The 55,516-nt window shown below is 64.3% G+C and carries 60 protein-coding genes, 4 tRNA genes and 1 pseudogene (2 of these 65 running past the window's edge); 9 read left to right on the forward strand and 56 right to left on the reverse strand.

The window, feature by feature from the left end:
• Positions 1–2,174, forward strand: the 3' portion of a protein-coding gene (locus CAL26_RS26360) for a penicillin-binding protein 1A (protein ID WP_094849569.1). 262 nt of this gene lie to the left of the window's left edge; the window shows 2,174 of its 2,436 coding nt (coding positions 263–2,436); its start codon lies off the left edge, out of view; the stop codon is at positions 2,172–2,174.
• An 11-nt stretch (positions 2,175–2,185) separates the two neighbouring features.
• On the opposite strand, the gene cyaY is transcribed toward CAL26_RS26360, so the two are convergent.
• Positions 2,186–2,515, reverse strand: a complete 330-nt coding sequence (gene cyaY, locus CAL26_RS26365; RefSeq protein ID WP_094849570.1) for an iron donor protein CyaY — start codon at positions 2,513–2,515, stop codon at positions 2,186–2,188.
• A gap of 31 nt (positions 2,516–2,546) precedes the next feature.
• On the opposite strand from cyaY, the gene lptM reads away from it, so the two are divergent.
• Entirely contained in the window at positions 2,547–2,774 is a 228-nt protein-coding gene (lptM, locus tag CAL26_RS28770) for an LPS translocon maturation chaperone LptM (protein WP_143277505.1), read from the forward strand.
• Complete coding sequence (gene lysA, locus CAL26_RS26370) at positions 2,771–4,063, forward strand: diaminopimelate decarboxylase (protein WP_094849571.1); 1,293 nt, start codon at positions 2,771–2,773, stop codon at positions 4,061–4,063. The genes lptM and lysA overlap by 4 nt, the downstream gene beginning before the upstream one ends.
• A 79-nt stretch (positions 4,064–4,142) precedes the next feature.
• Here lysA and ccsB read toward each other — a convergent pair whose 3' ends face one another.
• The 3 genes from ccsB to CAL26_RS26385 all read right to left on the reverse strand — a co-directional run bounded on the left by ccsB (position 4,143) and on the right by CAL26_RS26385 (position 8,454).
• A complete protein-coding gene (gene ccsB, locus CAL26_RS26375; RefSeq protein ID WP_094849572.1) occupies positions 4,143–5,483 on the reverse strand; it encodes a c-type cytochrome biogenesis protein CcsB in 1,341 nt (446 codons plus the stop codon).
• Positions 5,484–5,493: 10 nt separating this feature from the next.
• Positions 5,494–7,497, reverse strand: coding sequence for a cytochrome c biogenesis protein ResB (locus tag CAL26_RS26380; RefSeq protein WP_094850102.1), 2,004 nt, complete (start codon positions 7,495–7,497; stop codon positions 5,494–5,496).
• A gap of 255 nt (positions 7,498–7,752) precedes the next feature.
• The gene (locus CAL26_RS26385; protein WP_179283489.1) at positions 7,753–8,454 is read right to left on the reverse strand and encodes a c-type cytochrome; all 702 of its coding nucleotides are present in this window, start codon (positions 8,452–8,454) and stop codon (positions 7,753–7,755) included.
• 212 nt (positions 8,455–8,666) lie between these two features.
• On the opposite strand from CAL26_RS26385, the gene yihA reads away from it, so the two are divergent.
• Positions 8,667–9,290: a ribosome biogenesis GTP-binding protein YihA/YsxC gene (yihA, locus tag CAL26_RS26390; protein WP_094849573.1), complete on the forward strand. Its 624-nt coding sequence runs from the start codon at positions 8,667–8,669 to the stop codon at positions 9,288–9,290.
• Positions 9,287–10,300 carry a porphobilinogen synthase gene (gene hemB / locus CAL26_RS26395; RefSeq protein ID WP_094849574.1) on the forward strand — a complete coding sequence of 338 codons (1,014 nt, stop codon included), beginning with the start codon at positions 9,287–9,289 and terminating at the stop codon, positions 10,298–10,300. The genes yihA and hemB overlap by 4 nt, the downstream gene beginning before the upstream one ends.
• Before the next feature lie 55 nt (positions 10,301–10,355).
• Here the strand turns inward: hemB and dsbD are convergent, their stop codons facing one another.
• From dsbD to CAL26_RS26505, 21 genes are all read right to left on the reverse strand, one after another.
• Positions 10,356–12,584, reverse strand: a complete 2,229-nt coding sequence (gene dsbD / locus CAL26_RS26405; RefSeq protein ID WP_179283490.1) for a protein-disulfide reductase DsbD — start codon at positions 12,582–12,584, stop codon at positions 10,356–10,358.
• A gap of 11 nt (positions 12,585–12,595) precedes the next feature.
• A complete protein-coding gene (cutA, locus tag CAL26_RS26410; protein ID WP_094849575.1) occupies positions 12,596–12,943 on the reverse strand; it encodes a divalent-cation tolerance protein CutA in 348 nt (115 codons plus the stop codon).
• Between the two features lie 72 nt (positions 12,944–13,015).
• The gene (gene rplQ, locus CAL26_RS26415) at positions 13,016–13,408 is read right to left on the reverse strand and encodes a 50S ribosomal protein L17 (RefSeq protein ID WP_086067510.1); all 393 of its coding nucleotides are present in this window, start codon (positions 13,406–13,408) and stop codon (positions 13,016–13,018) included.
• Between the two features lie 341 nt (positions 13,409–13,749).
• Entirely contained in the window at positions 13,750–14,736 is a 987-nt protein-coding gene (locus tag CAL26_RS26420; RefSeq protein WP_086067511.1) for a DNA-directed RNA polymerase subunit alpha, read from the reverse strand.
• A 153-nt stretch (positions 14,737–14,889) separates the two neighbouring features.
• Positions 14,890–15,513 (reverse strand): 30S ribosomal protein S4, encoded by a 624-nt coding sequence (rpsD, locus tag CAL26_RS26425; RefSeq protein WP_094849576.1) that lies wholly within the window; start codon positions 15,511–15,513, stop codon positions 14,890–14,892.
• A gap of 11 nt (positions 15,514–15,524) precedes the next feature.
• Positions 15,525–15,926 (reverse strand): 30S ribosomal protein S11, encoded by a 402-nt coding sequence (gene rpsK, locus CAL26_RS26430; protein WP_086067513.1) that lies wholly within the window; start codon positions 15,924–15,926, stop codon positions 15,525–15,527.
• Positions 15,927–15,941: 15 nt separating this feature from the next.
• Positions 15,942–16,307, reverse strand: a complete 366-nt coding sequence (gene rpsM, locus CAL26_RS26435; RefSeq protein ID WP_066357338.1) for a 30S ribosomal protein S13 — start codon at positions 16,305–16,307, stop codon at positions 15,942–15,944.
• Positions 16,308–16,346: 39 nt separating this feature from the next.
• On the reverse strand, positions 16,347–16,460 hold the full coding sequence (gene rpmJ, locus CAL26_RS26440) for a 50S ribosomal protein L36 (protein WP_066357345.1): 114 nt from the start codon (positions 16,458–16,460) through the stop codon (positions 16,347–16,349).
• A gap of 34 nt (positions 16,461–16,494) precedes the next feature.
• On the reverse strand, positions 16,495–16,713 hold the full coding sequence (infA, locus tag CAL26_RS26445; protein ID WP_086067514.1) for a translation initiation factor IF-1: 219 nt from the start codon (positions 16,711–16,713) through the stop codon (positions 16,495–16,497).
• An 8-nt stretch (positions 16,714–16,721) separates the two neighbouring features.
• On the reverse strand, positions 16,722–18,053 hold the full coding sequence (gene secY, locus CAL26_RS26450) for a preprotein translocase subunit SecY (protein ID WP_086067515.1): 1,332 nt from the start codon (positions 18,051–18,053) through the stop codon (positions 16,722–16,724).
• Positions 18,054–18,063: 10 nt separating this feature from the next.
• A complete protein-coding gene (gene rplO, locus CAL26_RS26455) occupies positions 18,064–18,504 on the reverse strand; it encodes a 50S ribosomal protein L15 (protein ID WP_094849577.1) in 441 nt (146 codons plus the stop codon).
• Between the two features lie 9 nt (positions 18,505–18,513).
• A complete protein-coding gene (gene rpmD, locus CAL26_RS26460) occupies positions 18,514–18,699 on the reverse strand; it encodes a 50S ribosomal protein L30 (protein ID WP_066357352.1) in 186 nt (61 codons plus the stop codon).
• A gap of 3 nt (positions 18,700–18,702) precedes the next feature.
• Positions 18,703–19,224, reverse strand: a complete 522-nt coding sequence (gene rpsE, locus CAL26_RS26465) for a 30S ribosomal protein S5 (protein WP_094844399.1) — start codon at positions 19,222–19,224, stop codon at positions 18,703–18,705.
• A gap of 15 nt (positions 19,225–19,239) precedes the next feature.
• The gene (gene rplR, locus CAL26_RS26470) at positions 19,240–19,605 is read right to left on the reverse strand and encodes a 50S ribosomal protein L18 (protein WP_086067517.1); all 366 of its coding nucleotides are present in this window, start codon (positions 19,603–19,605) and stop codon (positions 19,240–19,242) included.
• A 21-nt stretch (positions 19,606–19,626) separates the two neighbouring features.
• Entirely contained in the window at positions 19,627–20,160 is a 534-nt protein-coding gene (rplF, locus tag CAL26_RS26475; protein WP_086067518.1) for a 50S ribosomal protein L6, read from the reverse strand.
• A 10-nt stretch (positions 20,161–20,170) separates the two neighbouring features.
• Entirely contained in the window at positions 20,171–20,566 is a 396-nt protein-coding gene (gene rpsH, locus CAL26_RS26480; RefSeq protein ID WP_086067519.1) for a 30S ribosomal protein S8, read from the reverse strand.
• A 10-nt stretch (positions 20,567–20,576) separates the two neighbouring features.
• The gene (gene rpsN / locus CAL26_RS26485; protein ID WP_086067520.1) at positions 20,577–20,882 is read right to left on the reverse strand and encodes a 30S ribosomal protein S14; all 306 of its coding nucleotides are present in this window, start codon (positions 20,880–20,882) and stop codon (positions 20,577–20,579) included.
• 11 nt (positions 20,883–20,893) lie between these two features.
• Positions 20,894–21,433 carry a 50S ribosomal protein L5 gene (rplE, locus tag CAL26_RS26490; protein WP_086067521.1) on the reverse strand — a complete coding sequence of 180 codons (540 nt, stop codon included), beginning with the start codon at positions 21,431–21,433 and terminating at the stop codon, positions 20,894–20,896.
• A 12-nt stretch (positions 21,434–21,445) separates the two neighbouring features.
• Positions 21,446–21,766: a 50S ribosomal protein L24 gene (gene rplX, locus CAL26_RS26495; RefSeq protein ID WP_094849578.1), complete on the reverse strand. Its 321-nt coding sequence runs from the start codon at positions 21,764–21,766 to the stop codon at positions 21,446–21,448.
• Positions 21,767–21,776: 10 nt separating this feature from the next.
• Positions 21,777–22,154 (reverse strand): 50S ribosomal protein L14, encoded by a 378-nt coding sequence (rplN, locus tag CAL26_RS26500; RefSeq protein ID WP_066357374.1) that lies wholly within the window; start codon positions 22,152–22,154, stop codon positions 21,777–21,779.
• 407 nt (positions 22,155–22,561) lie between these two features.
• Entirely contained in the window at positions 22,562–23,311 is a 750-nt protein-coding gene (locus CAL26_RS26505) for an aspartyl/asparaginyl beta-hydroxylase domain-containing protein (protein ID WP_094849579.1), read from the reverse strand.
• 148 nt (positions 23,312–23,459) lie between these two features.
• On the opposite strand from CAL26_RS26505, the gene CAL26_RS26510 reads away from it, so the two are divergent.
• Positions 23,460–24,887, forward strand: a complete 1,428-nt coding sequence (locus tag CAL26_RS26510; RefSeq protein WP_094849580.1) for an NAD-dependent succinate-semialdehyde dehydrogenase — start codon at positions 23,460–23,462, stop codon at positions 24,885–24,887.
• Positions 24,888–24,974: 87 nt separating this feature from the next.
• Here the strand turns inward: CAL26_RS26510 and rpsQ are convergent, their stop codons facing one another.
• From rpsQ to CAL26_RS26590, 16 genes and pseudogenes are all read right to left on the reverse strand, one after another.
• Positions 24,975–25,256 (reverse strand): 30S ribosomal protein S17, encoded by a 282-nt coding sequence (gene rpsQ / locus CAL26_RS26515; protein ID WP_066357377.1) that lies wholly within the window; start codon positions 25,254–25,256, stop codon positions 24,975–24,977.
• Between the two features lie 2 nt (positions 25,257–25,258).
• Positions 25,259–25,450, reverse strand: coding sequence for a 50S ribosomal protein L29 (gene rpmC, locus CAL26_RS26520; protein ID WP_086067528.1), 192 nt, complete (start codon positions 25,448–25,450; stop codon positions 25,259–25,261).
• A 10-nt stretch (positions 25,451–25,460) separates the two neighbouring features.
• The gene (rplP, locus tag CAL26_RS26525) at positions 25,461–25,877 is read right to left on the reverse strand and encodes a 50S ribosomal protein L16 (RefSeq protein ID WP_066357379.1); all 417 of its coding nucleotides are present in this window, start codon (positions 25,875–25,877) and stop codon (positions 25,461–25,463) included.
• Positions 25,846–26,674, reverse strand: a pseudogene (gene rpsC / locus CAL26_RS26530) (30S ribosomal protein S3). The gene rplP and the pseudogene rpsC overlap by 32 nt, the downstream one beginning before the upstream one ends.
• 9 nt (positions 26,675–26,683) lie before the next feature.
• Complete coding sequence (gene rplV, locus CAL26_RS26535) at positions 26,684–27,013, reverse strand: 50S ribosomal protein L22 (protein ID WP_086067529.1); 330 nt, start codon at positions 27,011–27,013, stop codon at positions 26,684–26,686.
• Positions 27,014–27,016: 3 nt separating this feature from the next.
• Entirely contained in the window at positions 27,017–27,292 is a 276-nt protein-coding gene (rpsS, locus tag CAL26_RS26540) for a 30S ribosomal protein S19 (protein WP_086067530.1), read from the reverse strand.
• A gap of 12 nt (positions 27,293–27,304) precedes the next feature.
• A complete protein-coding gene (rplB, locus tag CAL26_RS26545) occupies positions 27,305–28,132 on the reverse strand; it encodes a 50S ribosomal protein L2 (protein WP_094849581.1) in 828 nt (275 codons plus the stop codon).
• Positions 28,133–28,429, reverse strand: coding sequence for a 50S ribosomal protein L23 (gene rplW, locus CAL26_RS26550; protein ID WP_066641800.1), 297 nt, complete (start codon positions 28,427–28,429; stop codon positions 28,133–28,135).
• Positions 28,426–29,043 carry a 50S ribosomal protein L4 gene (gene rplD / locus CAL26_RS26555; protein ID WP_094849582.1) on the reverse strand — a complete coding sequence of 206 codons (618 nt, stop codon included), beginning with the start codon at positions 29,041–29,043 and terminating at the stop codon, positions 28,426–28,428. Before rplD ends, rplW begins: the two co-directional genes overlap by 4 nt.
• Before the next feature lie 5 nt (positions 29,044–29,048).
• The gene (rplC, locus tag CAL26_RS26560; RefSeq protein ID WP_179283491.1) at positions 29,049–29,738 is read right to left on the reverse strand and encodes a 50S ribosomal protein L3; all 690 of its coding nucleotides are present in this window, start codon (positions 29,736–29,738) and stop codon (positions 29,049–29,051) included.
• Positions 29,739–30,040: 302 nt separating this feature from the next.
• Positions 30,041–30,352 carry a 30S ribosomal protein S10 gene (gene rpsJ / locus CAL26_RS26565; RefSeq protein WP_066357409.1) on the reverse strand — a complete coding sequence of 104 codons (312 nt, stop codon included), beginning with the start codon at positions 30,350–30,352 and terminating at the stop codon, positions 30,041–30,043.
• 62 nt (positions 30,353–30,414) lie between these two features.
• A complete protein-coding gene (tuf, locus tag CAL26_RS26570) occupies positions 30,415–31,605 on the reverse strand; it encodes an elongation factor Tu (protein WP_094849583.1) in 1,191 nt (396 codons plus the stop codon).
• Positions 31,606–31,683: 78 nt separating this feature from the next.
• On the reverse strand, positions 31,684–33,789 hold the full coding sequence (gene fusA, locus CAL26_RS26575; protein ID WP_094849584.1) for an elongation factor G: 2,106 nt from the start codon (positions 33,787–33,789) through the stop codon (positions 31,684–31,686).
• Between the two features lie 18 nt (positions 33,790–33,807).
• Positions 33,808–34,278: a 30S ribosomal protein S7 gene (rpsG, locus tag CAL26_RS26580; RefSeq protein WP_094849585.1), complete on the reverse strand. Its 471-nt coding sequence runs from the start codon at positions 34,276–34,278 to the stop codon at positions 33,808–33,810.
• A 187-nt stretch (positions 34,279–34,465) separates the two neighbouring features.
• Positions 34,466–34,843, reverse strand: coding sequence for a 30S ribosomal protein S12 (gene rpsL / locus CAL26_RS26585; RefSeq protein WP_066641807.1), 378 nt, complete (start codon positions 34,841–34,843; stop codon positions 34,466–34,468).
• A gap of 328 nt (positions 34,844–35,171) precedes the next feature.
• Complete coding sequence (locus CAL26_RS26590; protein ID WP_094849586.1) at positions 35,172–36,509, reverse strand: hypothetical protein; 1,338 nt, start codon at positions 36,507–36,509, stop codon at positions 35,172–35,174.
• Positions 36,510–36,980: 471 nt separating this feature from the next.
• Between CAL26_RS26590 and CAL26_RS26595 the strand changes: the two genes are divergently transcribed.
• The 3 genes from CAL26_RS26595 (at position 36,981) to CAL26_RS26605 (ending at position 39,818) form a co-directional block, all read left to right on the forward strand.
• Positions 36,981–37,379 carry a TssQ family T6SS-associated lipoprotein gene (locus CAL26_RS26595; protein ID WP_094849587.1) on the forward strand — a complete coding sequence of 133 codons (399 nt, stop codon included), beginning with the start codon at positions 36,981–36,983 and terminating at the stop codon, positions 37,377–37,379.
• Between the two features lie 18 nt (positions 37,380–37,397).
• On the forward strand, positions 37,398–37,859 hold the full coding sequence (locus tag CAL26_RS26600) for an MEKHLA domain-containing protein (protein ID WP_094849588.1): 462 nt from the start codon (positions 37,398–37,400) through the stop codon (positions 37,857–37,859).
• A gap of 222 nt (positions 37,860–38,081) precedes the next feature.
• Entirely contained in the window at positions 38,082–39,818 is a 1,737-nt protein-coding gene (locus tag CAL26_RS26605) for a hypothetical protein (protein WP_143277507.1), read from the forward strand.
• Between the two features lie 85 nt (positions 39,819–39,903).
• Here CAL26_RS26605 and rpoC read toward each other — a convergent pair whose 3' ends face one another.
• From rpoC to CAL26_RS26680, 15 genes are all read right to left on the reverse strand, one after another.
• Positions 39,904–44,151: a DNA-directed RNA polymerase subunit beta' gene (gene rpoC / locus CAL26_RS26610; protein ID WP_094849590.1), complete on the reverse strand. Its 4,248-nt coding sequence runs from the start codon at positions 44,149–44,151 to the stop codon at positions 39,904–39,906.
• On the reverse strand, positions 44,151–48,263 hold the full coding sequence (gene rpoB, locus CAL26_RS26615) for a DNA-directed RNA polymerase subunit beta (RefSeq protein WP_094849591.1): 4,113 nt from the start codon (positions 48,261–48,263) through the stop codon (positions 44,151–44,153). Before rpoB ends, rpoC begins: the two co-directional genes overlap by 1 nt.
• 170 nt (positions 48,264–48,433) lie before the next feature.
• The gene (rplL, locus tag CAL26_RS26620) at positions 48,434–48,817 is read right to left on the reverse strand and encodes a 50S ribosomal protein L7/L12 (protein WP_094849592.1); all 384 of its coding nucleotides are present in this window, start codon (positions 48,815–48,817) and stop codon (positions 48,434–48,436) included.
• 77 nt (positions 48,818–48,894) lie between these two features.
• Positions 48,895–49,419, reverse strand: coding sequence for a 50S ribosomal protein L10 (gene rplJ, locus CAL26_RS26625; RefSeq protein WP_086067551.1), 525 nt, complete (start codon positions 49,417–49,419; stop codon positions 48,895–48,897).
• Between the two features lie 313 nt (positions 49,420–49,732).
• On the reverse strand, positions 49,733–50,437 hold the full coding sequence (rplA, locus tag CAL26_RS26630; RefSeq protein ID WP_094849593.1) for a 50S ribosomal protein L1: 705 nt from the start codon (positions 50,435–50,437) through the stop codon (positions 49,733–49,735).
• A 2-nt stretch (positions 50,438–50,439) separates the two neighbouring features.
• Entirely contained in the window at positions 50,440–50,871 is a 432-nt protein-coding gene (rplK, locus tag CAL26_RS26635; RefSeq protein ID WP_066641826.1) for a 50S ribosomal protein L11, read from the reverse strand.
• A 76-nt stretch (positions 50,872–50,947) separates the two neighbouring features.
• A complete protein-coding gene (gene nusG, locus CAL26_RS26640; protein WP_086059100.1) occupies positions 50,948–51,481 on the reverse strand; it encodes a transcription termination/antitermination protein NusG in 534 nt (177 codons plus the stop codon).
• Positions 51,482–51,491: 10 nt separating this feature from the next.
• Positions 51,492–51,872, reverse strand: a complete 381-nt coding sequence (secE, locus tag CAL26_RS26645; RefSeq protein ID WP_094850105.1) for a preprotein translocase subunit SecE — start codon at positions 51,870–51,872, stop codon at positions 51,492–51,494.
• 72 nt (positions 51,873–51,944) lie between these two features.
• Positions 51,945–52,020 (reverse strand) — tRNA-Trp (locus CAL26_RS26650).
• A gap of 248 nt (positions 52,021–52,268) precedes the next feature.
• Positions 52,269–53,459, reverse strand: coding sequence for an elongation factor Tu (tuf, locus tag CAL26_RS26655; protein WP_094849583.1), 1,191 nt, complete (start codon positions 53,457–53,459; stop codon positions 52,269–52,271).
• 51 nt (positions 53,460–53,510) lie between these two features.
• Positions 53,511–53,585, reverse strand: a tRNA-Thr gene (locus CAL26_RS26660).
• A gap of 61 nt (positions 53,586–53,646) precedes the next feature.
• Positions 53,647–53,720, reverse strand: a tRNA-Gly gene (locus CAL26_RS26665).
• Between the two features lie 299 nt (positions 53,721–54,019).
• Positions 54,020–54,106: transfer RNA gene (locus CAL26_RS26670), tRNA-Tyr, on the reverse strand.
• 98 nt (positions 54,107–54,204) lie between these two features.
• A complete protein-coding gene (locus CAL26_RS26675) occupies positions 54,205–55,395 on the reverse strand; it encodes an iron-containing alcohol dehydrogenase (RefSeq protein WP_094849594.1) in 1,191 nt (396 codons plus the stop codon).
• Between the two features lie 57 nt (positions 55,396–55,452).
• Positions 55,453–55,516 carry the 3' end of an aldehyde dehydrogenase family protein gene (locus CAL26_RS26680; protein ID WP_094849595.1) on the reverse strand. 1,325 nt of this gene lie beyond the right edge of the window, so the window shows 64 of its 1,389 coding nt (coding positions 1,326–1,389); the start codon falls outside the window, past its right edge; its stop codon occupies positions 55,453–55,455.

Below are 55,516 nucleotides of genomic sequence, written 5' to 3' on the forward strand. Positions count from 1 at the left end.
ACGTATTGCGCTTCAACGAAATCCCCGACGTCATGAAGTCGGCGGTGCTCGCCGCCGAGGACGACCGCTTCTACCAGCACGGCGGCATCGACTGGACCGGCGTGGTCCGCGCCGGGCTGACCAACCTGGTCAACATGTCGAAGTCCCAGGGCGCCAGCACCATCACCATGCAGGTGGCCCGCAACTTCTACCTGTCGTCGGAAAAGACCTATACCCGCAAGTTCTACGAACTGCTGCTGACGTTCAAGATCGAGGCCAGCCTCAGCAAGGACCAGATCCTCGAGCTGTACATGAACCAGATCTATCTGGGGCATCGCGCCTACGGGTTCGCCGCCGCTTCGCGCACGTATTTCGGCAAGCCGCTGTCGCAGATCACGCCGGCCGAAGCCGCGATGCTGGCGGGCATCCCCAAGGCGCCGTCGCGCTTCAATCCGATCTCGAACCTGCCGCGCGCCGAACTGCGCCAGCATTACGTGCTGGGCCGCATGCGCAGCCTGGGCTACCTGACCGATCCCGAATACAAGGAATCGATGGCCCAGCCCATCGTCATCAAGTCGGCCGAAGGCACGCCGGCGGGTGGCTACTCCATCCACGGCGAGTACGTGGCCGAACTGGCGCGCCAGCTTTTGTTCGGCGTCTACCAGGACAACGTGTATTCGCGCGGCATCAACATCTACACCACCGTCCAGTCAAAGGACCAGGAAGCGGCCTACCGCGCGGTGCGTGACGGCGTGCTGGACTACACCCGCCGCGCGCCTTATCCGGGCCCGGAAGCCCAGCTCGACCTGCCCGCCGGCGTGGAAAAAGACCCGCAAGCCCTGGACGACGTGCTCGACGGCGTGCTGGACAAGTATTCGGACAGCGACGACCTGCTGGTCGCGCTGGTGCTGTCGGCCAGCCCCACGGAAATCAAGGTGGCGCGCAGCTCGCGCGAGATCATCACCATCAACGACAAGAAAGTCCTGGCGGTCGTCGCCCGCGCGCTGAACCCCAAGGCCAAGGACGACCAGCGCCTGCGCCGCGGCTCCGTGGTCTACATCCACAAGATCGGCCCGGACGATTGGGAAGTCCTGAACATGCCGTCAGTGCAGGCCGCCTTCGTTTCGCTGTCGCCGCAGGACGGCGGTATCCGCTCCATGGTCGGCGGCTTCGATTTCTACCGGGGCAATTTCAACCGCGTGACGCAGGCATGGCGCCAGCCGGGCTCCAACATCAAGCCGTTCATCTATTCCGCGGCCCTGGAACGCGGCCTGACGCCGGCCACCCAGATTTCCGACCAACCCTTTGCGATGAGCGCCGCCCAGACCGGTTCCAAGGCCTGGACGCCGAAAAATTACGGCAACGAGTACGAACCCATGCTGACCATGCGGCAGGGCCTGTACAAGTCCAAGAACATGGTGTCCATCCGCATCCTGCAGGCCATCGGCCCGCAGTACGGGCAGGATTACCTGACGCGCTTCGGCTTCGACAAGTCGCGCCAGCCCGCGGTGCTGCCCCTGGCGCTGGGCGCCGGCTCCGTCACCCCGCTGCAGCTGGCCGGCGCGTACTCGGTGTTCGCCAACGGCGGCTATCGCATCACGCCCTATCTGATCGACCGCGTCACCGACGGCAGCGGCAAGGTCATCATGCAATCCAAGCCGCTGGTCGCGGGCGATTCCGCCGCGCGCGCCATCGATCCCCGCACCGCCTTCGTCATGGACGACATGCTGCGCGGCGTGGCGACCTACGGCACCGCCGCCCGTGCCCGGGTGGTCCTGAAGCGCAACGACATCGCCGGCAAGACGGGCACGACCAACGAATCCGTGGACGCCTGGTTCTCCGGCTATACCCCCAGCCTGGAAGCCACCGCCTGGCTGGGCTACGACCAGCCCAAGTCGCTGGGTTCGCGCGAAACCGGCGGCGGCGCCGCGCTGCCGATCTGGCTGAGTTATATGCAGGAAATGCTGAAAGGCGTGCCGGAACAGAAACAGCGCCCGCGGCCGGATGGCCTGCTGGTGGAAAACGGCGAGTTCTATTTCTCCGAATTCCCGCCGGGACAGGCGGTGGCCCGCCTGGGCCTGCCAGCGCCGGGCTCGGACAGCCTGGGCGACCTGTTGAACACGCTGCGCTCGGCCAACGCCGACAACCGGCCCTCCGGGACCAGTTTCGGCGAAGGCTCCCTGCCGGTGCAGTAGGTGCGGTAGCCCTACACCTGGACGGTGATCGGCGCCCCTGCCGCTTCTGAACAGATCTGCGACAGGGCGTCATGCAGCGGCGGCCCGCCGCGCGTATCCAGCCAGTGCTGGCCGTCGTAGCGGTAATGGAAGCCCCCGCTACGGGCCGCCACCCACAGTTCCTGCATGGCGGCCTGGCTGTTGACGACCACGTGCGTGTCGTCCTCGAAAACCAGGGTCAATACATTGCCGCTGCGGTTGGCCTCGACGTCGACGTCCAGCGAAGCCGCCCAGTCATCGGCCTGGCTTTCGATACGGTCGAGCACCTGCTCCGCCAACGCAAGAAATTCGGTTTCGTTCATAATCCAGTCTGCAAGAATTACGGAGTTCCCAGTGTCCCACCCGGCATACCGCCGTACCGCTCTGCGCATTGTAGCCACGCTGGGCGTAGCCGCATCGCTGGCGGCCTGCGGCTATAAGGGCCCGCTCATGCTGCCGTCTCAGGCCCCCGCGCTGAAGCCGCCCCCCAAGGTTATCGCACCCCTGGACTTCAGCGCCGCTTCCGGCGTCCGCCTGGGCACCGCGCTTCCCGATTTCCCGCCGTCCGCCACCCAACGATGAACGCTTCCATTTCCGCGCCGGCGCAGCCGGCCGGCTACCCGCATTTCCACTATCGCGACGGCGCCCTGTACGCAGAAGACGTGCCGCTGCAGTTGCTGGCCGACCGCCTCGGCACGCCGCTCTACGTCTATTCGCGCGCCGCGCTGCGGGCCGCCTGGGAATCCTTCCGCGTCGCCATCGGCGACCGCGACGTCCTGGTGTGCTACGGCATGAAGGCGAATTCCAACCTGGCGGTACTGAAGGAATTCGCCCGCCTGGGCGCCGGCTTCGACATCGTGTCCGGCGGCGAACTGCAGCGGGTCCTGGCCGTCGGCGCCGATCCGGCCAAAATCGTGTTCTCCGGCGTGGGCAAGCAGGCCTGGGAGATGCGCAAGGCGCTGGAAGCCGACGTCAAGTGCTTCAACGTGGAATCGGAAGCCGAACTCCACCTGCTGTCGGATGTGGCGACGTCCATGGGCCGGACCGCCCGTGTGTCCCTGCGCGTGAATCCGGACGTGGACGCCGGCACCCATCCGTATATCTCGACCGGCCTGAAGGAAAACAAATTCGGCATCGCCATCGCGGATGCCCCGCGGGTGTACCAGGCGGCCGTGTCCCTGCCTGGACTGGTGGTGACGGGCGTGGACTGCCATATCGGTTCGCAGATCACCGACGTCGCGCCCTATCTGGACGCGCTGGACAAGCTGCTCGACCTGATCGACGGCCTGGCGGCGGCCGGCATCCGCATCGAGCACCTGGACCTGGGCGGCGGCCTGGGCATCCGCTACACGGATGAAACCCCGCTGCGGCCGGCGGCGCTGCTGGACCGGGTCTACGCGCGCCTGGACGCACGCGGCCTGGGCCATCTGAAACTGGTCATGGAGCCGGGCCGCTCCCTGGTCGGCAACGCGGGCGTGCTGCTGACCACCGTGCAGTTCCTCAAGCACGCCGAAGCGCGCAACTTCGCCATCGTCGACGCGGCCATGAACGACCTGATCCGGCCCACGCTGTACGACGCCTGGCATGGCGTGCTGCCGGTCCAGCCGCGTGGCGGGGCCACGCAGGAATACGACGTGGTGGGGCCCGTGTGCGAAAGCGGCGACTGGCTGGCCAAGCAACGCGCGCTGGCGGTGGAACGGGGCGACGTCCTGGCCATCGAATCCGCCGGCGCCTACGGCATGGTCATGGCGGGCAACTACAACACCCGCCCGCGCCCCGCCGAAGTCATGGTCGACGGCGCGCAATTCCACGTGATCCGCCAACGCGAAACGGTGGAAGACCTGATGCGCGGCGAAACCACCCTGCCATAAGAAGAAACCGCGCGCCGGACTCGATGTCCGGACGCGCGGTGGCGAACCTTTCCGTCCTGGCGGGAAGCCCCCGCCAGACCTACAGCTGACCGTAGGAATGCAGGCCGGACAGGAACATGTTCACGCCCAGGAAGGCGAAGCCGGTGATCAGCAAGCCCACCAGCGCCCAATACGCCGCCATCGCGCCGCGCAGGCCCTTGATCAGCCGCATGTGCAGCCAGGCGGCATAGTTCAGCCAGACGATCAGGGCCCAGGTTTCCTTGGGGTCCCACTGCCAGTAAGCGCCCCAGGCATCCGCGGCCCACAGCGCGCCCAGGATGGTCGCCACCGTGAAGAACGCGAACCCGACGGTGATCGCGCGATACATGATGTCGTCCAGCACCGCCAGCGGCGGCAAGGCCGCGGCCACCCGGCGGCGACCCACCAGGATGGCCCCCACGATGACGGCGCCCAGGCCGAAATACGTCATCCACGCCGCCGACAGCCCCTTGGTGCGGAACACCATGGGCTCCACGCACAGCAGCACGCCCAGCACGAACAGGGGCGCCAGCTTGCGCCATGACGTGGTCTCGCCGTTTTCCTTCACCAGGTAGGCGAAGCCGACCATGGCCGACAGCGAGAACGTGCCGTAGCCGATGAAATTGGCCGGCACGTGCAGCTTCATCCACCAGCTTTTCAATGCCGGCACCAGCGGCTGGATCTGCGCGGCGTCGCGCGTGAAGGCGTACCACAGCAGGAACATCACCGCCGACGAGATCACCAGCAGCACGAAGCCGCCCAGCGCCCGCGTGGCGTACCGTCGTTCGTAGTACAGGTAGAACAACGCCGTGATCAGCGAGAACAGCACGAAGACTTCGTACAGGTTGCTGACCGGAATATGGCCCAGGTCCGGGCCCATCAGATGGCTCTCGCGCCAGCGCACCAGCATGCCCGTGACCCCGGCGAACACGGCGCCCCAGGTCAGCGCCGTACCCAGCCAGGCCGCCGTGGGACTGAACAATCCGAGCCAGTAGGACACCGTCGCCAGCACGAACAGGGCCGACATCCACAGGATGGCCGACTGCGACGACAGCAGGTACTTGAGGAAGAACACCTCTTCGGCGCGCGCCAGGTCATGGCCGTACAGCATGACCGCCAGCCCGCTGGCCAGCGCCACCGCGACCATCAACCGGCGCAGCGGACGCCACAGCCAGCCCAGCCACGTCAGCACCAGCACGGCGCCGCTCAGGATGACCTTCTCGTAATAGTCCATGGACCCGGCAAAGCGGGTCAGCGCATAGCCGGCGCCGGTGGCCAGCAGCAGGAAGAACACGGCGTCGGTCCAGTCGGGACGGCCGCGCCGCAGGCGCGCGTCACCGCTTTCGGCGATGCCTTCCTGCCAGAGATTGTCGTGCGAGGGGGAAACTGCGGTTTCGGACATGACTAGCACCTCACTGCTTCAGGCGCAGCAGCGCCTCTTTGAGCCGCTCGAACTCTCGGTGAAAGTCGAGTGTACGCCGCTGCGATGTCATGGCGGCGTGCACGGCGCTGCCGCGGCCGTCCGGCCCGGGCGTCACCCAGATCCAGACGCGGCGGTCGCGGATATAGAACATGCTGAAGACACCCAGTATCAGCAGCAGGCAGCCGACGTACACGGCCTGCTTGCCCGGCGTGCGGCTGACCTGGAACACGCTGGCCTGCACCTGCTTGAAGTCCGCCAGGGTGAAGAACACCGGCGCCGGATACATCGCCAGGTCGGACAGCGCCGCCACGGCCACCCGCGACCAGACCGCGGCGCGTTCGCCGGCTTCGCCTTCGGTCGGCAGCGGCGGCAGGCCGGCGCGCTCGCGCTCCATGACGCGCAGTTCGGCCACGCTCGCGCCGATCAGGCGCACGACGATGTCGGCGGCGCGTTCCAGCTCGGATGCCGGGGCATTGCTTTGCAGGAAGTTCGCCACGGCCTGCAGGCCGCCGTCGGAAAACGTGTGCAGCGCCCGTTCCGCCGCCGTCTCCAGGGGCTGGCGGTCGCTGCCCGGCGGGGCATTCTTTTCGGCGAAGCGGCGCGCGGCCTCCGCGCGCGCTTGCGGGTCGGCCAGCAAGGCGCGCAGGCGCATGAATTCGGCGACCGAATTGTCGTCGTCCGCCGGCAGGCGCAGGTAGCGATAGTTCTCGTTGGCGTTGTTGCGCACGCCCGCCAGGAAGACCGGGAAACCGTCCAGCTGCACGGGCAGCATGTAGTTGCGGAATTCGTGCGACTGGCCGCTGGCGTCGACCAGGCGGTATTCGACCGCCGGCCCGACGTTGCGCAGGTTCGCGTTGGCCTTGCCGGCGGCGCTGCCCGCCACCGATGCGACGTTCTGCGCGAAGTCGCGCGCCGGCTTGGGCGTGCCGCCGGACAGGTCTTCCACATTGATGGGACGCAGCGCGGTGACGTCCACCTTCAGGTCGCGCGCCTCGGCCGGCGCGTCCTTGCCGGTCTCGGCACTCTTGCCCACCGTGCCCGAAACATCGAAGGTGGCGGCGTCGCTGCCCCGCAGCGGATAGCCATGCAGCTTCACCGTGCTGCCGCCGTCGTCGAAGCTGGACTGGTACACCGTCACGCCCTTGAAGCGCAGCGGTTCGTTGACCTCGATGGTCTTGTCGAAGGTCTTGCCGGTATCGGGATCGCGCACCTCGACTTCGCTGGCGAAGCGGCTGGGCATGCCGGTCGAGTAGTAGTCGACGATGAACTTCTTCAGCGTCAAGGTGAACGGGATGGGCTGCACCAGCGCGCCGTCGCCCACCATGACGACGGCATTGTTGGCGCGTCCGCCTTCCGGCACCATCATGCTGGAGCGGAAGCTGGGATTGTTCATGGACAGCCGGCCGCTGGGCGGCACATCGCTGATCAGCATGTTTTCGACGATGGGCTTCTTGCCGCCCAGCCAGACCTGCGCGCGCACCGCCAGCTCGCTGTCCAGCAGGCCGCCCACGCAGATCACGATCAGCGCCGTGTGCGCGAAGATATAACCCAGGCGGTTGGCGCTGCCTTTCTTGCCGGCGAGCAGCACGCCGTCGCCATCCTGGCGCTCCTTCACGGCGTAGCCCAGCGACTTCATCAGCTGGCGCGTACGGCCCAGCGTATCGGCCGCCGCGGCGCCGCTGTCGAATTCCACCCGCTGCGGAAACGCGCGCAGGCTGGACAGGCGTATGTATTCGCGGAACGACACCGCGTCGCGCAGCATCTTGGGCGCGTTGCGCGTCAGGCAGATCCCGGTGGACACCACCAGGAAAGTCATGATCAGCAGGAACCACCAGCTGTTATAGACGTGCCAGAGCGAAAACTTGTCGAACACCGCGTACCAGAACGGCCCGAACTGATCGATGTAGGCGGAAGACGCCTGGTTCTGCACCAGCACCGTGCCGACGATGCTGGCGACGCAGATGAACATCAGCAGGCTGACCGCGAAACGCATGGAGCCCATGAGCTCCACGAAGTCCGCGGGCAGGTTGCGCAGGGTCGGGCGGGGGGAAGGCGGATTCTGATGCATCGGAAAAAGGGGCCCCTGAGGCAGCCGGGCGACGATCCGCCAGGACGTGGGACCAGTCAGCCTGGCCGGCGGGCCCGGGCAACGGGCGCAACGGCGAGGCCCGGGGCAAGGACATGGCGCGGACGTAGCACTACGGACAATACAGCCTCCGCGCTGACGCGCCGATGACAGCCGGCGCCGTCAGCGCAGGCCGGCCGCGTAGTCGGAGACCGCCTTGATGTCGTCGGCCGTCAGGCGGCTGGCGATTTCGTGCATGGGCTCGCTGTTGTTGCGGCTGCCGTCCTGGAAGAGTTTCAGCTGTTCCTCGATATAGGAGGGAAACTGCCCCGACAGGCGCGGATACTGCGCCGGAATGCCGGCGGCATTGGCGGAGTGGCAGGCCGCGCAGGCGGGAACGTTGCGATCGGGCAGCCCGCCGCGCCAGATGGTCTGGCCGCGCTCGATCAGCGATTTCTGGCCGGCGGTGGCGGGTTCCTTCAATTGCTGCTGCGACAGGTACAGCGCAATGTTCTGCATGTCCTGCGGCGTCAGCGACTGCACGATGGCGGTCATCGGCGTCGGATTGCCGCCCGCGCCGTTGCGCACCGGCGCCTTGGCGCCCTGCTTCAGCTGGAAATCGCCCAACTGCTTGGCCAGGTATTCGTGCGACTGGGCCGCCAGATTGGGATTGGTGGGGATGGTGCTGTTGCCGGCGGCGCCGTGACAGCTGGCACAGGCGATGATGCCGCGGGCCTGGTCGCCGTTGGTGTAGAGCTGTTCGCCCTTGGCCGCATCCGGCTTGGCGGCGGGGGCCGCAGCTTCGGCCGCGAAAACAGGAGAAATGGCGGCCGAACCCAAAACCAATCCGCCCACAACCAACATCCGGGACAGCACACGCTTCATGAAAACCTCGACGTTCGCAGCATCGACTCACGGCGCTGATACGCGCCGATTATGATTTGCCTATGTTTTCCATTCGCCTGCCCAGACCTGCCGGTATACCCCGAGTTCTGTGATGCGACGCGGCGTGCTACACCGGTAGCGGACTGACGCCCACCCTTGCAAACGCCGGATTATACAATAGGGCTCGTACCCCTCTCCGCACCCCCGTCCCCGTGTCCCTTCTGCATCGCGCCTCGTTCTTCACCTCGGCAGCCCGCCTCGACCAGCTGCCCGCCCCCGGCGCGCCCGAAGTCTGCTTCGTCGGCCGCTCCAACGCCGGCAAGTCCACGGCCATCAACGTGCTGACCAACCAGCGCCGCCTGGCCTTCTCCAGCAAGACGCCGGGCCGCACGCGCCTGATCAATATGTTCGGCCTGCCCGATCCCTACGACCCGGACCACCCGATGGGTTTCCTGGTCGACCTGCCGGGCTATGGCTATGCCGCCATCAGCCAGAGCGAACGGGATAAATGGGCGGAGCTGCTGGGCGGCTACCTGGCCACGCGCGCGTCGCTGGTCGGCGTCGTGCTGCTGATCGACATCCGGCGCGGCGTGACCGACCTGGACCGCCGGCTGGCCGATTTCATCGCGCCGACCGGCCGCCCGGTGCTGGCCCTGCTCACCAAGGCCGACAAGCTGCCTTACGGCCAGCGCATGCGCACGGTCTTCACGGTGCGCAAGGATCTGGCGGACATCGGCGCCCTGCATACCGTGCCGTTTTCCGCGCCCGACCGCATCGGCCTGGAAGAAGCGGGCGAGCACATCGAAAACTGGATTTCTCCCAAGGTAGCACCATGAACCACCACATCGTATCGGCGGGCTTCCCCGCGTCCCGCCCCCGCCGCCTGCGCCGCGACGATTTCACCCGCCGCCTGGTGCGCGAAAACGTCCTCACCCCGAACGACCTGATCTATCCCGTCTTCGTCACGGAAGGCCGGGGCCTGCGCCAGGACGTGCCGTCGATGCCGGGTGTGGTGCGCCATTCGCTCGATACCCTGCTGCCGGTGGCCGAGACCTGCATGGAACTGGGCATTCCGGTCATGGCGCTGTTTCCCGTCATCGACAGCGCGCTGAAGACGCCGGACGGCATCGAGGCGGCCAATCCCGATGGCCTGGTGCCGCGCGTGGTCGGCGAGATCAAGAAGCGCTTTCCCGAGCTGGGCGTGCTGACGGACGTCGCGCTGGACCCGTACACCAGCCACGGCCAGGACGGCCTGATCGACGAATCCGGCTACGTGCTGAACGAGCCCACCGTGGAAATCCTGGTCAAGCAGGCGCTGGTGCAGTCGCAGGCCGGCGTCGACATCGTCGCGCCCAGCGACATGATGGATGGCCGCATCGGCGCCATCCGCCAGGCCCTGGAAGACGCCCAGCACATCCATACCCGCATCATGGCGTATTCGGCCAAGTACGCCAGCGCGTTCTACGGCCCGTTCCGCGACGCGGTCGGTTCGGCCGCGAACCTCGGCAAGTCCAACAAGGCCGTCTACCAGATGGACCCGGGCAACCTCGACGAGGCCCTGCGCGAAGTCGCGGCCGACCTGGCCGAAGGCGCCGACATGGTGATGGTCAAGCCCGGCATGCCCTATCTGGACGTCGTGCGGCGGGTCAAGGACGCCTTCCGCGTGCCGACCTTCGCCTATCAGGTCAGCGGCGAATACGCCATGCTCAAGGCCGCCGCGGCGAACGGCTGGCTGGACCACGACAAGGTCATGATGGAAGCGCTGCTGTCGTTCAAGCGGGCCGGCGCCGATGGCATCCTGACCTACTTCGCCATCGACGCGGCACGGCTGATGAAGGGGCGCTGAGCGCCGCGGCGCAACGGGACGCGGATCACCGCACCACAGATCACCGCACCACGGGTCAACGCGCCGCAACGCGGTCCAGCGACTCCGTGAACCTGGCGGCGTCCTGGAAGCCGATCACGCGGATATCGGCCAGCTCGCGGCCGCCGGCATCGAAGAACATGATGCCCGGCGGGCCGAACAGCTTGAAGCGCTTCAGCAAGGCGCGATCGTCGGCATTGTTGGCCGTCACGTCCGCGCGCAACAGCAGCATGCCGCCCATGCGCGTGGCCACCGCCGGGTCGCTGAAAGTGAACTGTTCCATTTCACGGCAGGACACGCACCAGTCCGCGTAGAAATCCAGCATCACGGGCCGTCCGGCGCCCGCAACCGCGGCGTCGAGCTCGGCCAGCGACCGGACGGGGACGAAATGCAGGCTCTCGCCCGCCAGGGCGCCTGGCCGCGCGCCGGCCGCACCGCCCTGGCCGGCAGCCGCCGCGGCGCCCGGCGGCCCAGCCAACGTGCTACCCGACGCGCCACCCGGCGTGCCACCCAGGCTTCCGCCCAACGTACCACCTGCCGCCAACCTTGGCCCCGCGACAGGACCGCCCGCCGCCAGGTGCGCCAGCGGGTGCAATACGTCGCGTCCGCCGCTGGCGGCGCCCACCAGCATCACGACCGCCAGCAGCGCCAGCATCAGGCCGGCGCCCTTCGCGAACATGCGTCCCGTCCCGCCCGCGGCCGGCAGCGGCTCGAAAGCGCGCAGCATGACGGCGCCGATCAGGCCCAACAACGCCCAGCCGACCATCTGCAGCCACACCGGCAGCAGCGGGATCAACATCCACCACGCGGTACCCAGCAGCAGCATGCCGAAGAAACGCTTGACGCCCTCCATCCACGCGCCGGCCCTGGGCAGCAGGCTGCCCGCCGAACCGCCGACCACCAGCAAGGGCACGCCCATGCCCCAGGCCATGGCGAACAAGGCCGCCGCGCCCAGGCCAACGTCGCCGGTCTGCGAGATATAAAGCAGCGCGCCCGCCAGGGGCGCCGCCACGCAGGGCCCGACGATCAAGGCCGATACCGCGCCCATCACGAACGCGCCGGTGCCGCGGCCGCCCGGCACGCGGGACAACAGATTGTTCAATCCGGTCTGCATGCCGCCGGGCACCTGCAGGGTGAACACGTCGAACATCGCCAGGGCCAGCAGCGCCAGCAGCGCCGCGAACAGGCCCAGTATCCAGGGCGTCTGCAGCCAGGCCGCCAGCCCGATGCCGCTCAGGCCGGCCGCGACGCCCAGCGCCGTATAGACCAGGGACATGCCCAGCACGTAGGCGGCCGCCAGGGCCAGCCCGCGGCCCCGGCCCGGCCTGTGCTGCCCGCCGGCGCCCACGACCACGGATGACAGGATGGGGATCATGGGCAGCACGCAGGGCGTCAACGAAAGCAGCACGCCCAGCAGGAAGAAAACGCCCGCGGTCTTCAGCAGGCCCAGGCCGGCGATCGCGCCCGCAAGGCCGACATCGTCGCTGCGCGTCAGCGCCGTCAGCCCGCCGCCCGGTTGCGCACTGCCCGGTTGCGCACCGCCCGGTTGGGCACCGCCCGGTTGGGCACCGCCCGTTTGTGCGCTGCCGGGTTGTGCGGCTTCCGGTTGTGCGATCCCGGCGGTGCTTCCATCCTGGCCCGCCGATACGGCGCCCGCCAGGGCGCCGCCCAGCGACGGCGCCGCCGAAAACCCCGCGCCCGCCGCGATGGCGCCCGGCTCCGCGGTCCCGGTCGCCGTGATCCGATAACCGCCCTGTACCGGCTGCAGCGACACGGTATGCACCATCGGCGGGTAGCAGACGCCCTTGTCGGCGCAGCCCTGCCCCGTCACGTTCAAGGTGAACGCCCCGCCCCCGGGCCGCAGCGGCACCCGTATCGACAAGGGCTGGTGATAGACCTCCATATTCTTGTCGAAGGTCGGGTCGTATTTCACTTCGCCGGCGGGAAACACCGGGTCGCCCAGGGTCGCGGCACCAACGGGCGCGACGTCGAACGCGAAGCGCTCGCGGTACATGTAGTAGCCCTTGGCCACCTTGTAGTCGATGCGCAGCGTGTCCGGGCCGTCCATGGCGGCGGCGAACGGGAACGCCTGTTCCGGCGCCAGGAAATCATCGGCGGCGAGCGCCACCGGCATGGCCAGCGCCAGCCAGGCGACAAACAGGACCGCCAGCGCCAATACCGCGCGCAGCACCCGAAGACCCGATGGATCGGGTGCGCCGGGGGCCGTCAGCGGCGCTGCGGCGAATTCAGCCTGCGATATCGGCATGTCGTATCCACTCAACCGGCCGCGGCGCCATCACGCGGCGCGGTCTGCTCGCGCACCCAGTCGCGATACGGCACGGCACTGGCCGCGACGGGGATGGCGACGATTTCCGGAACCTCGTAGGGGTGCATGCGGGCGATGGCCTGCATCAGCGCATCGAGCCGTCCTGCGGTGGTCTTGAACGTCATGGGCACCTCCTCCGCGCCTTCCACTACGCCTTGCCATGTGTAGATGGACAGCATGGGCGCGCCCAGGTTCACGCAGGCGGCCAGGCCGTCCTCCACCACCACATGGGCGATCCGCTTGGCCAGCAGGAGGTCGGGCGCGTTGCTGATCACCAGCATCAGGTCTTGGTCGTTCATTGTCGCCTCCATCCTCAAAAAACAAAAAGCGAGCCCAGGGGCTCGCTTTTCGCCGATGAAATACCGCTGGTGTTACTCAGCGCTGCCTTCTTCGGTTTCCGCGACTTCCGGACGGTCGACCAGCTCCATGAAAGCCATGGGAGCATTGTCGCCCTGGCGGAAGCCCATCTTCAGCACGCGGGTATAGCCGCCGTTGCGGGACGCGTAGCGCGGACCGATTTCGGCGAACAGCTTGACCACGGCGTCGCGATCGCGCAGGCGGGCGAATGCCAGCCGCTTGTTCGCCAACGTGGGCTCCTTGCCCAGGGTGATCAGGGGTTCGATGACCCGGCGCAGTTCTTTCGCCTTGGGCAGCGTGGTCTTGATCGCTTCGTGGGTGATCAACGAAACGGCCATGTTGCGGAACATGGCAAGACGGTGACTGCTGGTGCGGTTGAGCTTGCGCAAACCATTACCGTGACGCATGACAACTTCCTTTTGAATCTAATGGCAGCCTCGCGGCCGCCGGGTTATCCGGATCTTCTATCGGCATGCAACCATGCCGCGGTCCGGTAGTAAAAAGATCAAACACTAAATACAGGTGCCTCCCGACCCGGAACGCCGCGGATCCGGCTTTGCCGGTCCGCCAGCGTTGCCCCCTTGAGGGGGAAGCGCACAGCGCTTCGGGGGTGGGCCTTCCCTCCGGTCCGCCAGCGTTGCCCCCTGGAGGGGGAAGCGCGTCAGCGCTTCGGGGGTGGGCCTTCCCTCCGGTCCGCCAGCGTTGCCCCCTTGAGGGGGAAGCGCACAGCGCTTCGGGGGTGGGCCTACTACGGCCGTTCCAGGCCGAGGGGCGGCCAGTTTTCCAGCTTCATGCCCAGCGTCAGGCCGCGTGCGGCCAGCACTTCCTTGATTTCGTTCAGGGACTTGCGGCCCAGGTTCGGCGTCTTCAGCAGCTCGTTTTCCGTGCGCTGGATCAGGTCGCCGATGTAGTAGATGTTTTCGGCCTTCAGGCAGTTCGCCGAACGCACCGTCAGCTCCAGGTCGTCGACCGGGCGCAGCAGCACCGGGTCGATCTGCGGCGTGCCGCGGACCGGCGCTTCGTACGAGTCGCCCGCGCCTTCCAGCGCCGCGAACACCGAGATCTGGTCCATCAGGATACGAGCCGCCTGGCGCACCGCTTCCTCGGGCGAAATCACGCCGTTGGTTTCGATATCCAGCACCAGCTTGTCCAGGTCGGTACGCTGTTCGACACGCGCGCTTTCCACGGCATAGCTGACGCGGCGCACGGGGCTGAACGAGGCGTCCAGGACGATCCGGCCGATGGTGTGCGTACGGTCTTCCGACAGCGCGCGCACGTTGCCCGGCACATAGCCGCGCCCCTTCTCGACCTTGACCTGCATTTCGATCTTGCCGGCTTCGGTCAGGTGGCACAGCACGTGGTTCGGGTTGACGATCTCGACGTCGTGCGGCAGTTCGATGTCGCTGGCCAGCACCGGGCCTTCGCCCTGCTTGCGCAGCACCAGAGTGACTTCGTCGCGATTGTGCAGCTTGAAGACCACGCCCTTCAGGTTCAGCAGGATGTCCACGACATCTTCGCGCACGCCCGCGATGGTCGAGTACTCGTGCACGACGCCGGTCATCTGGACTTCCGTCGGCGCATAGCCCGTCATCGACGACAGCAGGATGCGACGCAGGGCGTTACCCAGCGTATGACCGTAACCGCGCTCGAAGGGCTCCATGACGATCTTGGCATGGTGCGTCCCGACGGGCTCGACTTCGATGGAGCGCGGCTTCAAAAAACCTTGAGTGGACATTTACTCGTTTCCTTTTCAATACCCTCGGCTCGTTACACCGATAAGGCTGATGGAAGTACAAAAACTCGCCAACCCGCAACGCCCGGAGGGGGCATTGCGGGTTGGCAAGCGGCAAAAATGTATAGCGGCGCCGCGTTGCCGCGGCGCGTGGCATCAACGCGAATACAGTTCGACGACCATCGATTCGTTGACGTCGCGAGCAACGTCAGCGCGGTCCGGCGCCTGCTTGAAGACACCCGACATCTTGCTGGTGTCGACTTCGACCCACTGGGGCAGGCCGATGCTGGTGGCCAGGTCCAGGGATTCGCGGATACGGCCTTGCTTCTTGGCCTTTTCGCGCACGGAGATCACGTCACCGGACTTGACCAGCATCGAAGCGATGTCGGCGGTGTGGCCGTTCAGTTCGATGGCGCGGTGGCTGACCAGTTGGCGCGCTTCGGCGCGCGTGGAGCCGAAGCCCATGCGGTAGACGACGTTGTCCAGGCGCGATTCCAGCAGCTGGATCAGCTTTTCGCCGGTGTTGCCGCGCACGCGGTCGGCTTCCTGGAAGTACTTGCGGAACTGCTTTTCCAGCACGCCGTACATACGCTTCAGCTTCTGCTTTTCACGCAGCTGCAGACCGTAGTCGGAGGTACGGGCACCCGAAGTGCGGCCATGCTGACCGGGCTTGGAATCCAGCTTGCACTTGGAATCCAGCGAACGGCGGGCGCTCTTCAGGAACAGGTCGGTGCCCTCGCGCCGCGAGAGCTTGCATTTGGGTCCAATATAACGAGCCATTAGGATTCCCCTTAAATACGACGACGCTTCGGCGGACGGCAGCCGTTGTGCGGAACGGGCGTGATATCGGCGATGCTCGAGATCTTGATGCCCAACGCGTTCAGCGCACGAACCGACGACTCACGGCCGGGACCAGGGCCCTTGATGCGGACTTCCAGCGTCTTGATGCCGTATTCCAGAGCCACGCGGCCAGCCGTTTCGGCGGCAACCTGAGCCGCGAACGGCGTCGACTTGCGCGAACCCTTGAAGCCTGCGCCACCCGAGGTCGCCCAGGACAAGGCATTGCCCTGGCGATCGGTGATGGTGATGATGGTGTTGTTGAAGGACGCGTGGACGTGCGCAATGCCGTCCGAAACGTTCTTCTTGATCTTTTTGCGCACGCGCGAGGCGCCGCTGGTGGAAGCTTTCGCCATAATCCTGTTCCTCGATTATTTCTTCAGGGACGCCGCAGCACGACGCGGACCCTTGCGGGTACGGGCGTTGGTGCGGGTGCGCTGGCCGCGCACGGGCAAACCGCGCTTATGACGCATGCCACGATAGGTGCCCAGGTCGATCAGACGCTTGATCGACAGTTGCACTTCGCGGCGCAGATCGCCTTCGACGGTAAACACACCGACGTGTTCGCGGATACGCTCCAGCTCGGCGTCGGTAAGATCCTTGACCTTCTTGGTCGTGGGCACATTAGCAGCTTCGCAAATCTTGCGGGCGCGCGTACGACCAATGCCAAAAATGGCGGTCAGGCCGATCTCGGCGTGCTGATGCGGCGGAATGTTGATGCCAGCAATACGGGCCATGACTGTTCCTTGAATATTCTATGCGTGGAGGCCGAGCGATCAGCCCTGACGCTGCTTGTGCCGCGGGTCGGTGCAGATGACGCGCACCACGCCGTGACGTTTGATGATTTTGCAGTTGCGGCAGATCCGCTTAACCGATGCCAATACTTTCATGGGTGACTCCCTGTTATTCCGTAAACCCGTCCGCCTACTTCGCGCGGAACACGATCCTGGCCCGCGTCAGGTCATAGGGCGTGAGCTCCACTGTGACCTTGTCGCCCGGCAGGATCCGGATGTAATGCATACGCATCTTGCCGGAAATATGGCCCAGCACCACATGGCCGTTTTCGAGCTTGACGCGGAATGTCGCGTTGGGAAGGTTCTCCAGAACCTCGCCCTGCATCTGTATGACGTCGTCCTTTGCCATTCTCTTCGCTAACGCATAGGCAGGTTCGAATTCGAGCCCTTGAAGTTGGCCTTCTTGAGCAATGAATCGTACTGGTGGGACATCATGTAGGCCTGAACCTGAGCCATGAAATCCATCGTCACCACGACAATAATCAACAGCGAGGTGCCGCCAAAGTAGAACGGCACGTTCCAACGCATGACCAGAAATTCAGGGAACAGGCACACCACGGTGATGTACAAAGCTCCCGCCAGCGTCAGGCGCATCAATATCTTGTCGATATAGCGCGCGGTCTGTTCGCCGGGACGGATACCAGGGACAAAGGCTCCGCTTTTCTTCAGGTTGTCTGCAGTTTCGCGGCTGTTGAACACCAGGGCCGTATAGAAAAAGCAGAAGAAAATGATCGCGGCCGAATACAGCGTGATGTACAGCGGCTGACGCGGCGACAACGCGGCGGCCAGGTCACCCAGCCAACGCATGTGCTGGCTGCTGGAGAACCAGCTGGTGATGGTCGCCGGGAACAGGATGATCGACGAAGCGAAGATCGGCGGAATCACGCCCGCCATGTTCAGCTTCAGCGGCAGGTGCGAGCTCTGGCCACCGTAGATCTTGTTCCCGACCTGGCGCTTGGCGTAGTTCACCGTAATCTTGCGCTGGCCGCGTTCCACGAACACCACGAAGGCCGTCACCACGATCACCAGGGCGACGATGAACAGCGCCGACAGCACCGACATCGAGTTCGTCCGCACCAGGTCCAGCAAGCCGGCCAGCGCGTTCGGCAACCCCGCCACGATACCGGCGAAGATCAGGATCGAAATCCCGTTCCCCAGCCCGCGTTCGGTGATCTGCTCGCCCAGCCACATGATGAACATGGTGCCGGTCAGCAGGGTGACCACCGTCGTGAAGCGGAACAGCATGCCAGGATCCGTCACCAGACCAGGCTGCGACTCCAGCGCCACCGAAATACCCACCGCCTGCACCAGCGCCAGCACGACCGTGCCATAACGCGTGTACTGCGTGATCTTGCGACGACCCGCCTCGCCTTCCTTCTTCAGCGCTTCCAGCGATGGGACGACCACCGACATCAGCTGCATGATGATGGATGCCGAGATGTACGGCATGATCCCCAGCGCGAAGATGGAGAACCGCGACAGTGCTCCGCCGGAGAACATGTTGAACAGGCCCAGGATCCCGCCCTGGTTCTGCCGGAACAGATCAGCCAGCGCGTCCGGGTTGATGCCCGGAACGGGGATGTGGGTGCCCAGGCGATAGACCACCAGTGCGAGCACGAGGAATACGAAACGGCGCTTCAGATCGCCGTATCGCGGTCCGGTCTTGCCCAGTGCCTGTGCGTTAGCCACTGATCACCTCTCAGGCGAGCGAGCCGCCCGCGGCTTCGATGGCGGCGCGAGCGCCGGCCGTCGCGGTAATGCCTTTCAGCACGACCTTGCGCGACAGTTCGCCAGACTTGATGACCTTGGCATAACGAACCTGCTGGCCAACCACGCCGGCCTGCTTCAGCACCTGGACGTCGATTTCGTCGACGGGCACTTTCTGCAGGTCGGACAGGCGGACCTCGGCGTACAGGTGCTGACCCAGGGGCGTGAAGCCACGCTTGGGCAGGCGACGCTGCAGCGGCATCTGACCGCCTTCGAAACCGACCTTGTGGAAGCCGCCCGAACGCGATTTCTGACCTTTGTGGCCACGGCCGGCCGTCTTGCCCAGGCCGGAACCGATGCCACGGCCGACACGGCGCTTGGCATGCTTGGAGCCCTCGGCGGGCTGCAGCGTGTTGAGTTGAATTTCAGACATCGCGATTCCTTAGACTTCCGTAACGGTGACCAGGTAATCCACAGTACGGATCATCCCGCGCACCTCGGGCGTATCTTGCAGGACGCGCGAGCTATTGATACGGCGCAGGCCCAGGCCGCGCACGGTGTCGCGGTGGGATTGCTTGGTACCGATAACCGAGCGCACCAGGGTGACTTTGATCTGCTTCTGAGCCATGACTTACCCCAGGATCTCTTCGACGGTCTTGCCACGCTTGGCGGCAACTTCCGACGGCGTCATGGAAGCGCGCAGGCCATTCAGCGTGGCGCGAACCATGTTGTAAGGATTGCTGGAACCCAGGCTCTTGGCGACGATGTTGCGCACGCCCATCACTTCGAAGACGGCGCGCATCGGGCCGCCGGCGATCACGCCGGTACCTTCGGGAGCCGGGGAAATCATCACGGTGGCGGCGCCATGCTTGCCGATCACCTTGTGATACAGGGTACCGTTCTTCAGGGCAACCTTGAACAGGCCGCGGCGGGCCTGTTCCATCGCCTTCTGGACGGACACCGGCACTTCACGCGCCTTGCCCTTACCCATGCCGATGCGGCCATCGCCGTCACCGACCACGGTCAGCGCGGCGAAGCTCATCGTGCGACCGCCCTTGACCACTTTGCTGACGCGGTTCACCGCGATCATCTTTTCGCGCAGGCCGTCGTCGTTCTCTTTTTCCACGGCGCCTTTGCCTTGTGGTTTAGCCATTTGACTGATCCTCGCTTAGAACTTGAGGCCGGCTTCACGCGCGGCATCGGCCAGCGCCTTCACGCGGCCATGGTAACGGAAGCCCGAGCGATCGAAGGCGACCAGCTCGATGCCGGCGGCCTTGGCTTTCTCGGCCACGCGCTTGCCCACCAGCTCGGCGGCGGCCTTGTTGCCGCCACGTCCGGTCTGGCCGGCGAGCTGGTTGCGCACTTCGGCTTCCAACGTGGAAGCGCTGACCAGCACGCGGTCGCCTTCCGGAGAAATGATGTTCGCGTAGATGTGCAGGTTCGAGCGGAAGATCGACAGGCGATGAACGCGCAGTTCGGTGATCTTCCGGCGGGTCGGAACCGCACGACGCAAACGGGAGGTTTTCTTGTCCATGATTCGTCCTTGCGTGCGCCGTTACTTCTTCTTGGTTTCTTTGATGATGACGCGCTCATCCGCATAACGCACACCCTTGCCCTTGTAGGGCTCGGGCTTGCGATAGGCGCGGATCTTCGCGGCCTGTTGGCCCACTTCCTGCAGATTGGCGCCCGCGACGATGATTTCCGTCGGCGTGGGGCACTTCGCGGAGACACCCTTGGGCAGCTTGTGCTCGATGTCGTGGGAGAAACCAAGTTGCAGCTTGACGACGTCGCCTTGCACTTGAGCGCGGTAACCCACGCCAACCAGGTTCAGCTTGCGCTCGAAACCCTTGCTGACGCCGGTAACCATATTGGCGACCAGAGCGCGCACCGTGCCGGACATGGCGTTGGCATGGCGGCCGTCGTTCGCGGCGACGAAGGTCAACTTGCCTTCATCCAGCTTGACGACGACGTCGCCCGTCAGCGCTTGTTCCAGCGTGCCCAGCGGGCCCTTGACGGTGATCTGGTCTTCCTTCAACGTCACTTCGACGTTCTTCGGCACTTCGACCGGGTATTTGGCTATACGTGACATGCGAGTCTCCTTAAGCCACGTAGCACAGGACTTCGCCGCCCACGCCATTGGCGCGAGCCTTGCGGTCGGTCATGACGCCACGCGAGGTCGACACGATGGCAACGCCCAGGCCGTTCATGACCTCGGGTATGTTGCTGCGGCCCTTGTAGATACGCAGGCCGGGGCGCGAGACGCGTTCGATGCGCTCGATGACCGGGCGGCCGGCGTAGTACTTCAGGGCGATCTCGAGCTCAGGCTTGGCCTGGTTGCCCTTGACCTCGAAACCATCGATGTAGCCTTCGTCCTTCAAGACGGCAGCGATAGCGGCCTTCAGCTTGGACGACGGCATGGTCACCGTGACTTTGTCAACTTGCTGCGCATTGCGAATGCGGGTCAGCATATCGGCGATCGGATCGCTCATGCTCATATTCGTTCTCCTACCAGCTGGCCTTGGTGATGCCGGGGATTTCACCCTTCATCGCCATTTCGCGAAGTTTGTGGCGCGTCAGGCCGAACTTGCTGAACACGCTACGCGCACGACCGGTCACCACGCAGCGGTTGCGCTGGCGGGTCGGGTTGGCGTTGCGCGGCAGCTGTTGCAGCTTGAGCCGAGCTTGGTAACGTTCTTCGTCGGTCTTCGACTGATCGTCGATGATCGCCTTCAGTGCGGCGCGCTTGGCGGCGAATTTGTCAGCCAGCTTGGCACGCTTGATATCGCGATTGATGAGTGAGAGTTTGGCCACGTCATCGTCCCTTAATTACGAAACGGGAAGCTGAACGCCGTCAACAGCGCCTTGGCTTCTTCGTCGGTCTTGGCAGTGGTCGTGATGCTGATGTTCAGCCCACGCAACGCGTCGATCTTGTCGTACTCGATCTCGGGGAAAATGATCTGCTCTTTCACCCCGATGTTGTAGTTGCCGCGGCCGTCGAAAGCACGGCCGGACACGCCACGGAAGTCACGCACCCGCGGGAAGGCCACGGTCACCAGGCGATCCAGGAAGTCGTACATCCGTTCGCCGCGCAGGGTCACCATGCAGCCGATCGGATAGTCTTCGCGGATCTTGAAGCCGGCGATAGCCTTGCGGGTCTTGGTGATCACGGGCTTCTGGCCGGCGATCTTGGTCAGGTCCGAAACGGCGTGCTCGATCACTTTCTTGTCGGCAACGGCTTCGGACACGCCCATGTTCAGCGTGATCTTGGTGATGCGCGGCACTTGCATCGCGCTCTTGTAGCCGAACTTTTCCTTCAGCTCACCAGCGATCTTGTCGCGGTACAGGTCTTGCATACGAGTCATGTCTTACGCTCCTTACGCCTTGGCGCCGACTTCGGCACCATTGGAACGGAAGATGCGGACCCGGCGGCCGTCGACTTCCTTGACGCCCACGCGGTCGCCCTTGCCCGTAGCCGGGTTGAACAGCGCGACGTTGGAAATATGGATAGGCATCGACTTTTCGACGATGCCGCCCGGGTTGTTGGCCATGGGGTTCGGCTTGGTGTGCTTCTTGACGACGTTCACGCCTTCGACCAGCACGTAATCGGCATTCACGACCTGCACCACGGTGCCGCGACGCTTCCTGTCGCGGCCGGTCAGGACGATGACTTCGTCACCTTTGCGGATATTGTTCATCGCTGGCTCCTTACAGCACTTCGGCCGCGAGCGACACGATCTTCATGAACTGCTCGGTACGCAGCTCACGGGTCACGGGTCCGAAAATGCGGGTGCCGATCGGTTCTTTCTTGGCGTTCAGCAGAACGGCTGCATTGCCGTTGACGCCGGGAAAGCGGATCAGCGAACCGTCCTTGCGGCGCACGCCGCTGGCGGTACGCACCACGACGGCGTTGTAGATTTCGCCCTTCTTGACGCGGCCGCGCGGGGCGGCGTCGATGACGCTGACTTTGATGATGTCGCCGATACCGGCATAACGGCGCTTGGAGCCGCCGAGCACCTTGATGCAACGCACGCGGCGCGCACCAGTGTTGTCGGCCACGTCCAGCGTGGTCTGCATTTGGATCATGATTTTTCCTGTTCCCAACTTAACGGAAAGTGCTGCTGCCGCTCCCGTGGCGCCGGCCGGTATCCATACTGGCCGCCGTCAGATCGCGGGCAAAACCGCCTTTTCCGTCAGTTTTGGTCCCGTAAGGGTTTAGTCCCATAAGGGTTGATAACCCCGGTCCGCCGTGCCGAGCCTGCCGGCCTGCCCAAATCTGGACCTGCCCGTATTGCCCGACCCTGACTCACCAGGGTTGGTATCCTGCGGATTTCCCGACCGACTCCGCCTGCGCCTCGAGCCTCAACTCCGCCTCTTTACTCCCGGCACGCATTCGGGCCATGAGCAAAAGAACCGGCGAAAGAACCAGACAAACGGATTCTGCGGGAAAGCTAACAATTCTAGCCTGATTAACACCCGGTGCGCAAGCGTTATCACTTACCCGGTCCATAGTAGTCTTTTTCCCACAGATCGTGGTTGGCCTTGCCCTGGCGGATTTCGCTGGTCATGGGCGCCAGCGCCAGGATCAGCAGGTTGATCCAGCGCATGGGCAGCCGGCAGGGCCGCTCGAAATCGACGAAGAGCACCACGCGCACCCCGTCGGTATCATTGTGGACCTCGTGGGGGTACAGGTCGTCGAAAACGACCGCCTCGCCTTCCTTCCAGACGTAGCGTTGCCCGTCGACCTCGATCCAGCAGCGCTCGCGCGGCGCCGGAACCACCAGGCCCAGGTGCAGCCGCAGCACCCCGTTATAGGGGCCGCGGTGCAGGGGGATGCGCTTGCCGGGCTCCAGGATGGAGAAAAATGCCGTGCGTATGCCGGGAATGCGCTTCAGCGCCTGCGTGGTCGCGGGACACCGCGCCATGTTGCGCGCCGACGTCAGCCCATAGGCCATGAAGACGAAGGTCTTCCACTGGTCATCCGTGGTGATGGTCGCCACATCGGGCGACAATTCGTGGAAGGCCGGCAGCCGCTCGCGATCGGCCAGGACGTCCATCAGTTCCGCGCGGATGGCCGGGGCCCGCGCCTCCAGATCCGCGATCCAGGGAAACTTCGCATTATCGAAAATGGGATGGTCGCCGACCAGGGATGCCTTGGCGATGCCGCTGTGCAGCCAGTCGATCAGCGCGAAGAAGAAACGCGATAACAGCGTGGGGGAAGATGCGGGCGCTAACGGCTTCAAGGCTTTTCTGATGAGTACGGCACGAAGGGTTCCCTTATATCAGCAGGCCGGGTCGATAAACAAGCCGCGCGTGTTCGAGGAGGATAATAGACGCCGTTCCGGCGGCCGCGACCCGGGCGTCCCCCCACTTCCAAAGAGGAACCACAGCATGTACGAACACTTGGCGTTGTATATCGATGGCGAATTCCTGTCCGGCGATGGACGCCAGAGCCAGGACGTGACCAATCCGGCCACGCTGGAAGTGCTGGGCAAGCTGCCTCACGCCACCGAGGCGGATCTGGACCGGGCGCTGCAGGCCGCGCAGCGGGCCTTCGAATCCTGGCGCCGCACCTCCCCCATGGAGCGCTCGCGCATCCTGCGCAAGGTCGCCGAACTGTCGCGTGAACGCGCCCAGGAGATCGGCCGCAACATGACCCTGGACCAGGGCAAGCCGCTGGCCGAAGCGGTCCTGGAAGTCACCAGTTGCTCGGAACACTGCGAATGGCACGCCGAGGAATGCCGCCGTATCTACGGCCGCGTCATCCCGCCCCGCAATCCCGATGTCCGCCAGTTCGTGGTGCGCGAACCCATCGGCGTCTGCGCCGCCTTCACGCCGTGGAATTTCCCCTACAACCAGGCGATCCGCAAGGTTGCCGCGGCCCTGGGCGCCGGCTGCACGGTCATCCTGAAAGGCCCGGAAGATTCGCCCAGCGCGGTCATGGCCATCGCCCGCATGTTCCACGACGCCGGGCTGCCGCCCGGCTGCCTGAACATTGTCTGGGGCGAACCGCCCAGGATCTCCGAGTACCTGATCCGCTCCCCCATCGTTCGCAAGATTTCGTTCACCGGTTCCGTGCCGGTCGGCAAGCACCTGGCGGCCATGGCCGGCGCGCACATGAAGCGCAGCACCATGGAATTGGGCGGCCACTCGCCGGTGCTGGTGTTCGACGATGCCGACATCGATCGCGCGGCGGAAATGCTGGCCCGCTTCAAGATCCGCAATGCCGGCCAGGTGTGCGTGTCGCCCACGCGCTTCTACGTGCAGAAAGGCGCCTACGACAAATTCCTGGCCCGCTTCACCGACGTGCTGAAGAACATCAAGGTGGGCAACGGCCTTGAGGCCGGCACGGAAATGGGCCCGTTGGCGCATGAGCGCCGCGTACCCACCATGACCCGCTTCGTGGAAGACGCCGTCGCCAAGGGCGCCAAGGTCGTGCTCGGCGGCGCCCCGATCGAACGCGATGGGCACTTCTTCGCGCCCACGGTCATCACCGACCTGCCGGAAGACGCCATGCTGATGACGGAAGAACCTTTCGGCCCGCTGGCGCCGGTGGTGCCTTTCACCGATACGGACGAAGTCATCAAGCGCGCGAACAGCCTGCCGTTCGGGCTGTCGTCCTATGTCTTCACCAATTCGCTGAAGACCGCGACCAAGGTGTCCAATGCCTTGGAAGCCGGCATGGTGAACATCAACCACTTCGGCAGCGCGCTGGCCGAGACGCCGTTCGGCGGCATCAAGGATAGCGGCATCGGCAGCGAAGGCGGCACGGAGACCTTCGACGGCTACCTCGTGACCAAGTTCATCACGCATATCTAGGCGTAGCCGCCTGGCCGGGCCCGTCCCGGCCGGAACGCAAAAAAGCCAAGGGAGACCCTTGGCTTTTTTTTCATCCGGAGCTTGCGCTCAGATGATGCGAGCGGCTTCCACCAGGCGCACCACGCTCCAGGACTTGGAGCGGGAGATCGGGCGGCCTTCCGCGATTTCCACGGTGTCGCCTTCATTGATCTGGTTGGTTTCGTCGTGCGCCTTGTACTTATTGGAGCGCATGACGATCTTGCCGTAAATCGGGTGCTTCACGCGGCGTTCGACCAGCACGACAACGGTCTTGTCCATCTTGTTGGAGACGACCTTGCCGACCAGCGTACGCTTGCGCTTGGCTTGTTGGGTGTTTTGGGTTTCGCTCATGATCATTTCCCTGCCTTCTCGGTCAGCAAAGTTCGCACGCGCGCGATGTCCTTGCGCACTTTGCCCAGCTGGCTGGTGTTGGCCAGTTGCTGCGTGGCCTTCTGCATACGCAGACCGAATTGGGCTCGGAGCAGGCTTTCGAGCTCTTTCTGCAGCTCGTCGGCGCCTTTCGAGCGGAGTTCTTTGGCGTTCATTTAGGACTCCTTAAGCACCGATGTGACGCGCGACGAACGTCGTCGAAATCGGCAGCTTCGCGGCGGCCAGGCGGAAAGCTTCGCGTGCGAGCTCTTCGCTGACCCCTTCCATTTCATAGAGCACCTTGCCGGGCTGGATTTCGGCGACCCAGTACTCCGGGTTGCCCTTACCGTTACCCATCCGGACTTCCGCCGGCTTCTGCGAAATCGGCTTGTCCGGGAAGATGCGGATCCAGATGCGGCCGCCACGCTTGATGTGACGGTTGATGGCACGACGAGCGGCCTCGATCTGGCGAGCGGTCAGGCGGCCGCGGCCGGTGGCCTTCAGGCCGTATTCGCCGAACGACACGTTGGTGCCGCGCGTGGCCAGCCCGGTGTTACGGCCCTTCTGCTCTTTACGATACTTTCTGCGTGAGGGTTGCAGCATGATTGTTCTCTCCTTCAGGCGCCCGGCGCGGAGTCCGCCTTGCGGGGACCGCGGCCACGACCGCCAGGACGTCCGGGACGACCGTTGTCAGGACGGTCGCCGCGCGGCGCGCGACGGGGACGACGCTCTTCTTCGGCCGGCGTCGCGGTCTCGGGGGGCAGCTCGCCATTGGCCAGCATGTCGCCCTTGTAGACCCAGACCTTGATGCCGATCACGCCATAGGTCGTGTGGGCTTCCGAAGTGCCGTAGTCGATGTTCGCCTTCAGCGTGTGCAGCGGCACACGGCCTTCGCGGTACCACTCGGTACGCGCGATTTCGATACCGTTCAGACGGCCCGAGCTCATGATCTTGATGCCCTGGGCACCCAGACGCATGGCGTTCTGCATGGCGCGCTTCATGGCACGGCGGAACATGATCCGCTTTTCCAGCTGCTGCGAGATCGAATCGGCGATCAGCTGGGCGTCGGTTTCCGGCTTGCGGATTTCCTCGATGTTGACGTGCACGGGCACGCCCATCAGACGCTGCAGATCGGCCTTCAGGCTTTCGATATCCTCGCCGCGCTTGCCGATGACGACACCGGGACGCGCCGAGTACACCGTGATGCGGGCGTTCTTGGCCGGACGTTCGATGACCACGCGACCGACCGAAGCGCTCTTCAGCTTCTTCTTCAGGTACTCGCGGACGCGAATGTCTTGGGCGAGCATGCCGCCGAAAGCCTTGTCGTCGGCGTACCAACGGGAGGACCAATTACGGGTTACCGCGAGGCGGAACCCAGTGGGGTGTATTTTCTGACCCATCGTGACTCCTTAGGCGCCGACCTTGACCGTGATGTGGCAGGTCTGCTTCTCGATACGATTGCCGCGGCCTTTGGCGCGAGCCGAGAAGCGCTTCAGCGACTGAGCCTTGTCCACGTAGATCGTGGTCACTTTCAGCTCGTCGATGTCGGCACCGTCGTTGTGCTCTGCATTGGCGATGGCGGACTCGACAGCCTTCTTCAGGATGCCGGCAGCCTTCTTGGGGGAGAAGGTAAGGATGTTCAACGCTTGCGCGACCGACTTGCCACGGATCAAGTCCGCGACCAGACGGGTCTTCTGCGCCGAAATGTGAACACCACGGATAATGGCAGTCGTTTCCATCGCTTACCTCTTGGCCTTTTTGTCCGCGGCGTGACCCTTGAACGTACGGGTCAGCGCGAACTCGCCCAGTTTGTGACCGACCATGTTCTCGTTGATGTAGACGGGAACGTGTTGCTTGCCGTTGTGCACAGCGATCGTCAGGCCGATGAACTCGGGCAGGATCGTGGAACGGCGCGACCAGGTCTTGATCGGCTTCTTGTCTTTGACCGCGGTAGCCGTATCCACCTTCTTGATCAGGTGAGCATCGACAAACGGGCCTTTCTTGATCGAACGTGACATAGTGTTCGCCTCTTACTTGCGCTTGCGCCGTTGGACGATCATGTTGTTCGTCCGCTTGTTGCTACGGGTCTTGTAACCCTTAGCCGGAGTACCCCACGGGCTGACCGGTTCGCGGGCCTCGCCGGTACGGCCTTCGCCGCCACCGTGCGGGTGATCCACCGGGTTCATGGCGACGCCACGAACCGTCGGACGCACACCGCGCCAACGCATCGCACCGGCCTTGCCGATCTGGCGCAGGCTGTGTTCTTCATTACCGACTTCGCCGATCGTGGCGCGGCACTCGATGTGCACGCGACGCACTTCGCCGGAACGCAGGCGGACCTGGGCGTACGTACCTTCACGCGCCAGCAGCACGGCGGAAGCACCCGCCGAGCGAACCATCTGCGCACCCTTGCCGGGCAGCATCTCGACGCAATGTATCGTCGTACCGACCGGGATATTGCGGATCGGCAGCGTATTGCCGGCGCGGATCGGGGCTTCGATACCCGACAGCAGGGTCGCACCGACCTCCACACCACGCGGAGCGATGATGTAGCGACGTTCGCCGTCGGCATAGCACAGCAGTGCCAGGTGCGCCGTACGGTTGGGGTCGTACTCCAGGCGCTCGACCTTGGCGGGGATGCCGTCCTTGTCGCGACGGAAGTCGACGATACGGTAATGCTGCTTGTGACCACCGCCACGATGACGGACGGTGATGTGGCCGTTGTTGTTACGGCCCGAGCCGCGCTTCTTCTTTTCCAGCAAAGAAGCGACCGGCGCGCCCTTGTGCAGGTTCGGGCTGACGACCTTCACCATGCCGCGACGGCCGGCGGAGGTCGGTTTCATTTTCACGAGGGCCATTTACTTCACCTCCGCAAAGTCGATTTCCTGGCCTTCCTTGAGCGACACATAGGCCTTGCGCTCATTGCGGCGGCGACCCATGAATCGGCCAAAGCGCTTGACTTTGCCCTTGCGATTGAGGACCTGCACGGACTCGACCTGCACCTTGAAGAGCAGTTCGACGGCAGCCTTGATTTCCGGCTTGGTGGCGGTGTCGACCACGCGGAAAGCGACTTGCTGATTTTTCTCGGCGACGAAGGTGGCCTTTTCGGTCACGATCGGAGCCAGGAGCACCTGCATCAAGCGTTCGGTGTTCATCCCAGCATCTCCTCGAGTTGAGCGATCGCGGGCTTGGTGATCAGCACCTTACGGTAGTGGATCAGCGACAGCGGATCGGCATAACGCGGTTCAACCACGGCAACGTGCGGCAGGTTGCGGGTGGCGAGGTAAACATTTTCATCGACGGTGTCGGTGATGATCAGCACGGAATCCAGGCCCAGTTCCTTCAGCTTGGCCGCGGCCAGCTTGGTCTTGGGGGTATCCAGCGTGAACGTATCGACGACGGCGATGCGGTCTTCGCGAGCCAGCTGCGACAGGATCGAGCGGATCCCGGCACGGTACATCTTCTTGTTGACCTTCTGGCTGAAGTTCTCGTCGGGCGAGTTCGGGAAAATCCGGCCGCCCCCACGCCACAGCGGCGACGAGGTCATACCGGCGCGCGCGCGGCCGGTACCCTTCTGGCGCCAGGGCTTCTTGGTGGAGTGCTTGACTTCCGAACGGTCCTTCTGGGCACGGTTGCCGCTGCGGGCATTGGCCTGGAAAGCGACGACGATCTGGTGGATCAGCGCTTCGTTGTAGTCACGACCGAAAACGGTGTCGGGCGCGCTGAACGTCGCGGCCTGACCTTGGTCATTCAGGAGCTTGAGTTCCATGGTGCTTACGCTCCCTTCTTGGCCGGGGCCTTGATGGCCGGACGCACGACGATGTCCGCGCCCTTGTGGCCCGGGACGGCGCCCTTGACCAGCAGCAGGCCGCGCTCGGCGTCGACGCGCACCACGTCCAGGTTCTGGACGGTACGGGTCGCATCGCCCAGGTGACCGGACATGCGCTTGCCGGGGAAAATACGGCCGGGATCCTGCGCCTGGCCGATGGAGCCGGGCACGCGGTGCGAGCGCGAGTTACCGTGCGACGCGCGCTGCGAACCGAAGTGGTGGCGCTTGATCGTACCGGCGAAACCCTTACCGATGGTGGTGCCCGTCACGTCGACCTGCTGGCCGGCTTCGAACACGCTTTCCACGGCGATCACGGCGCCAGCCGCGAATTCGGCGGCACGGGCGGGATCGAGGCGGAATTCCTTCAGGATGCTGCCGGCTTCAACGCCGGCTTTGGCGTAGTGGCCCGTCTGGGCCTTCGTCACGCGCGAGGCACGGCGCGTGCCGTAAGTCACCTGGACGGCGGCGTAGCCGTCGGCTTCCAGAGACTTCACCTGGGTCACACGGTTGTTCGACACGTCCAGCACGGTCACCGGAATGGATTCGCCATCCTCGGTGAAAATGCGGGTCATGCCGACCTTGCGACCCACCAGCCCGAGCCGGAACGCGGCGGGCGTGGGTGTCGAATTCGACATCGTTTTCTCCATTCCCGACTGCGATTGGTCGGGGCTAATCAGGCAAGGTAACGGCTTGCCCTACAGTTTTCGGCGTCGCCCCCGATTCCGGGATTGATTCCGAGAAATCGTGAACGACGCACGTATGCAACTCTGCCAAAAATGGCAAGTTTGCGAGTTTAGCAGGTTTCCAGGCCGATCCGCAAGTGATCGACCTCATGGACTGCAGCGAAACAACGCCGCCGCAAAACAAACCAGGCCGCCGGGTGTTCACCGGCGGCCTGGTTCATGTCACTGCATCGTCACGGAAAAGCCCGGGACGACTACTCCAGCGCGATCTCGACGTCCACGCCGGCAGCCAGGTCCAGGCGCATCAGCGCGTCGACGGTCTTGTCGGTGGGATCGACGATGTCCATCAGGCGCTGATGGGTACGGATCTCGAACTGGTCGCGCGACGTCTTGTTGACGTGCGGCGAACGCAGCACGTCATAACGACGGATGCGCGTGGGCAGCGGCACGGGACCGCGCACGACGGCGCCGGTGCGCTTGGCGGTGTCGACGATTTCAGCAGCCGACTGATCGATCAGCTTGTAATCGAACGCTTTCAGGCGGATGCGGATTTTCTGGTTTTTCATGGCGTTTCCTAAAGAACGAGAGGGGGCGGCGATATCGGTGCCGCCCCGAGCGGCGTCGTGAATTACTTGAGGATCTTGGCAACCACGCCGGCGCCCACGGTACGGCCGCCTTCGCGGATGGCGAAGCGCAGGCCTTCTTCCATGGCGATCGGCGCCAGCAGCTTGACCACCATCGACACGTTGTCGCCCGGCAGGACCATTTCCTTGTCCTTGGGCAGCTCGATCGTGCCGGTCACGTCCGTCGTGCGGAAGTAGAACTGCGGACGATAGCCGTTGAAGAACGGCGTGTGACGGCCACCTTCTTCCTTGGACAGAATGTACACCTCGGCGTCGAAGTCCGTGTGCGGCGTGATCGAACCCGGCTTGGCCAGCACCTGGCCACGCTCGACGTCTTCACGCTTGGTGCCGCGCAGCAGAATACCCACGTTGTCACCGGCCTGGCCCTGGTCCAGCAGCTTGCGGAACATTTCCACGCCCGTGCAGGTCGTCTTCACCGTCGGCTTGATACCGACGATCTCGATTTCCTCGCCAACCTTCACCACGCCGCGTTCGATACGGCCAGTCACCACCGTGCCGCGACCCGAGATCGAGAACACGTCTTCCACCGGCATCAGGAACGCACCGTCGACCGCGCGCTCCGGCGTCGGGATGTACGTGTCCAGCGCTTCGGCCAGCTTCAGAATCGCCTGCTCGCCCAGCTCGCCCTTGTCGCCTTCCAGCGCCAGCTTGGCCGAACCCTTCACGATCGGCGTATCGTCGCCCGGAAAGTCGTACTTGCTCAGCAGCTCGCGGACTTCCATTTCCACCAGTTCCAGCAGCTCGGCGTCATCCACCATGTCCGCCTTGTTCAGGAACACGATGATGTACGGCACGCCCACCTGGCGGCTCAGCAGAATGTGTTCACGCGTCTGCGGCATCGGGCCGTCAGCGGCCGACACCACCAGGATCGCGCCGTCCATCTGCGCCGCGCCCGTGATCATGTTCTTCACATAGTCAGCGTGGCCCGGGCAGTCAACGTGCGCGTAGTGACGCGACTCCGTTTCGTATTCCACGTGCGCCGTGTTGATCGTGATACCGCGCGCCTTCTCTTCCGGCGCCGCGTCGATCTGGTCGTACGCCTTCGCTTCGCCGCCGAACTTGTTCGACAGCACCGTCGTGATCGCCGCCGTCAACGTCGTTTTGCCGTGGTCCACGTGACCGATCGTACCCACGTTCACGTGCGGCTTGGTACGTTCAAACTTGCCTTTTGCCATGATCTCTTATCCTTTGAACTTTCAAGGAAACTCGTTAATTGCGGCGTCCCGGCGCGGCCGGGACGTATCGCGGATGATTTACTTGGTACGGGCTGCGATGACTTCGTCGGCCACGTTCTTCGGCGCTTCAGCGTACTGCTTGAATTCCATCGTGTACGTGGCACGGCCCTGGGTCTGCGACCGCAGGCTGGTCGAATAACCGAACATCTCGGCCAGCGGAACTTCGGCCTTGATGATCTTGCCGCCGCCGGGGATGTCGTCCATCCCTTGCACCATGCCGCGGCGGGACGACAGGTCGCCCATCACCGTGCCGGCATAGTCTTCCGGGGTTTCGACTTCGACGTGCATCATCGGTTCCAGCAGCACCGGCGAAGCCTTGCGCATACCTTCCTTGAAGGCCATCGACGCGGCCATGCGGAAGGCGTTTTCGTTCGAGTCCACGTCGTGGTACGAACCGAAGAACAGCGTCGCCTTGACGTCCACGACGGGGTAGCCCGCCAGGATGCCGGACGGCAGCGAATCGACGATACCCTTTTCGACCGCGGGGATGTATTCGCGAGGAACCACACCGCCCTTGATGGCGTCGACGAATTCGAAGCCGGCGCCGCCAGGAGGCAGCGGTTCCAGCTTGATGACCACGTGGCCGTACTGGCCGCGGCCGCCAGACTGCTTGACGAACTTGCCTTCGGCTTCGTCGCAGCTCTTGCGGATGGTTTCGCGGTACGCCACCTGCGGCTTGCCGACGTTGGCTTCCACGCCGAATTCGCGCTTCATGCGGTCGACCAGGATTTCCAGGTGGAGTTCGCCCATGCCGGAAATGATGGTCTGGCCCGATTCTTCATCGGTGCGCACGCGGAACGACGGATCTTCCTGCGCCAGGCGCGACAGGGCCAGGCCCATCTTTTCCTGGTCGCTCTTGGACTTGGGTTCCACGGCCTGCGAGATCACGGGCTCGGGGAATTCCATGCGTTCCAGCAGGATGTGCGAATCGATGTCGCACAGCGTTTCGCCGGTCGTGACGTCCTTCAGGCCCACCACGGCGGCGATGTCGCCGGCCAGAACTTCCTTGATTTCCTCGCGGTTGTTCGCGTGCATCTGCAGGATGCGGCCGATACGTTCCTTCTTGCCCTTGATCGGGTTGTAGACCGTATCGCCGGACTTCAGCACGCCGGAATACACGCGCACGAAGGTCAGCTGACCGACGAAGGGATCGCTCATCAGCTTGAACGCCAGCGCGGAGAACTTCTCGCCGTCGTCGGCCTTGCGGTTGATCGCATTGCCTTCGTCGTCCTGGCCGTCGACCGGGGGAATGTCCACGGGCGAAGGCAGGTAGTCGATGACGGCGTCCAGCATGCGCTGCACGCCCTTGTTCTTGAAAGCGGTGCCGCACAGCATCGGCTGGATTTCGCCGGCGATGGTGCGCGAACGGATGCCCTGGTTGATTTCCTCTTCCGAGAGCTCACCCGATTCCAGGTACTTGTTCATCAGCTCTTCGGTCGATTCAGCGGCGGATTCGACCAGCTTTTCGCGCCATTCCTCGGCCGCCGATTGCAGCTCGGCCGGAATGTCGACGTAGTCGAACTTGGTGCCCTGGCTGGCTTCGTCCCAGACGATGGCCTTCATCTTGACCAGGTCCACCACGCCGGTGAAACCGTCTTCGGCGCCGATGGGGATCACGATGGGCACGGGGTTCGCGCGCAGACGCGTCTTCAGCTGGTCATAGACCTTGAAGAAGTTCGCGCCGGTGCGGTCCATCTTGTTGACGAAGGCCAGACGCGGCACGCCGTACTTGTTGGCCTGGCGCCACACGGTTTCGGACTGAGGCTGCACACCACCCACCGCGCAGTACACCATGCAGGCGCCATCGAGCACGCGCATGGAACGTTCGACTTCGATCGTGAAGTCCACGTGTCCCGGGGTGTCGATGATGTTGATGCGGTGCTCGGGATAGTTGCCGGCCATGCCACGCCAAAAAGCGGTCGTCGCGGCCGACGTGATCGTGATGCCGCGCTCCTGCTCCTGTTCCATCCAGTCCATCGTGGCAGCGCCGTCGTGGACTTCGCCAATCTTGTGATTGACACCGGTGTAGAACAGGATGCGTTCCGTCGTGGTGGTCTTCCCTGCATCGATGTGCGCAGAGATGCCGATATTGCGATAGCGCTCGATGGGGGTTTTGCGAGCCATGTTTGATAAATCCTTTGATTACCAGCGGAAATGGCTGAAAGCCTTGTTGGCTTCGGCCATCTTGTGCGTGTCTTCGCGCTTCTTCATCGCGGCGCCGCGGCCTTCCGACGCATCGAGCAGTTCGCCAGCCAGGCGCAGGTCCATCGACTTTTCGCCGCGCTTCTTGGCGGCTTCGCGCAGCCAGCGCATGGCCAGGGCCAGGCGGCGCACGGGGCGCACTTCAACCGGCACCTGATAGTTGGCGCCGCCGACGCGGCGGCTCTTCACTTCGACGATGGGCTTGATGTTGTTGATGGCGGTGCTGAACACTTCCAGCGGATCCTTGCCGCTCTTGGTTTGCACCTGCTCGAGGGCACCGTAGACGATGCGCTCGGCGACGGCCTTCTTGCCGTCCAGCATCACAACGTTCATGAACTTGGCGAGCTCGACGCTGCCGAACTTGGGATCGGGCAGGATCTCGCGCTTGGGGACTTCGCGACGACGGGGCATTTCTTGCTTCCTTGTGTCAGTTCAGTTGAACCACGGCGTTGGCCATGGCCACGGCCATCCAGACGGGATGACCACTTACGTGCCGCGCTAAAAACCGGGCGCGGCTGCACGGGGGCGGACGGCTCGGGCCGCCCGCGCAGGCATATCGGACCCGAGGCCCGCGGGCCTGAGACCGAGGCCTGGTGACTCAGGCCTTCTTCGGGCGCTTGGCGCCGTACTTCGAACGGGCCTGCTTGCGATCCTTCACGCCTTGCAGGTCCAGCGAGCCGCGCACGATGTGGTAGCGCACGCCCGGCAGGTCCTTCACACGGCCGCCGCGCACCAGCACGACAGAGTGTTCCTGCAGGTTGTGGCCTTCGCCGCCAATGTACGAAATGACTTCGTAGCCATTGGTCAGGCGCACCTTGGCGACCTTACGCAGTGCGGAGTTCGGCTTCTTGGGGGTGGTGGTGTACACGCGCGTGCACACGCCGCGTCGCTGAGGGCAATTCTCGAGCGCGGGGCTCTTGCTCTTGACGATGCTGACTTCGCGCGGCTTGCGCACGAGTTGGCTGATGGTAGGCATGACCTGGAAATTCCCTTTTACGTACCACTGGTAAGTACTTTCGTACTCGCCCCCTCCGCCCCGGCAGCCCGGCGGGCAGCGGTTCACAGGGGAGGCAGTTCGCGCAAAACCGCCTCAAACAGTTACGTTAAAAGAGCGGGTCTTGCAGACAAATAAAGCGCACAAAACCTGCTTTGCCCGCCAGCCAGGCTGGATTGGGCGGGGCCCTGGTTTAGCTTTGAGCTTAGCCTGGGCAGGGTTTTGTACGCGGATAAATCAGTAAGCCCATGAATTTAGCGCAGTTCCGGGGCCCTGTCAAAAGCTTTCCCGGGAAAACCCCTAAGCGACGCTACTGGAACACATGGCGGATGGTGGCCGGCTGGCCGGGCTTCAGATCGAGCGACAGCCGATAGGGCGGCAGGTCGGCGTTGCGCACTTCCACCGTATGCCGCCCCGCCGGCAGGTTCAAGGTTTTGACGGGGGGACTGATCCCCCGCGAAACCCCGTCGACGAAGATTTCGCCCCACGGCTGGATATCCACCTTGACGGCCACCGTCGCGGGACGCGCCGGGCGCGCGGCCGGCGCGCCGGTTTCCGGTGTGGCCGGGTTGGTCGTGGGGTTGGCCGCCGGATTGGCTGCCGGAAACGCGGCCTCGTTGACGGGCGAAGCCGCCGAACCCGCCGCCTGCCCGTTCGCGGCGCCTCCGGGGGCGTCGGCCGCTACGGACGGCGATGGCCCGCCAGCCGGACGAGCCGCGTCGCCGGCACCCGCGGCGCCCGGGCCCGGCGGCGTCCCGGCCGCGCCGGGCGTGCCTTTCGAAGCGTCGGCCGTACCCTGCGCGAACGGCGATGGCGCGGGGCTGCCCGAGGAAGACCGAGACGACAGCACGACCGGACTCGCCACGCGGCTTTCGGCCCGCTGGGCCGGCCTTTCATCGCGGTTCAGCCAGGCCCACACCCCCGCGGCGACCAGGGCGCCGGCCAGTATGGCCGCCACGCCGCCCAGGCCGCGGCGGCGGCCGCTGCCCGGCCGCGCCGCGTCCGCGCCGCCGCCCCGGGGCATCGCGCCGGCGCCGCGCGCGTCCAGCGCGGCGTCTTCCTGGGTTTCAGGCACGCAGGAGATCCCCAGCATGCCGCAGAGTTCCTCGACCGATTGCGGACGCTGGGCAGGCGCCAGCGACAATCCATGGTCGATCACCGCCAGGAAGGCGGCGTCATAGCCGCGTGGCGCGCGCGCCGTAAGCGGTACGTATTGATCGTTGGAGCGTCGCGCCAGCGCATGGGGCGGCTGCGTCCCGCTGACCAGCGAACACATGACGGCGCACAGGGCATAGACGTCGGTCCATGGCCCGCAGGCCTGCACTGGGTCGGGATCGAACTGCTCGACAGCCGCGAAACACGACGCCGGCTCCATCGACCCGGGATGGTCCGGGTAGAGCGCGGGCACCATGAGATGGGCATAGCCGAATTCGTCCAGGCCGACGGTATGGACCGAGATGGCGCCATGCACCTTGCCCTGCCGGTGCGCCGCCATGAGTTCCGGCGCGATTTCGGAGACCACGCGGCCGATCCGCTTCTGCGGCACGCCGCCCGCCGACGCGGCGGCGATCGCCGCCAGGGGCCTATAACCGAAAGGCTCCGGCGCGGGATGTTCCCCGCCGGGCATGAAGGCCGGCGATACAGACATCGTTTTGACTCCGAAACCCATCCCGCATCCCCCGCGACCGGCCGAGCGCCGCGCCCGCAATTCCTTGACGCCTCATCCGCGTATTCGTCCCCCGCGCTAATCCCTACGCGGGGGATGAAGCCGGAGCGCCGAAATCATTTGGACGAGGTAAGAAATGGATTGAATCATGAAGCACGCCCGCTGACACCATGTCGTGCGCGCTTTGCAACGTCGCATCGGGCGTTCCTACGGGGATCGTTAACATTCAATAGCATCTTTTACCTTTTCGGTAGTTATCCTGAGGGTGACGAGAGGAAGATTGCGCGGACCCCGCACCGCGCCGGCCACTCGTGTACTCGAACGTAATATCCTTCGTCCACCCGCTTGTCCTCGGACGGGTGGGCAAGACACAATATGTCGCGGTTTAAACATGCCGCACACGGCGCCCAGGACCATCCAGGGCCCGTCAGTCATCGCATACCAGGCTCCGACATGCATATCCTCGTTCGTTTGATGTTGACCGGCACGGTGGCGGCCCTCGCCGCATGCGCCGCCCCTCCCGCGCCGCCGCCGCCGCCCCCCGCCCCCAGCCAGGCGGCCGTCGATGCCCTGGCCCAGGTGCGCGACCGCTACCAGGCGGGCGCCTACGGGGACGTCATCCGCACCGTCGCGACGTCGGACGCACTGGCGACGGCGCCCGCCGACATGCGCGTGGAATCCCTCAAGCTGCAGGCGTTCAGCTACTGCGTGACAGGCTATCGCGCGCTATGCGAGGATGACTTCAAGCGCATCCTGGAACTGGACCCGGCCTTCACATTGGGACCGGCGGAGATCGGCCATCCCCTCTGGGGCCCGGTCTTCCAGCGCGCGAAGGCCGCGAACGGCGGCTGAACCCTGAAGGAACCCGCAGTGGATTTACCCTTGTACGCCGACCCGGCATTCATCCAGTTGCTGCGCGGCAGCCACGAACGCCTGCTGGGCCGGCCGTTGCTTCCCCGGCCCATGGAAGCGCGGCAGGCCGCCCATTGGCTGTATGAAGAAGCGCCCTTCGAGGTACTGGCCCATGACACCGGCGCCGATCCCCGCTTCATCTATGGCAACAAGGCGGCGCAGCGACGCTTCGAGTACGACTGGGACGAGCTTACCCGGCTGCCCTCGCGGCTATCGGCCGAAGCGCCGAATCGCGAGGAACGGGAACGTTTCCTGGAACGCGTGCGGCGCACGGGCTTCGAAAGCGGGTACTGCGGTATCCGCATCACCAAGACCGGCAAACGCTTCCTGATCGAGCAGGCCACGCTGTGGGAATTGCGCGACGACGACGGCGGCGTCCACGGACAGGCGGTGGTGATTCCTCGCACCTCCGATCTTTGAGACAGGCCGGAACTGATTCGTGGACAGCGCCGCGCTGATGCGCTGGCGGAATATTCCCACGCACCAGGGGAAGGCTCTGCGCTGCCGGATGCGCGCCGCGCCGACAGACCGGCGCGATAGGCCCACATAGACTCGGCCTGTTCCCAGCAACCTTCCGCCGATTCTGGCGACGCGTATCGCCGGCTGGATGCGGGCGGCATGGCGCCGCGGCGCATCCCGACGATGACAGACGTCCCAACCAGAAGTCGTGGCGCCGGTACCCCAGCGTCACGCCAGCCCGCCCCCATCGGCAAGGTGGGCGATAAGCGCTTCACCGCCCAACCCGAATCCGGACACCGTACCGCGGCGCTCGCCGGCGCCCAGGCCAAGAGCGTCCTGGGAGGCGTACGCCGCCTGCTGCGCACGGCGATGCACGGTTCCCTGCCTCGCGCCGGCAATCCGCTGCGGCATGCGCGGCTGAACCTGGACGCCGCCTACGAATGCCTGCTGAAAACGTTGCTGGGCGGCGCGGAACCGCACGGGCCGCGCATGGCCTTCGCCCTGGCGGAAACCCTGGCGACGGAAGCGGCCTATGTCGCGGCGGGCGGCCGGCTGGCGATGCCCAATTGCGCTTATCCCAAGGCCACTGCCGCGTCCCGCACTCTGTCCAACTCCGGGGTCGAGTACGGGTCCGGCTCGGGGTGGGGTCCGGGGTACGAGTCCGAAACGGGGTCCGCGTCCGTCGCCGCGCCCGGACGGCACGCCGACCCACCGAACATGCCGTATGCGCCGCCGCTGGCGCCCTACGCCTTCACCGAACTGCTGCTGCTGCGCGAATACCTGCCGCGCGTCGCCATGTCGGGCCCCGACCGGATCGCGCCAGGTCCGTGCGGCCGCCTGACCATAGAACGGAGCTGCGGCGCCGTCGATCGGGAAATCTCGCTGCGCGAGCAACCTTTCACTGCCGTATTGCAGGTGCTGGCCCAGGAGGGCATATCCCCGGAAGACCTGGAAGGCCCCCTGCGTACCCTGGCGATGGCGGTCAGCATGCGGGAACGACGCGGCGAAAGCCCCATCCGTTTCCTGAGCGACCTGGCGGACAGCCGCAACAACGCCGAACTGGAAAACGCCGCGGCGGCGCTTGCATCGGCACCGCTGCGCGTGTCCTTCGACACCGCTTCCATTCCCGGCACGCAGGGGCGGCTGACGCTGTCCGCCTACGACGGCGGGGTGAAGACCTGCGCCCGCGTCCTGAAGAACGCACTGGACCAATGCATGCGTTCACGCCTGATCATCCGCGCCCGGTTGATCCTGAGGCAAGGCGCCGAGAAAAACCGCGCCACCTCGGACACATTGCGCAGCGTGTTCGACATGCTGTCGCAAGGCGTGGCCTCGATGAACGGCGACGCACCGTGGACGCGCAGCCAGCGCGACGCCCAGGTCACCACGCTGCTGGCGAAGGCCCTGGTCGGCGCGGACGGCCTGGATGTCCAGCGCTACGTCGCAGGCATGTCCGATGCCACGCTGCGCGTGTTCGAACGACACCTGCCCTTCCTGCCGGCGCCGCGCCGCAAGGCCGTCCTGCAGATCATCGAACATGAACGCCGCCGCCGCGGCGACGGCGACGCCGGCGCGCGAAGCGGCGAACGATCCAGCGGGCGCCTGTTTTCACGCACCATGGGGCGCGTCGGGATGCAGGCCACGCCCATACTCGCGCGGCTGTTCGCCCGCGTGCAACTGGACCTGCGGCGCCAGGCTGCCACGGACAACCCCGCCGCGGATCGCGAGCCGGCGCCGTCGTCCGATGCGTTGACCCGGATGTCCTTCGACGTCACGGCCCGCAACAACGGCGATTACGAAGTCTCCGTAACCGCCAATCTCACGCCGCATCGCGGCGACGATCCCGTGTCGGTGATCTACAAGAGCCGCATCGCGCCGGATTTCAAACCCCTGCATGGATCGTTCCGCCAGACGCGCTGACGGCCCATGAAAAAAGCCCCGCAGGGCCGGACGAGACGTCCTTTCCTGCGGGGCTTCAGGACCACCGCGATACGAACAGGCTGCCTTATTCGGCAGCCGGCTCGTGGCCACCTTCCGGCGCGACATCGCTTTCGATGTCCGAGCCGATGGTCGCGGGCGCTTCCTCGAACGGATTCGCCAGCTGGCGAGCCGCTTCGCGTTCCGCCGCTTCCAGCGCTTCCTTGTCCTTGCGGGCAAGGTGATACGCCAGGCCGGTACCGGCGGGGATCAAACGACCCACGATGACGTTTTCCTTCAGGCCACGCAGGTCGTCGCGCTTGCCCATGATGGCGGCTTCGGTCAGGACACGCGTGGTTTCCTGGAACGAGGCAGCCGAAATGAAGGAATCCGTCGACAGCGAGGCCTTCGTGATACCCAGCAGGACGTTGTCATAGCTGGCCGGACGCTTTTCCTCGGCGACCACGCGATCGTTCTCGTTCAACAGCTCCGAACGTTCGACCTGTTCGCCAGGGATGAACTCGGTATCGCCCGCGTCGACGATGTTCACACGACGCAGCATCTGGCGAACGATCACCTCGATGTGCTTGTCGTTGATCTTCACGCCTTGCAGACGGTACACGTCCTGCACTTCGTCCACGATGTAGGTGGCCAGCTTCTCGATGCCCTGCAGACGCAGGATATCGTGCGGATCCGCCGGACCGTCCACGATCATTTCGCCCTTGTTCACCACCTGGCCGTCGTGCACCAGCACCTGCTTTTCCTTCGGAATCAGGAACTCGTGGCTGACGCCTTCCAGGTCGGTGATGACCAGACGCTGCTTGCCCTTGGTGTCCTTGCCGAACGAAACCGTACCCGTGACGTCGGCCAGCATGCCGGCATCCTTGGGCGAACGGGCTTCGAACAGCTCGGCCACGCGCGGCAGACCGCCGGTAATGTCGCGCGTCTTCTGCGATTCCTGCGGAATACGGGCGAGCACTTCACCCACGGTGACCTGCTGGCCATCGCGCACCGTGATCAGCGCGCCCACCGGGAACGAGATGTTCACCGAATGGTCGGTGCCGGCGATCTTGACCTCTTCGCCAGACTCGTTGACCAGCTTGATCTGCGGACGCATGACGATCTTGCCGCCGCGCGTCTTGGGCGTGATGACGACCAGCGTCGACAGGCCGGTGACTTCGTCCACCTGCTTGGCGACGGTAACGCCTTCCTCGATGTTCTCGAAGCGCACCTGGCCGGCGTACTCCGACACGATCGGACGGGTCAGCGGATCCCAGCTTGCGAGGCGAGCGCCGGCCTTGACGGCTTCGCCGTCGCCGACCAGCACCGTCGCGCCGTACGGGATCTTGTGGCGTTCGCGTTCGCGGCCGTTGTCGTCATGGATGACGATTTCGCCCGAGCGCGAGATCGCCACGCGTTCGCCCTTGGCGTTGGTGACGTAGCGCATCGTGCTGGCGAAGCCCACCGTACCGTTGGACTTGGTTTCCACCGCGCTGGCCAGGGCCGAACGGGAAGCCGCGCCACCGATGTGGAAGGTACGCATCGTGAGCTGCGTGCCCGGTTCGCCGATGGACTGCGCCGCGATGACACCGACCGCTTCGCCGACGTTGACCATGTAGCCGCGGCCCAGGTCGCGGCCATAGCAATGCGCGCACAGGCCGTGACGCGTTTCGCAGGTCAGCGGCGTGCGGACCTTGACTTCGTCCACGCCGATGCGGTCGATCAGGTCGACCAGGTCTTCGTCCAGCAGCGTGCCCGCCTCGATCGCGGTTTCCTGCGTATCGGGGTTGACGATATCGATCGCCGCCACACGGCCCAGGATGCGGTCGCGCAGCGGTTCGATGACTTCGCCGCCTTCCACCAGGGCCTTCATCGAGTAGCCCTGCGAGGTGCCGCAGTCGTCTTCGATGATGACCAGGTCCTGCGTCACGTCGACCAGACGGCGGGTCAGGTAACCCGAGTTCGCGGTCTTCAGCGCCGTATCGGCCAGGCCCTTACGCGCACCGTGCGTCGAGATGAAGTACTGCAGCACGTTCAGGCCTTCACGGAAGTTCGCCGTGATGGGCGTTTCGATGATGGAGCCATCCGGCTTGGCCATCAGGCCGCGCATGCCCGCCAGCTGGCGGATCTGGGCGGCCGAACCGCGGGCGCCGGAGTCGGCCATCATGTAGATGGAGTTGAACGATTCCTGGCGCACTTCTTCGCCGTGACGGTTGATCACGGGCTCGGTGGCCAGTTGTTCCATCATCGCCTTGCCGACCTTGTCGCCAGCCTTGCCCCAGATGTCCACAACGTTGTTGTAGCGTTCCTGGGACGTGACCAGACCCGACGAGTACTGCTTGTCGATTTCCTTGACCTCACGGCTGGCCTCGCCAAGGATGGTTTCCTTGGCGGAGGGGATCAGCATGTCGTTCATGGCGATCGAGATGCCGCCGCGCGTGGCCAGGCGGAAGCCCGACTGCATCAGCTTGTCGGCGAAGATCACCGTGTCGCGCAGGCCGCAGCGACGGAAGGACTGGTTGATCAGGCGCGAGATTTCCTTCTTCTTCAGGGCCTTGTTCAGGACCGTGAAGGGCAGGCCGCGCGGCAGGATTTCCGACAGCAGGGCACGGCCGACTGTGGTTTCGTAGCGGCGCACCACGGGCTGCCATTCGCCCTGTTCGTCCTTGTCGAATTCCGTCAGGCGCACGGTGATGCGGGTTTGCAGCTCGACTTCGCCGTTGTCGTAGGCGCGCTGCACTTCGGCCACGTCGGTGAAGAAGATACCTTCGCCGCGGCCGTTGATGCGCTCGCGCGTCGTGTAGTACAGGCCCAGCACGATATCCTGGGACGGCACGATGGACGGTTCGCCGTTGGCCGGGAACAGCACGTTGTTGGAGGCCAGCATCAGGGTGCGCGCTTCCAGCTGCGCTTCCAGCGACAGCGGGACGTGCACGGCCATCTGGTCACCGTCGAAGTCGGCGTTGAACGCCGCGCAGACGAGCGGATGCAGCTGGATCGCCTTGCCTTCGATCAGCACCGGTTCGAAGGCCTGGATGCCCAGGCGGTGCAGCGTCGGCGCGCGGTTCAGCATCACCGGGTGTTCGCGGATGACCTCTTCGAGGATGTCCCACACCACCGGTTCCTGGCTTTCCACCAGCTTCTTGGCCGCCTTGATGGTCGTGGCCAGACCCATCATTTCCAGGCGGTTGAAGATGAAGGGCTTGAACAGTTCCAGCGCCATCAGCTTGGGCAGGCCGCACTGATGCAGCTTGAGCTGCGGACCCACCACGATGACCGAACGGCCGGAGTAGTCCACCCGCTTGCCCAGCAGGTTCTGACGGAAGCGGCCGCTCTTGCCCTTGATCATGTCGGCCAGGGACTTCAGCTGGCGCTTGTTGGCGCCGGTCATGGCCTTGCCGCGGCGGCCGTTGTCGAGCAGCGAGTCGACGGCTTCCTGCAGCATGCGCTTTTCGTTGCGCAGAATGATTTCCGGGGCCTTCAGTTCCAGCAGGCGCTTCAGGCGGTTGTTCCGGTTGATGACGCGGCGATACAGGTCGTTCAGGTCGGAGGTCGCGAAGCGGCCGCCGTCCAGCGGCACCAGCGGACGCAGGTCCGGCGGCAGCACGGGCAGCACTTCCATGACCATCCACTCGGGCTTGATGCCCGACTTCTGGAAGCCTTCCAGCACCTTCAGGCGCTTGGAGATCTTCTTGATCTTGGCTTCCGAACCGGTGGCCTTGAGCTCGCCGCGCAGCGTTTCCACTTCGCGGTCGATGTCGATGGTGCGCAGCAGTTCGCGCACGGCTTCCGCGCCCATCAGCGCGCGGAAGTCATCGCCATACTCTTCGGTCTTGGCCAGGAAGTCGTCGTCCGACATGATCTGGCCGCGCTTGAGCGGGGTCATGCCCGGCTCGATCACGCACCAGGCTTCGAAGTACAGGACGCGCTCGATATCGCGCAGCGTCATGTCCAGCACCATGCCCAGGCGCGACGGCAGGCTCTTCAGGAACCAGATGTGCGCGACGGGGCTGGCCAGTTCGATATGGCCCATGCGCTCGCGGCGCACCTTGGCGACCGTGACTTCAACGCCGCACTTTTCGCAGATGACGCCGCGATGCTTCAGGCGCTTGTACTTGCCGCACAGGCACTCGTAGTCCTTGATCGGCCCGAAGATCTTCGAGCAGAACAGGCCATCGCGTTCCGGCTTGAACGTACGGTAGTTGATCGTTTCGGGCTTGCGGACTTCGCCGTAGGACCACGAACGGATTTTCTCGGGCGAGGCGATGCCGATCTTGATGGCATCGAACTGCTCGTCTTGAGAGACTTGCTTGAAAAGGTCGAGTAGCGCTTTCATTAGTTACGCTCCAAATCCATGTCCAGGGCCAGCGAGCGGATTTCCTTCACCAGCACGTTGAAGGATTCCGGCATACCGGCGTCGATGACGTGATCGCCCTTGACGATGTTCTCGTATACCTTGGTACGGCCCGTGATGTCGTCGGACTTGACCGTCAGCATTTCCTGCAGGGTGTAGGAAGCGCCGTAGGCTTCGAGCGCCCACACTTCCATTTCCCCGAAACGCTGGCCGCCGAACTGCGCCTTGCCGCCCAGCGGCTGCTGGGTAACGAGCGAGTACGGACCGGTCGAACGCGCGTGCATCTTGTCGTCGACCAAGTGGTGCAGCTTCAGGTAATGCATATAGCCAACGGTCACCGGGCGCTCGAATTTCTCGCCGGTGCGGCCGTCGAACAACCAGGCCTGCGTGCGGATGTCGGTCAGCTGCATGCGCTGGGCTACCTCGTCGGGGTAGGCCAGTTCCAGCATCTTGGTGATTTCCTCTTCGGTCGCGCCGTCGAACACCGGCGTCGCGAACGGCACGCCGCGCTTCAGGTTGCGAGCCATTTCGATGACTTCTTCGTCGGTCAGGTCAGCGATGCGCGCACCGGTGCCGGTCGTGTTGTAGACCTTTTCCAGGTAGCCGCGCAGCGACTTGGCCTGCGCCGTACGTTCATCGCGCAGCATCTCTTCGATGCGCTGGCCCACGCCCTTGGCGGCCCAGCCCAGATGCACTTCGAGCACCTGCCCGACGTTCATCCGCGAAGGCACACCCAGCGGGTTCAGCACGATGTCGACGGGCGTGCCGTCGGCCATGTGCGGCATGTCCTCGACCGGGGTGATACGCGACACCACGCCCTTGTTGCCGTGACGGCCGGCCATCTTGTCGCCAGGCTGCAGGCGGCGCTTGACGGCCAGGTACACCTTGATCATCTTCAGCACGCCAGGAGGCAGCTCGTCGCCCTGCGTCAGCTTCTTGCGCTTTTCCTCGAATGCCAGGTCGAACTGGTGGCGCTTCTGCTCCAGCGATTCCTTGGCCTGCTCCAGCACCAGCGCATGCTGCTCGTCGGCCAGGCGGATATCGAACCACTGCCAGCGGTCCAGATCGGACAGATAGGCCTTGGTGATGGTCGCGCCCTTGGCGAGCTTGCGCGGACCGCCGTTGACGGCCTTGTTCACCAGCATCTTCTCGATACGGTCGAACTGGTCGTTTTCGACGATGCGCAGCTGGTCGTTCAGGTCCTGGCGATAGCGGCGCAGTTCATCGTCGATGATGGACTGGGCGCGCTTGTCGCGCACGATGCCTTCGCGCGTGAACACCTGCACGTCGATCACCGTGCCGGTCATGCCGGACGGCACGCGCAGCGAGGTGTCCTTAACGTCCGAGGCCTTTTCGCCGAAGATCGCGCGCAGCAGCTTTTCTTCCGGCGTCAGCTGGGTTTCGCCCTTGGGCGTGACCTTGCCGACCAGCACGTCGTCGGGGCCGACTTCGGCGCCGATGTAGGTGATGCCGGAATCGTCCAGGCGGTTCAGCTGCGTTTCCGCCAGGTTGCTGATGTCGCGCGTGATTTCTTCCGGTCCCAGCTTCGTATCGCGGGCGACGACCGTCAGTTCCTCGATGTGGATCGAGGTGTAGCGGTCATCGGCGACGACCTTTTCCGAGATCAGGATCGAGTCTTCGAAGTTGTAGCCGTTCCAGGGCATGAACGCGATCAGCATGTTCTGGCCCAGGGCGAGTTCGCCCAGGTCCGTCGACGCGCCGTCGGCCAGCACGTCGCCCTTGGCGACCTTGTCGCCGCGAGCCACGATGGGACGCTGGTTGATGTTCGTGTTCTGGTTCGAACGCGTGTACTTGATCAGGTTGTAGATGTCCACGCCGACTTCGCCCGCGACGTTTTCCTCGTCATTGACGCGGATCACGATGCGGTCCGCATCGACGTGATCGACCACGCCGCCACGCAGCGCCTGCACGGTGGTGCCGGAGTCGACCGCCACGGTGCGTTCGATGCCGGTGCCGACCAGCGGCTTTTCCGGACGCAGGCAAGGCACGGCCTGGCGCTGCATGTTGGCGCCCATCAGCGCGCGGTTCGCGTCATCGTGTTCCAGGAACGGAATCAGCGATGCGGCGACCGACACGATCTGCGACGGCGCAACGTCCATGTAGTGCACGTTGGTCGGCGACGTCAGCATGGTTTCGCCCGCTTCGCGGCACGCCACCAGGTCGTCGACGAAACGGCCTTCGGGGTCCAGCGCCGCGTTCGCCTGCGCGATAACGTAGTGGCTTTCCTCGATGGCCGACAGGTAGTCGATCTGGTCGCTGACCTTGCCGTCGATGACCTTGCGATACGGCGTTTCCAGGAAGCCGTATTCGTTCAGGCGCGCATATAGCGCCATCGAGTTGATCAGGCCGATGTTCGGGCCTTCCGGCGTTTCGATCGGGCAGACGCGGCCATAGTGCGTGGGATGCACGTCGCGCACTTCGAAGCCGGCGCGTTCGCGCGTCAGGCCGCCCGGGCCCAGTGCGGAGACACGGCGCTTGTGCGTGATTTCCGACAGCGGGTTGGTCTGGTCCATGAACTGCGACAGCTGGCTCGAACCGAAGAACTCCTTGATCGCCGCGGAAATCGGCTTGGAGTTGATCAGGTCGTGCGGCATCAGGTTTTCAGTCTCGGCCTGGCCCAGGCGTTCCTTGACCGCGCGTTCCACGCGCACCAGGCCGGCGCGGAACTGGTTTTCCGCCAGTTCGCCGACGCAACGCACGCGGCGGTTGCCCAGGTGATCGATATCGTCGATCTGGCCACGGCCGTTACGCAGCTCGACCAGCACCTTGATGGTGGCGAGGATGTCCTCGTTGGTCAGCGTCATCGCACCGGTGATGTCATCGCCGCGACCCAGGCGGCTGTTGACCTTCATGCGGCCCACGCGCGACAGATCGTAGGTTTCCTCGCTGTAGAACAGGCGCTGGAACAACGCTTCGACGGCCTCTTCCGTGGGCGGTTCGCCAGGGCGCATCATGCGATAGATGGCCACGCGCGCCGCCATCTGGTCGGCGGTTTCGTCGGTGCGCAGGGTCTGCGAGATGTACGGACCACGATCCAGGTCGTTGGTGTACAGCGTCTGGAATTCCTTGATGTCGGCGGCGCGCAGGGCGCTCAGCACGCTTTCCGTGATCTCGTCATTGGCGTGCGCGACGACCTCGCCGGTGTCGCCATCGACGATGTTCTTGGCCAGCACGCGGCCATACAGGAATTCTTCCGGCACGGAGATGCGTTCGATACCGCCGGCGGCCAGGTCGCGCAGGTGCTTGGCGTTGATGCGCTTGTCCTTTTCGACGATGACCTTGCCCGACTTGTCATTGATGTCGAAGCGGGCCATTTCGCCCTTCCAGCGCTCGGGGATGAATTCCATCATCGCGCCTTCGCCTTGCAGATCGAAGCGATCGAAGTCGAAGAACTCGCTGAGGATGCCTTCCGGCGTCATGCCGATGGCCTTCAGCAGGATCGTCACCGGCATCTTGCGGCGACGGTCCACACGGAAGAACAGCACGTCCTTGGGATCGAATTCGAAGTCCAGCCAGGAACCGCGGTAGGGAATCACGCGGGCCGAGAACAGCAGCTTGCCCGAGCTGTGCGTCTTGCCGCGATCGTGTTCGAAGAACACGCCGGGCGAACGGTGCAGCTGGGACACGATCACACGCTCGGTACCGTTGATGACGAACGAACCGGTGCCCGTCATGAGCGGAATTTCGCCCATGTAGACTTCCTGTTCCTTCACTTCCTTGACGGTCGGCTTGCTGACTTCGCGATCGAGCAGGACGAGACGAACCTTCGCGCGCAGGGGCGACGCGTAGGTCAGGCCACGTTGCTGACATTCCTTGACATCGAACACCGGTTCGCCCAGCACATAGCTGACGAACTCCAGACGCGCCATTCCGTTATGGCTGACGATGGGGAAAATAGACGAGAATGCCGCCTGTAGACCATCGTTGGCCCGCTGCGACGGGGGCGTTTCCGCCTGCAGAAAAGTTAGGTAGGATTGAAGCTGTGTCGCCAGCAGAAAAGGAACGTTCTGGACGTCCTCACGCTTGGCGAAACTTTTGCGGATGCGCTTTTTTTCGGTGTACGAGTAAGGCATGAGCACTCCGACTCGAGGTTACTTGGGCCGTAAACCACGGCCCGGGGTGATGCGACGCTGATACGACTCCAGGAAACCCCACTGAACCCCACTGCCAACTAGGGTTTCCTGGAAACGCAAAAGCCCGGGGACGGCAAACAGCGCTGTCCCCGGGCAACTGGCAAAAGGTCTTATTTGACTTCGACCTTGGCGCCAGCTTCTTCCAGCTTCTTCTTCGCGGCTTCGGCGTCAGCCTTGGCGATGGCTTCCTTCACCGGCTTCGGCGCGCCGTCGACCAGATCCTTCGCTTCCTTCAGGCCCAGGCCCGTCAGTTCGCGAACGGCCTTGATGACGCTGACCTTGTTCGCACCGGCTTCCGTCAGGATGACGGTGAACTCGGTCTGCTCTTCAGCAGCAGCGGCGCCGGCGCCACCAGCGGCGGGGGCAGCCACGGCCACGGCGGCGGCAGCAGCCGACACGCCAAACTTCTCTTCCATATCCTTGATCAGCTCGGACAGCTCGAGCACGGTCATGCCAGCGATGGCGTCAAGGATTTCAGCTTTGCTAAGTGCCATTTTTCAAGAACTCCAGATTTTGGTAATGCCAGGTTCGGTGTCGCTTCGTCGACAACGATTTTCCGTAAGGGCAGGCTTTACGCCGCGGCCTTCTGATCGCGCACGGCGGCGAGGCCACGAGCGAACTTGGTCGGAACTTCGTTGAGCGTACGTGCAAATTGCGCAATCGGGGCTTGCATGGTGCCCATCAACTTCGAGATCAACTCGTCGCGCGAAGGCAGCGTGGCCAGGGCCTTGACGCCTTCTTGGTTCAACAGGTTGTTGGGCAGCGAGCCCCCCTTGATGACCAGCTTGTCGTTGGTTTTTGCGAAGTCGGAGAGCACCTTGGCCGGCGCGACCGGATCAGCGCTGATACCGTAGATCAGCGGACCGGTCAGCTGCTTGGACAACGACTCGAAAGCCGTGCCGTCCACAGCGCGACGAGCCAGCGTGTTCTTCAGAACACGCAGGTACACGCCCGATTGACGCGCAGTCTTGCGCAGTACGGTGACAGAGGCGACGTCCAGACCACGGTACTCGGCGATAACAATCGATTGTGCCTTGGCGACTTGCGCCGAGACTTCCTCGATTACCACCGCTTTCTCTTGGCGATTGAGACTCACGGTTTGAACACTCCATCAAAAGACGTTTCAGGCGGGGGCCCGGAACGTCAACCGAATGCGGCGACCTGGTCGAGTTCTTATAAAGAAATCTTCCATGGGACGCCGTCTACGCTGGATCCGAACCGTGCGGGCTTCGGGATTAAGCTCGCCGCCCGCGTTGGCGTCCTGCTTGCGCAGGACCCATTGCGAGACGGCTTGCTCCAGCGGTCTTTGACAGCAACGTCCGGACGGATCCGGACGCAGCCCAAAGTTCTGTAAAGCCATCCCGGGACCAGGCCTTGAGTCCAAGGCCGGGAACCCGGTGAGCCGGCTATCAGGCAGCCGGCGTCGTCAGCGAGGCGATTTCCACGCGCGCGCCGCCGCCCATCGTGGACGACACGGCCAGCTTGCGCAGATACACGCCCTTGGCGGCAGCGGGACGCGCCTTGTTCAGCGCATCGACCAGAGCGGCCAGGTTGGTTTGCAGCTGTTCCACGCCAAAGGAGGCACGACCGATGGTGGCATGGACGATACCCGCCTTGTCCGTGCGGTATTGCACCTGGCCGGCCTTGGCGTTCTTGACCGCGGTGACCACGTCAGGCGTGACCGTGCCGACCTTGGGGTTGGGCATCAGGCCGCGCGGACCCAGGATCTGGCCCAGGGCACCGACGACGCGCATGGTGTCGGGCGACGCGATGACCACGTCGAAATCCATCTGGCCACCCTTGATGCGTTCGGCCAGGTCTTCCAGGCCGACGATGTCGGCGCCGGCGGCCTTGGCGGCCTCGGCCTTGTCGCCCTGGGCGAACACGGCGACGCGCACGCTCTTGCCGGTACCGGCGGGCAGCACCACGGAGCCACGAACCAGTTGGTCGGACTTCTTGGGATCGATGCCCAGCTGCACGGCCACGTCGACGGATTCGTCAAACTTGGCGGTGGCGGTTTCCTTGATCAGGTTCAAGGCTTCGTTGACCGGGTACAGCTTGGTACGGTCGATCTTTTCGCGCAGTGCGGTAGCGCGCTTGGACAGTTTTGCCATGATCAGATCCCCTCAACCGTGATGCCCATGCTGCGGGCGCTACCGGCGATGGTGCGCACCGCCGCGTCCAGATCGCCCGCCGTCAGGTCGGGTTCCTTGGTCTTGGCGATTTCCTCGGCCTGGGCGCGCGTCAGCTTGCCGACCTTGTCGGTATGCGGCTTGGGCGAACCCTTCTGCACGCCGGCTGCCTTCTTGATGAGGACCGTCGCGGGCGGGGTCTTCATGATGAAGGTGAAGCTCTTGTCCGCGAAGGCGGTGATCACCACCGGAATCGGCAGACCGGGCTCCATGCCCTGCGTCTTGGCGTTGAACGCCTTGCAGAATTCCATGATGTTCAGGCCGCGCTGACCCAGCGCCGGACCGATCGGGGGAGACGGGTTAGCCTTACCAGCCGGCACTTGCAGCTTGATAAAGCCGACGATCTTCTTCGCCATGCTTTGCTCCTTGCGGGTTCAAACGCCCGCGGTCAACGCGGGCTCCCCGGGGGATTGAGGGTTGATACAGCAGTAATCAGGTCTTTTCGACCTGACTGAAATCCAATTCGACAGGCGTGGCGCGACCGAAAATGGTCACCGACACCCGGACCTTGCTCTTTTCGTAGTTGACTTCTTCGACGTTGCCGTTGAAGTCCGCGAACGGGCCTTCCTTCACGCGCACCATTTCGCCCACTTCGAACAGGATCTTGGGGCGCGGCTTTTCCACGCCTTCTTCCATCTGGGACAGAATCTTTTCGACTTCCTTCTCGGAAATCGGCGACGGCCGGTTGCCCGAACCACCCAGGAAGCCGGTCACGCGATTGGTGTTCTTGACCAGGTGCCACGTTTCGTCGGTCAGATCCATTTCGACCAGGACATAGCCCGGGAAAATCCGACGTTCGGAAATCGACTTCTGGCCGCCCTTCATTTCGACGACTTCTTCGGACGGCACCAGGATGCGGCCGAAGGAGGTCTGCAGGCCGGCCCGCTCGATACGTTCGAGCAGCGCCTTGTGCACACTTTTTTCCATGCCGGAATAAACATGGACGACATACCAACGTTTGCTCATGTGCCGTCCCTTATTTCCAGCCCAGCAGCAGGCCGTAAATGATCCACTCGATGCCTTTATCGAGCACCCACATGAAAATGCCCATGATGGCCACGAACGCGAAAACGATGCCCGTCATCTGGGTCGTTTCCTTGCGCGTGGGCCATGAGACACGCTTGACTTCGTTGTAGGACTCGCTGGCGAAACTGAGGGTACGGCGTCCCGGTTCGCTGAACCAGGCGATGGCGGCGGCCACGATGAGGCCGCCGACGAATACCCCGATGCGAGCAGCCATGGGCTGTGCGCTCAACACCGAGAATCCAACGATTCCAGCAATGATGACAAGCACCGCCAGGGCAAGTTTCAACCGATCGGCGGTACTGGTTACGGTTTCGATGCTGGTATTAGACATTTTGCGCAGCAAGCACGCCGTAGATGCGCAGCTTGCAAAGATTTCCGGCAGGCTGGGGAGAGGAAGGCGGGCTGGCAGGGGCAGTAGGAATCGAACCTACAACCTTCGGTTTTGGAGACCGACGCTCTGCCAATTGAGCTATACCCCTCTAGTCACGTGCCACTGTGGACATCCACACAAGGAGAATGCAACACAGCCAGCTAGAGACCCTGACCTTCGTTTCCCGGGATTCGCCGGGGATTTCGCCGGTGGTTCGCCCCTGGTTCTGGATGACCGAACCAAAAACGAAGGATGGAACCTTGCGGAACCATCCATAATACTACTTTTTTCGCCAGCGTGTCCAGCGAATTTCGGGGCGGGGATCAGAAAATCCCACGCCCCGAGCGGCGTCGTGAATTACTTGAGGATCTTGGCAACCACGCCGGCGCCCACGGTACGGCCGCCTTCGCGGATGGCGAAGCGCAGGCCTTCTTCCATGGCGATCGGCGCCAGCAGCTTGACCACCATCGACACGTTGTCGCCCGGCAGGACCATTTCCTTGTCCTTGGGCAGCTCGATCGTGCCGGTCACGTCCGTCGTGCGGAAGTAGAACTGCGGACGATAGCCGTTGAAGAACGGCGTGTGACGGCCACCTTCTTCCTTGGACAGAATGTACACCTCGGCGTCGAAGTCCGTGTGCGGCGTGATCGAACCCGGCTTGGCCAGCACCTGGCCACGCTCGACGTCTTCACGCTTGGTGCCGCGCAGCAGAATACCCACGTTGTCACCGGCCTGGCCCTGGTCCAGCAGCTTGCGGAACATTTCCACGCCCGTGCAGGTCGTCTTCACCGTCGGCTTGATACCGACGATCTCGATTTCCTCACCAACCTTCACCACGCCGCGTTCGATACGGCCAGTCACCACCGTGCCGCGACCCGAGATCGAGAACACGTCTTCCACCGGCATCAGGAACGCACCGTCGACCGCGCGCTCCGGCGTCGGGATGTACGTGTCCAGCGCTTCGGCCAGCTTCAGAATCGCCTGCTCGCCCAGCTCGCCCTTGTCGCCTTCCAGCGCCAGCTTGGCCGAACCCTTCACGATCGGCGTATCGTCGCCCGGAAAGTCGTACTTGCTCAGCAGCTCGCGGACTTCCATTTCCACCAGTTCCAGCAGCTCGGCGTCATCCACCATGTCCGCCTTGTTCAGGAACACGATGATGTACGGCACGCCCACCTGGCGGCTCAGCAGAATGTGTTCACGCGTCTGCGGCATCGGGCCGTCAGCGGCCGACACCACCAGGATCGCGCCGTCCATCTGCGCCGCGCCCGTGATCATGTTCTTCACATAGTCAGCGTGGCCCGGGCAGTCAACGTGCGCGTAGTGACGCGACTCCGTTTCGTATTCCACGTGCGCCGTGTTGATCGTGATACCGCGCGCCTTCTCTTCCGGCGCCGCGTCGATCTGGTCGTACGCCTTCGCTTCGCCGCCGAACTTGTTCGACAGCACCGTCGTGATCGCCGCCGTCAACGTCGTTTTGCCGTGGTCCACGTGACCGATCGTACCCACGTTCACGTGCGGCTTGGTACGTTCAAACTTGCCTTTTGCCATGGCTGACTCCTGACTGGATGTGCGGATCTGACTGAAGTGAAGACAAATGCGTGGTGCCCATGACGCGGATCGAACGCGTGACCTCTCCCTTACCAAGGGAGTGCTCTACCACTGAGCCACATGGGCGTTTAAAACTGGTCCTGCAAATGCCCGGCCGGAACTGCAAGGCCGCGCACCTTAGAAAACCTGGAGCGGGTGAAGGGAATCGAACCCTCGTCGTAAGCTTGGAAGGCTTCTGCTCTACCATTGAGCTACACCCGCGGCGTACCGTTCCCCATCCTGCTCACCGCTGTCGCACCAGACCGCTGCGCCTGCGCGGACCCGCCTTCCGGCCGACGTGTGACGGACGCACCCCCCAGACACTGCAAATCCAGGCCGACTTCGCCTGGATTCCTGGTCGTGGATTCCTGGTAGTGCCTTGTAGCGCCTGTATTGCGAGGATCCTGTCGGAACCCCTGCCAGGCTCAATAGCCACCATAGGCACATGAGGACTGCATCAACATACACACGCACGACCTGCAAGCTACTGGCTGTTCGCCGGTCCTCGTTCGCGCGGTCTCTGGTGGAGGGGATTGGATTCGAACCAATGTAGGCGCAAGGCCAACAGATTTACAGTCTGCCCCCTTTAACCACTCGGGCACCCCTCCAGCGGAGAACTTGAAATTATGGTGACTTTCGGCGCGGGTGTCAAATCGCCCGCGGCAAGAAACGGGCCAGGGCTGCATGATGAAGCGCCGCCGGGCGCTCAGGCCATCGCCGGCGCGGGTTTCTCGTCCAGGCGGCCGGCCACGGCGGCGCGGAACAGCGCGGCGTACTGGCCGGCATCGAGCGGCACGGGATTGGTGGCGGCCGATGGATCCGCCGCGGCCATGCGCCCCACCCGTTCCGCCTCGCTGTCGTCCAGTCCGATCGCCGACAGGGTATGCGGGATGCCGATGCGTTCGCGCAGCGACAGGATCCATGCCTGCACGCCTTCGGCGGACGCGGCCGGCAGCGCCAGATAGCGCGCCAGGGCGGCCAGCGGCGCGCGGATGGCCTGCGCGTTGGCCTGGACCACGTAGGGCATGAGTATCGCGTTGAGCAGGCCGTGATGCGCGTCGTAGAGCGCGCCCAGGGGATGCGCGAGCGCATGCATCGCCCCCAGGCCGCGCTGGAACGCCGTGGCGCCCATGCATGATGCGACCAGCATGTGATGGCGCGCCGCCAGATCCTCGCCGTCCGCCACCACGCGGGGCAGGTGGTGATGGATCAGGCGCATGCCTTCCAGCGCGATGCCGGCGGCCATGGGGTGGTACATCGGCGAGCAATATGCTTCCAGGCAATGGGACAGGGCATCCATGCCCGTGGCGGCCGTGACCTTGGCCGGCAAACCGGTCGTGAGGGCCGCGTCCAGGATGACCGCCGCCGGCATGATGCGTGGATGGAAGATCAGGCGCTTGAGCCTGGCCTGCTCATCGGTGATGACGGCGACTCGGCCGACTTCCGAACCGGTGCCGGCGGTGGTCGGCACGGCCACGACCGGCGCCATGCCTTCCACCTTGACGCGTCGATAGTTGTCGCCTTCGTCCTCGAAATCCCACAGCGGGCGGTCCTGGCCGGCCATCAACGCGATGGCCTTGCCGGCGTCCAGCGCCGAGCCGCCACCGAAGGCGACGACGCCATCGTGCCCGCCGCCGCGAAACGCCCGCACACCGGCGTCGACGTTGGCCTCGGTGGGATTGCTCTTGATGTCGTGGAACACCGCGCAAGCCAGCCCCGCGTCGCCGCAGGCGGCCAGCACGCGCTCCAGCATGGGCAGGGCCGCGATGCCCGGATCGGTGACGATCAACGGCTTGCGCATGCCCAGCCCGCCGCACAACTCAGGCAATTCGGCGATGCGTCCCGGGCCGACCTTGATCGCCGTCGGGTAGTTCCAATTCACGTGGGGCAGATCCATGGCTATCTCTCGTGCTGAAAGCGCTCGTCCAGGCGGCGTTCGCCGCGATACCGGTGCCTACATCGCGCGCAGGTGGAAGGACTTGGGTTGCGTCAATTGCTCATAGCCGAGCCGCGACAGC

Origin of the sequence: Bordetella genomosp. 9 (genome assembly GCF_002261425.1) — a bacterium.
Taxonomy (GTDB): domain Bacteria; phylum Pseudomonadota; class Gammaproteobacteria; order Burkholderiales; family Burkholderiaceae_B; genus Bordetella_C.

What these genes read in the sequence shown, in the direction of transcription:
- secE (WP_094850105.1), bottom strand. Translation starts at nt 51,872, where the DNA reads ATGTCTAATACCAGCATCGAAACCGTAACCAGTACCGCCGATCGGTTG.
- rplQ (WP_086067510.1), bottom strand. Translation starts at nt 13,408, where the DNA reads ATGCGTCACGGTAATGGTTTGCGCAAGCTCAACCGCACCAGCAGTCAC.
- rpsK (WP_086067513.1), bottom strand. Translation starts at nt 15,926, where the DNA reads ATGGCGAAAGCTTCCACCAGCGGCGCCTCGCGCGTGCGCAAAAAGATC.
- rpsM (WP_066357338.1), bottom strand. Translation starts at nt 16,307, where the DNA reads ATGGCCCGTATTGCTGGCATCAACATTCCGCCGCATCAGCACGCCGAG.
- rplF (WP_086067518.1), bottom strand. Translation starts at nt 20,160, where the DNA reads ATGTCACGTATAGCCAAATACCCGGTCGAAGTGCCGAAGAACGTCGAA.
- CAL26_RS26380 (WP_094850102.1), bottom strand. Translation starts at nt 7,497, where the DNA reads ATGCGTTTCGCGGTCAGCCTGCTGATGTTCATCTGCGTCGCCAGCATC.
- rpsH (WP_086067519.1), bottom strand. Translation starts at nt 20,566, where the DNA reads ATGAGCATGAGCGATCCGATCGCCGATATGCTGACCCGCATTCGCAAT.
- tuf (WP_094849583.1), bottom strand. Translation starts at nt 31,605, where the DNA reads ATGGCAAAAGGCAAGTTTGAACGTACCAAGCCGCACGTGAACGTGGGT.
- rplL (WP_094849592.1), bottom strand. Translation starts at nt 48,817, where the DNA reads ATGGCACTTAGCAAAGCTGAAATCCTTGACGCCATCGCTGGCATGACC.
- rplD (WP_094849582.1), bottom strand. Translation starts at nt 29,043, where the DNA reads ATGGAACTCAAGCTCCTGAATGACCAAGGTCAGGCCGCGACGTTCAGC.
- rpsQ (WP_066357377.1), bottom strand. Translation starts at nt 25,256, where the DNA reads ATGAGCGAAACCCAAAACACCCAACAAGCCAAGCGCAAGCGTACGCTG.
- dsbD (WP_179283490.1), bottom strand. Translation starts at nt 12,584, where the DNA reads ATGCCGATATCGCAGGCTGAATTCGCCGCAGCGCCGCTGACGGCCCCC.
- rplK (WP_066641826.1), bottom strand. Translation starts at nt 50,871, where the DNA reads ATGGCGAAGAAGATCGTCGGCTTTATCAAGCTGCAAGTGCCGGCTGGT.
- rplC (WP_179283491.1), bottom strand. Translation starts at nt 29,738, where the DNA reads ATGTCGAATTCGACACCCACGCCCGCCGCGTTCCGGCTCGGGCTGGTG.
- rplV (WP_086067529.1), bottom strand. Translation starts at nt 27,013, where the DNA reads ATGGAAACGACTGCCATTATCCGTGGTGTTCACATTTCGGCGCAGAAG.
- rplB (WP_094849581.1), bottom strand. Translation starts at nt 28,132, where the DNA reads ATGGCCCTCGTGAAAATGAAACCGACCTCCGCCGGCCGTCGCGGCATG.
- rpoB (WP_094849591.1), bottom strand. Translation starts at nt 48,263, where the DNA reads ATGCCTTACTCGTACACCGAAAAAAAGCGCATCCGCAAAAGTTTCGCC.
- CAL26_RS26590 (WP_094849586.1), bottom strand. Translation starts at nt 36,509, where the DNA reads ATGTCTGTATCGCCGGCCTTCATGCCCGGCGGGGAACATCCCGCGCCG.
- rpsJ (WP_066357409.1), bottom strand. Translation starts at nt 30,352, where the DNA reads ATGAAAAACCAGAAAATCCGCATCCGCCTGAAAGCGTTCGATTACAAG.
- CAL26_RS26510 (WP_094849580.1), top strand. Translation starts at nt 23,460, where the DNA reads ATGTACGAACACTTGGCGTTGTATATCGATGGCGAATTCCTGTCCGGC.
- rplX (WP_094849578.1), bottom strand. Translation starts at nt 21,766, where the DNA reads ATGAACAATATCCGCAAAGGTGACGAAGTCATCGTCCTGACCGGCCGC.
- rpsD (WP_094849576.1), bottom strand. Translation starts at nt 15,513, where the DNA reads ATGGCTCGTTATATTGGACCCAAATGCAAGCTCTCGCGGCGCGAGGGC.
- rplR (WP_086067517.1), bottom strand. Translation starts at nt 19,605, where the DNA reads ATGGACAAGAAAACCTCCCGTTTGCGTCGTGCGGTTCCGACCCGCCGG.
- CAL26_RS26605 (WP_143277507.1), top strand. Translation starts at nt 38,082, where the DNA reads ATGACAGACGTCCCAACCAGAAGTCGTGGCGCCGGTACCCCAGCGTCA.
- CAL26_RS26595 (WP_094849587.1), top strand. Translation starts at nt 36,981, where the DNA reads ATGCATATCCTCGTTCGTTTGATGTTGACCGGCACGGTGGCGGCCCTC.
- tuf (WP_094849583.1), bottom strand. Translation starts at nt 53,459, where the DNA reads ATGGCAAAAGGCAAGTTTGAACGTACCAAGCCGCACGTGAACGTGGGT.
- nusG (WP_086059100.1), bottom strand. Translation starts at nt 51,481, where the DNA reads ATGAGCAAACGTTGGTATGTCGTCCATGTTTATTCCGGCATGGAAAAA.
- ccsB (WP_094849572.1), bottom strand. Translation starts at nt 5,483, where the DNA reads ATGTCCGAAACCGCAGTTTCCCCCTCGCACGACAATCTCTGGCAGGAA.
- rpsL (WP_066641807.1), bottom strand. Translation starts at nt 34,843, where the DNA reads ATGCCTACCATCAGCCAACTCGTGCGCAAGCCGCGCGAAGTCAGCATC.
- rpmD (WP_066357352.1), bottom strand. Translation starts at nt 18,699, where the DNA reads ATGGCTCAGAAGCAGATCAAAGTCACCCTGGTGCGCTCGGTTATCGGT.
- lysA (WP_094849571.1), top strand. Translation starts at nt 2,771, where the DNA reads ATGAACGCTTCCATTTCCGCGCCGGCGCAGCCGGCCGGCTACCCGCAT.
- CAL26_RS26385 (WP_179283489.1), bottom strand. Translation starts at nt 8,454, where the DNA reads ATGAAGCGTGTGCTGTCCCGGATGTTGGTTGTGGGCGGATTGGTTTTG.
- rpoC (WP_094849590.1), bottom strand. Translation starts at nt 44,151, where the DNA reads ATGAAAGCGCTACTCGACCTTTTCAAGCAAGTCTCTCAAGACGAGCAG.
- infA (WP_086067514.1), bottom strand. Translation starts at nt 16,713, where the DNA reads ATGGCAAAGGACGACGTCATACAGATGCAGGGCGAGGTTCTGGAGAAC.
- cyaY (WP_094849570.1), bottom strand. Translation starts at nt 2,515, where the DNA reads ATGAACGAAACCGAATTTCTTGCGTTGGCGGAGCAGGTGCTCGACCGT.
- rpmJ (WP_066357345.1), bottom strand. Translation starts at nt 16,460, where the DNA reads ATGAAAGTATTGGCATCGGTTAAGCGGATCTGCCGCAACTGCAAAATC.
- rplP (WP_066357379.1), bottom strand. Translation starts at nt 25,877, where the DNA reads ATGCTGCAACCCTCACGCAGAAAGTATCGTAAAGAGCAGAAGGGCCGT.
- cutA (WP_094849575.1), bottom strand. Translation starts at nt 12,943, where the DNA reads ATGAACGACCAAGACCTGATGCTGGTGATCAGCAACGCGCCCGACCTC.
- CAL26_RS26675 (WP_094849594.1), bottom strand. Translation starts at nt 55,395, where the DNA reads ATGGATCTGCCCCACGTGAATTGGAACTACCCGACGGCGATCAAGGTC.
- hemB (WP_094849574.1), top strand. Translation starts at nt 9,287, where the DNA reads ATGAACCACCACATCGTATCGGCGGGCTTCCCCGCGTCCCGCCCCCGC.
- rplN (WP_066357374.1), bottom strand. Translation starts at nt 22,154, where the DNA reads ATGATCCAAATGCAGACCACGCTGGACGTGGCCGACAACACTGGTGCG.
- rpsG (WP_094849585.1), bottom strand. Translation starts at nt 34,278, where the DNA reads ATGCCCCGTCGTCGCGAAGTCCCCAAGCGCGAGATCCTGCCCGATCCC.
- rpmC (WP_086067528.1), bottom strand. Translation starts at nt 25,450, where the DNA reads ATGAACGCCAAAGAACTCCGCTCGAAAGGCGCCGACGAGCTGCAGAAA.
- CAL26_RS26420 (WP_086067511.1), bottom strand. Translation starts at nt 14,736, where the DNA reads ATGTCCACTCAAGGTTTTTTGAAGCCGCGCTCCATCGAAGTCGAGCCC.
- rpsS (WP_086067530.1), bottom strand. Translation starts at nt 27,292, where the DNA reads ATGTCACGTTCGATCAAGAAAGGCCCGTTTGTCGATGCTCACCTGATC.
- rplW (WP_066641800.1), bottom strand. Translation starts at nt 28,429, where the DNA reads ATGAACACCGAACGCTTGATGCAGGTGCTCCTGGCTCCGATCGTGACC.
- rplE (WP_086067521.1), bottom strand. Translation starts at nt 21,433, where the DNA reads ATGACTCGTATGCAAGACCTGTACCGCGACAAGATCGCTGGTGAGCTG.
- rplA (WP_094849593.1), bottom strand. Translation starts at nt 50,437, where the DNA reads ATGGCAAAACTGTCCAAGCGCGCTACCGCACTGCGCGAAAAGATCGAC.
- fusA (WP_094849584.1), bottom strand. Translation starts at nt 33,789, where the DNA reads ATGGCTCGCAAAACCCCCATCGAGCGCTATCGCAATATCGGCATCTCT.
- rpsE (WP_094844399.1), bottom strand. Translation starts at nt 19,224, where the DNA reads ATGGCTAAACCACAAGGCAAAGGCGCCGTGGAAAAAGAGAACGACGAC.
- rplO (WP_094849577.1), bottom strand. Translation starts at nt 18,504, where the DNA reads ATGTCTGAAATTCAACTCAACACGCTGCAGCCCGCCGAGGGCTCCAAG.